This is a genomic window from Hanstruepera ponticola (assembly GCF_012931685.1).
In the GTDB taxonomy this organism is placed as follows: domain Bacteria; phylum Bacteroidota; class Bacteroidia; order Flavobacteriales; family Flavobacteriaceae; genus Hanstruepera; species Hanstruepera ponticola.
Genome location: NZ_JABANC010000010.1, coordinates 1 through 47,882, shown reverse-complemented (window position 1 = coordinate 47,882; position 47,882 = coordinate 1). Strand labels below are relative to the sequence as shown.

Sequence of the window (47,882 nt, the reverse complement as noted above, 5' to 3'; positions counted from 1 at the left end):
ACCACCATTGCAAAATGCAATAACCACCATTGCAAAATGCAATAACCACCATTGCAAAATGCAATAACCACCATTGCAAAATGCAATAACCACCATTGCAAAATGCAATAACCACCATTGCAAAATGCAATAACCACCATTGCTGTTGACCCCGTTTGTAGTCAAATTGACCACCATTGTAGTCAAAATTAAGTATTTTAATCAATAGAGGAAAAGCGAAACCCTAACTTTAGGATTTTAAAAAAAATATTAGAATTCTGCATCTAAAAATTCTGGGTCTATCCCAAAAACAGTTTCTAAAATATATTTTCTGGCTTTTTCATCAGTCATTAGAGGTTCTTTTTGTTTAGCCTTTAAAGGTGCTTCCTTTTTCTGTGGTTTAGTAGGTATTTCAACCTCTTTTTTTATTTCGATTGCTGGAAGTTCCTCTAACGTTTCTGATACGATTTCCAGAACCTGATTATCATCTACCTCAGATGTGATTGTTTCCTCTCCAAAATAACTTTCTAGTTTATCTGCATGCTCGTCAAAAGCTTTCGCTTGAAATTGAAACATACTTTCTACTTTGGAAGTTGTCAATGGCATGTCAATTTTAATGTTTGCATACATCCATTGAGTCATTATGCAATGGGTTCCAACATACTGTCCATATTTTTCAAAGATGTGATAAAATTCTTCAAGTGTCAGATTCTGTTTTAGAGTAATAAGATCATTGGTATTGTTATCCAGTTGATTTCCTTTATTAAAAATATCGAGACCATGTATTACAGAAGGATTTTTATGTAATTCTTTGTTGAAATCGAAATAATAAATAGTATTGACCATATCCGGCCTAATAATGTCACTTAAAAACGTTGGTTCTATATTAGGATAGAATTGTTTAGGAAAATAGAAAATATAGTTCCTAAATAGATTAGAAATGATCTTATTTAAAACGTGTTTACTATTCTCCATCCATTCGTATTAAATCGGAATAATCACTTGGTAAAAAAGCATCAATATCACGCAAATACTTTTCCAAGGCTTGCATGGATGTATGACCTGTAATAGTCATTAGGACACTTTTTGCTTCAAAAGGTGAGCTGTTCTCAAGTAATTTTCTATATAATTTTGTTATAAAAGTATGTCTGAAGCTATAAAGACCAAAATCAGCTCCCAAATTAAATTTATCTTTTACCACACGTTTAAAACGTTTACTAAAATAATCTCTTCGGTTATCGACTGTAGTATTCCATGGCAACCCAATGCCTTTGTTTGTTATTAAGGGATTGTCGCCAGGTAATTTTGATAAATCAGGAAGGGCTTCCAATACCAAATCAGGAATAATTTTAGTCTTGAGCGGACTGTTTTTTGCCTGAAAAGTCAAGGTCTTCGTTTTTAAATTCAAATCCTTGACCCGAAGCCTATTAACTTCGATAGGTCTCATAAAATTAAAGGAGATAAATTTAATGTACAATAGGAGTATGGGGTCTTGTTCTTCAAGATAACTGAAAATAGCATCCAATGTTTGAGAATCATACCGCTTGTGCCTTTCAGGCTTGGACTTTACAACCGGTGTTTTTCGCATGACATTAACCGGGATAATTTCATTGTCCTCCAATACCTGCATCATACTGCTTAAATCCACACGGCTGTTATTTCGTGTACGCGGTGTATTTTTAATAAGATGTTGGTTTAGATATCCCATGCACATTTTTCGGGTTATTTGATCGGGATGCTTAACATTTGGATGCTCTTCTTTCAACCATTTAATAAAATTTTTCGATCGGTTCCTGTAATCTTGAATGGTACGTGGTTTAACCAATTTCTCTTTCATTTTAAGCGCAAAATCAAATGCTTCCCTCAAAGACATTCTTTCTTCTTCTTCTACCTTTTCGGTTTTAGGTTCAGTTATAGAGACCTGTTGTACTGGTTGAGATATGGTTTCAGCCTCTTTTTCCTTTTTAAGAAAGGGTAGGGGTTTAATGGTTGTTTTCGGATAGGTAATAGCTGGAACAACTTCAACCTTGGGTTCTTTTGGCGGAGAAATTGTTTGGCCTCCCAAAAACCGTTCTAAATTATTTTCGTAGGGATTGTAGCCTTCTCTTAATAAACGGTGTAATGTCTTTTTATAAAAATTAAGGATGGTATAACGATCGGTCTTTGTTTTCATTTTATTGGCAATACCATAAATATTCTTCTGTCTTTCCATCTTACCAGTGGATGGATTTCTGAATGAAAAATAGACATACCAACGGCGTTTTAGGTCATTATCACCGGTATAGATCTTTGGGGCAGAAAATTGTTTTTTGTGTGCCAATTTGTGTTCAGGTTGGGGCTCCTTTTCGTGTTCAAATGTAAGAAATTCAGTTAAGGTAAACATAAAAAAACGGTTTAGAGTGAACTAAACCGTCTGTTTACGCTGAATTACGCTTTGTAGCGAGACCGAGATTTGAACTCGGGACCTCCGGGTTATGAATCCGACGCTCTAACCAACTGAGCTATCTCGCCATTTTCCTATGAAAATAGGAATCTCATAATTAACGGCGCATACCGTTTTTAAGGCTGCAAATATAACAACAAATTTATTCAGTACAAATATTGTCACAATAAAATATTTATAAAAAATAGTTTTAAAACTTATCAATTAATGTATATATTGAGCGAACAAATTATATTTATGACTATGGACGAAAAAGTGAAATTTGAAATGGAGTTTCCTATACACGCTTCACCGCAATTATTATATCAATACATATCTACCCCTTCTGGATTATCAGAGTGGTTTGCCGAGAATGTGAACTCACGTGGCGAGCTGTTTAAATTCATCTGGGATGGCACTGAAGAACAAGCTAAATTGGTGAGCAAAAAAAGTGGTGAGCGCATTAAGTTTAAGTGGCTTGCTGATGAAGAGGATCCTTATTACTTTGAAATTCGTATTCAGGTTGATGAAATCACAAAAGATGTCTCAATTATTGTCATTGATTTTGCCGAAGAAGATGAGGTTGATGAGTCTAAAATGCTATGGGAAAATCAAATTGCAGATTTAAAACAAGTATTAGGTTCTGCATAACAGCCAATTTTAATATAAACCATATCTTTGTCCCGAATTTATTTCGGGACTTTTTTTATGATTAATCACAACGGCGACCTCACAAATAACGATACCATTCTGAAAACTACTAACCGTGGTTTTGCTTATGGCGACACACTTTTTGAAACCCTTAAAGTTTCTTACGGAAAGGTGTTGTTTTGGGAAGATCACTATTTCAGACTCATGGCTTCTATGCGCATCTTACGTATGGACATCCCCATGAATTTTACCATGGAGTTTTTGGAATCGCAATTACTAGCTACCATACAGGCCAATGACTTGGAGCAGGCAACAACACGGGTTAAATTGTCCGTTTATAGACATGCAGGGGGTTTATATACACCTGAAGATAACGGCGTTGGTTTTATAATTCAGGTGTGGCCCTTGGCTTCAGATTTCTATCTATTTAATGATGCGGCTTATGAAGTAGATTTGTTTAAGGATTATTATGTGTCGCCTAGTTTGTTGTCAACCTTAAAAACCAACAACAAGGCTATTAATGTGGTTGGTAGTATTTATGCTCAAGAAAACACGCTTGACAATTGTTTACTTTTAAATACAAATAAGCATGTGGTTGAGGCTCTGAATGGCAATATATTTCTGGTGAAAGGAAACGACATTAAAACACCACCTTTGGAAGATGGATGCCTTAAAGGAGTTATGCGCAAGCAGGTACTGGATGTGATAGAGAAATCACCTAACTATGTTTTGATTGAAGATCATGTGTCTCCATTTGAATTGCAAAAGTCTGATGAGTTATTTATTACTAATGTGATTACAGGGATTCAGCCAGTGAGTAAATACCGTAAAAAGGAATTTGATAACCAAGTAGCCAAGGACATCTTTCAAAAAGTGAATACGCTGATTCGGTTAACTAGTTAAAACTAGGGTCTTCCGGCGCATTGGACCAAATGGTGTATTCACCTCCAAATTCCAACATTTTTTCTTTCCAGAAGGTTTCGTAGTCTTTTTCGATGATGGATTTTTTGTAGATATTTTCAGTAACAATCCATGAATTGGATTTGAGTTCTTCGTTTAGTTGGTTGGCTTCCCAACCTGAATAGCCTAAAAAGAAACGAATGCTCTTTTCATTGATTTTGTTTTCAGCAATAAGTTCAGCTACTTTATTAAAATCGCCACCCCAATAAATACCCAAGGAAATTTCGACACTATCCGGAATTAACTCTGGGATTTTATGAATGAAGTACAGATTGTCTTGTTCCACAGGTCCACCATTATAAACCCGCATTTTGGTGTCTAATTCTGGGATTAAATCGGATATGGTATAGTCTAGCGGTTTATTTAATATAAAACCAATAGAGCCTTCGTTATTATGGTCTGCCAATAAAATTATGGAACGGTTGAAGGAGACATCACCAATGATTGATGGTTCGGCGATTAACAAATTACCTTTTTTGGGTTGTATTGTAATCATATAGTTGGGCATTTACTTACTAAAACTAACATTTTTTTTATAAAAAACAAATAGATAAAAGCATTTATAAGCAAAAAGGTCTTCAAAATTGAAGACCTTTTTAAAAATATGGTAAAGCTTAAATTAGTTTACTGCTCTTGATAAATCAGAACCAGCTTTAAATTTAACTACATTTTTAGCCTTAATTTTAATAGTCTTTCCTGTTTGTGGGTTTCTTCCATCTCTTGCAGCTCTTCTAGAAACTGACCAAGAACCAAATCCTACTAAAGAAACTCTGTTACCTTTTTGTAAAGCTCCTTCAATTTCAATTAACGCGCACTCTAAAGCTTTTTTTGCAGCTGCTTTAGTAATTCCTGCGTGTTCTGCCATAGCATCGATTAAATCTGTTTTGTTCATAATTTAATTTTTAATTATTAATAAATTGTTGGTTAAACATTTTTGTTAAATCCTCTACAAATTTATACGGATTATCGTATCACGCAAGTAATAGCAAGGCAAATGCATGAATTTGTTGATAACTTAACACTTTTGTTAATAACGAGCGTGCATTTTATCGATGTTTTTAAGATATGAGTAATGATAGGGGTTTACAGCATTTTGGCATTGTCGTGAAATTGGTATCCGTTTAGCAGTGAAATTATATCCATTTTTCGTTTACCAGGTAGTTTAATTTGTTCTACCAAAATGAAGCCATTTGATGCAGCTACTTTAAGTGTTTTTTTATCAGCAACTAGGGTTCCTATAGTAAGGTCATGATTATCACATACCCAACTTGTCTGGTAGAGTTTAATTTCTAACTGTTCTTCACCATTCTGCAAATAACACCAAGCTCCAGGGTAAGGATTGAGACCACGAACTTTGTTGTGAATGGTCTTGATATCATTATCCCAGTTTATTTTACAATTGTCTTTATTTAATTTATGAGCATCCTTAATGGTCGGATTTTCTTTTTGGATACTGGTATTAACCTGACCTTGTTCTATTCGTTTAACGGTTTCAAGAACCAGTTGGCTTCCTATGGTCATTAACTTGTCATGAAGTGTACCAGCATTATCTTCATCTTCAATGGCAACTTCCTTTTGAAGAATCATTTCACCGGTATCAATTTTTTCATCAATAAAGAAGGTGGTAACCCCTGTTTTTGTTTCACCATTTATTATAGCCCAGTTAATAGGAGCTGCACCACGATAATTGGGTAGCAAAGAAGCATGTAAATTAAAGGTGCCATATTTGGGCATTTGCCAAACAATTTTTGGCAGCATTCTAAAGGCTACCACAATTTGTAAATTGGCTTCTAAAGATTTTAATTCTTGAACAAAATCGTCATGCTTTAAGTTTGTAGGTTGCATAATGTGCAAACCTTGTGATTTTGCATAGGTCTTTACGGCCGACTCCTGAATTTTACGACCTCTACCTGCTGGCTTATCGGGAGCAGTAATGACTCCAACAATTTGATAGTTATTTTCAACCAGGGTTTTTAAGGTGGCAACAGCAAAATCTGGTGTTCCCATAAAAACTATTCGCAGTTCCTTGTTCATACATGTGATAATTTATAGGTGTTGTTGTTTGTGATAGCTATCACGCCATGTTCTAATAATACTTTAAGCGTGTTATGAATTATTTCTTTATTGAATTTTAGTTGTTCAACCATTTCCCGAGATGATAATGGACCAAGCTCTAATTTTGTGATAATGGCTTCGGTAATATCTTTTACAGCGTCTGTTTGCTGCGCGTGTTTATCTTTAATACAAACTGAACAGATACCACAAGGCTCCAAATTGGTTTCGCCAAAGTAACTTAAAAGTTGGATACTCTTGCAGGTGTCATTATTGCTCATATATGCTATAACCGAAGCGACTTGATTGGTTTTTACCTTATTCTGTTGTTCGATGGTTTTGGCAATTCTGTTGATGGTTTTATCGTCTTCCCGCGGCTCAATAAATGTAATTTGCGCATCTGTTCGAGATAATTTGAGTGCGATAATCTCATCTTTTTCTAACATTAGGAGTTTGTTCTCTAACTCTTTTTCTGTAATAGATACTTTTTCCGAAATCCGTAGCGTGTTAATAGTTGTTTCATGTTCAAAAACACCACCATATGTTCGTAATAGTGACTTAACAGTAAGACTTAAATTGGGATGGTTGTTCAAGTATTGAAACAGGCTATTATTGGATACTATAAATTGTAAGCTTGTTTGATTTTTGAATTGCTGTGATAAATTAATGACACTTGTACGGTCTAAGGCTTGTAATGCATTATAGGCTAAAGCACTATTAAAATTATAGGTTTTGCAAAATGAATTAAAGTTGAAATCAAAACTCTTATGCTGGCCTTCGCCATAGGAAACTTGAAAGTAATTACAGAGTTTTCTATATACCGTTTTAATAAAATCAATAGTAGGTAAAACTTTTAAAAATTGATTTTTTAGATGTGCTTCATCCGAATTACTTTTAAGAATAACGGCAAAGGCTTTATTACCATTCCTACCAGCTCTTCCAGCTTCTTGAAAGTAACTCTCTAAACTATCTGGTAAATTTAAATGAATAACAGTTTTTACATTTGGTTTATCAATACCCATTCCAAAGGCATTTGTTGAAACCATAATGGGTTTTTGTTCGCGCAACCAAGCGTTAAGTCGTTGATCTTTTTCGTAATTAGAGAGTCCACCATGAAAATATGTTGTCGCGAAACCTTTGCTTTCGAGAAAGCTGCTTATTTCAAGGGTAGCCTTTCTGTTTCTAACATAAATGATTGAAGGCGCTTGATTTTTTTTTAGGATGCGTTCTAGTTCATAGCGTTTGTCTTCGGTTTCGAATGTCATATACGCCAAGTTATCTCTATGAAATGACTGTTGAAATATTTTGGCATCAATAAAATCGAGTTCAGCCACAATATCATCAACCACTTTTGGCGTTGCCGAAGCAGTTAATGCTATGCAGTTGACATTGGGTTGAATTTCTCGGAGCGTGACAATGTTTTTATAAGCTGGTCTAAAATCATTTCCCCATTGCGAAATGCAGTGTGCTTCATCAACAGCAATGAGGTTTACATGCATTTGACGGATTCTATCCTGCACGAGTTCTTGTTGTAAGCGTTCTGGGGAGAGGTATAAAAACTTATAATTACCATAAATACAATTGTCCAACATGGTGTCTAATTCACTGTAGGCAATACCACTGGTTAATGCCATAGCTTTGATACCTTTTTCATTGAGTGCCTGAACTTGATTTTTCATCAAGGCTATTAAAGGTGAAACCACAATACAAATCCCTTCTTTTATTAAAGCTGGTATTTGGAAGCATAGTGATTTTCCGCCACCAGTTGGCAATAGCGCAAAAGTGTCTTCATTATCAAGTACCGCATTAATTATGGATTCTTGTAATGGTCTGAAAGTTGTAAAACCCCAATATCTCTCTAATATATTGATGGGTTGTTCCATTATAGTTTCTTTACAACATTAAGAATAAATTGTGCTCTATTTTCAATGGTATCAAAGGGTACATCCATGAGCGCGTAGTTAAAACGCTCATAGGTATTAAGAAGATGATGATGAATTTTTACAGCTTGATCAAAGTTTTCATAACGTTCACTATCACTTACAAATATTTCTTGCCAAGGCTCTAAAATAAAAGCCATATCATAGACATGGTTTTTGCAACTGTTTACAAATTTTTCAGGATATGCATCACCAATATAATCCATATAGGCAATAACATCAGGAATGCCTCGATCTAAAAAAACCAAATCTTTTCCTAATGTGTTTGCCTGCGAAAATTGTGTTTCACGTCCTTTTAATAAGAGTTCGCTAAATAGTAGTGGTTGTGTTAAGAATAACTGTTCAATACCTTCCTTACGCGCTTTTAGAGTAACTTCACGTGAAATTTCATCTAAACAAACATGTCCCAGTCTTTTTAATTCATTGATAATGGACGTTTTTCCAGTTCCAGGACCACCAGTAATTACAATTTTTTTTACGTTCAAGACAGCAACATTTTGGATGTAAAAATCGTAATTAAAAAGGAAACTAAAAAATGAATTGGAAACAGTATCTTTGTAGCTTAATGTAATTAATATGGAAGAGAATCAAAATCCGGATGCTTTTTACGAAAAGTTAAAGGGTCAATTATATGATACGGCTACGTGGCCATCGGAGTATTTGTATAAGTTTATTGTAAAATCGGAAGGTAATGGCATTTCAGAAGTTGAAGCACTTTTTGATAATATGGGAGCCGTAATTAATACCACCGAATCAAAAAATGGTAAATATACCAGCGTTTCTATTAACGTTAATATGAAAACACCAGAAGATGTTATTGCCAAATATAAAGAAGTGGCAGAAAACGTTCAAGGAGTTATTAGTCTTTAGAATTTTTTTGTACTTTGCGCAGGCATGATACTTCTTGCTAAAAGTTAACCTCTACACATTTTTATTTTGATAGAACATTTAGAATACAATTCGGAACGCGAACATTTAATTATACCAGAATACGGTAGGCATTTACAGAAAATGGTGAATTATGCCAAAACACGTGAAACAAAAGAAGAACGTAATAAATTGGCTCAAGCCATCATATCTGTGATGGGTAATTTGCAGCCTCATTTGCGTGATGTACCAGATTTTCAACACAAGCTTTGGGATCAATTATTTATCATGTCTAATTTTGAATTAGATGCCGATTCACCTTATGAAAAGCCTTCAAAAGAAGTGCTCTCGGAACGTCCAGAAACATTAGATTATCCGCAGAACCATCCAAAATATCGTTTCTACGGAAATAATATTAAAACCATGATTGATGTGGCTAATACTTGGGAGGAAGGCGAGTTGAAGGAGGCTTTGGTTTATACCATAGCCAACCATATGAAAAAATGTTTTTTAAACTGGAATAAAGACACCGTTGAGGATGATGTGATTTTTGAGCATCTCCGAGAATTGTCAGGAGGAAAAATCAATTTGCTTAATGCAGATGAAGATTTAACCGATGCCAGTAGCTTAATGCGTAGTAAAAAGAAATACAGTTCTAACTCCAGTAAAAAGGGACATCACAAAAAAAATAATAATAGAAATAGAAAACGCTATTAAACTTCATGGGAATATTTAAAATTGAAGGAGGCCATCAATTAAAAGGAAGCATCCAGCCTCAAGGAGCAAAAAACGAAGCACTTCAAATTTTATGCGCTGTATTGTTGACTCCAGAAAAAGTCACTATTCATAATATACCTGATATTGTTGATGTCAATAAACTTATAGAACTTTTAAGAAAGCTAGGTGTAAAGATTGAGAAGCTATCCAATAATGCTTATTCGTTTCAAGCTGATGAGGTCAATTTAAAATATTTAGAATCTGAAGCTTTTAAGGTAGATGGTCGAGGCCTAAGAGGTTCCATCATGATAGTTGGTCCTTTATTGGCTAGATTTGGTAAAGGATATATTCCAAAGCCTGGAGGCGATAAAATAGGACGCAGACGTTTAGATACCCATTTTGAAGGTTTTATAAATTTAGGAGCCAAATTCCGTTATAATCGCGAAGATTATTTTTATGGTGTAGAAGCTGATAAGTTAGTTGGAACTTATATGTTACTCGACGAAGCCTCTGTTACAGGAACAGCTAATATTGTTATGGCTGCAGTTTTGGCAGAAGGAACTACTACAATCTATAACGCCGCATGCGAACCTTATTTACAACAGCTGTGTAAGATGTTAAATAGGATGGGAGCCAATATAAAAGGTATTGGATCTAATATGCTAATCATTGAAGGTGTTGATAGCCTTGGTGGTACAGAACATACCATGTTGCCAGATATGATTGAAATTGGTAGCTGGATTGGATTGGCAGCGATGACAAAAAGTGAGTTGACTATAACCAATGTAAGTTGGGATGATTTAGGTCAAATTCCCAACGTATTTAGAAAACTGGGTATTACAGTTGAAAGACGTGGTGATGATATTCACATACCAGCCCATGTAGATGGATATGAAATTCAAAGTTATATAGATGGTTCTATTTTAACCATTTCCGATGCACCTTGGCCAGGCTTTACACCAGATTTATTGAGTATTATTCTGGTGGTTGCTACACAAGCTAGAGGTAGTGTTTTAGTACATCAAAAAATGTTTGAAAGCCGTTTGTTCTTTGTGGATAAACTTATTGATATGGGAGCAAAAATTATTCTCTGCGATCCACATAGAGCTACCGTTATTGGGCATGATTTTCAGTCTGATTTAAAAGCAACGACTATGACATCTCCAGATATACGTGCAGGTGTATCGCTGTTAATAGCAGCCTTATCTGCTAGAGGCACATCAACCATTCACAATATTGAACAAATTGATAGAGGATACGAAAATATAGACGAGCGTTTACGAGCCATTGGGGCCAAAATTGAGCGTCTTAAAGAACATGAATAACTAAAAAAAGCTTCAAAAATTTCGAAGCTTTTTTATTTGCGTGTTACTCCATACTATAAAAATATTGTTCACTGGCAATTTTGCCATCTTTGACCTCGTACACACAGACCTCTTCCATTTTTTGTCTGCCACGTTCTTTAAACGTACAATCAAATCCCATTTTGGCTGTAAAAAAGTTTCCAGCTATAACAGGTTCGCTAATTTCACTTGAATGAAAATTTTCAACACTGTCTAACCATTCTTTGCTTTTATTCCAAACATTTTGTTTTCCAGTAATAACTTCTCCTGGCATACCAGGCATTTCTTTGCTCACTACATTATCTGCATAAAGTTCATTGATACAGTCCAAGTTTTTACCCTCTTGACACATGGTTCGCCATTTATTTGCTACTTCTTTTGTATTCATTGTTTTTGGATTTTAAGTTATTTACTAAAGCTAGTAAAAAATTAAATATCTGGTAATTAAATACATGTTATAATTTGACTAAACGTGGCTAAATAAAAAAAGCCGTTATCTCATAACGGCTCATATTTATTATTTAGATGCGCATTTATTTCTTTACGATTTTATGAATTGTTGTTTTTTGATTGGTATTTAGATGTATAAAGTAAATGCCACTCTTTAAAGATTTTATGTCTATCTGATTTGAAGCTGGTAACATCGTCATTTCCTGAATTAACTTACCAGTTAAATTATAAATAGCATAGTTTAAGTTAGTATTCCCTTTCATAGATATATTTAAGAAATCATTCACAGGGTTGGGATAGAGTCTTATCTCATGATTATCTAAACCAATAGCACTTAAGGTTTGACCTTCTTCTATTACTATGACTTCGTTTATATTTGGATTCGAAATGGTATCAACAGCTCCAGAAGTCCAATGCACAACTATTGCATCAATTTGTGTAGCTGCACCGAGTCCAAAATGCGTCATCAAGGAATTCATGGTTCCGTAACTTTCTCCTGCTCTTACTTCTCTTATTTGAGTTCCCCATGCACCTTGAATTTCAATCCTAGCGCCAATACCATTTATATTACTTGCATCACCAATTAATCTAATTTCTGTCCAATTGTTGGTATTACCATCATTTAAATACAGTACATCAGGATTACTTGATGGACCATTGTATCCCGTAGCAAAGCCCGCCATAACATCTATAAAGCCATCATTGTTTAGATCACCTACAGCAGCGCTTTGTATTCTTGAAGGTCCTGCAGGTAAGGTGAAAGGTGACGTAACCTCCGTAAAGGTTTTGTCGCCATTATTTTTGAATAAATGATGCGTGCCACTTCGCATGGTGATAAACAAATCTATAAACGTATCATTATCAAAATCTTCCATCATAACTTGAATTCCACCAGAGCCTAAACCTGCCAAAACTGAAGTAATACCACAAGTAGCAGTAATATCGGTAAAGTTTCCACTGCCATCATTGGTAAATATTTTACTTGATATATCATGATTTATTAAAACACAATCCAAGTCCCCATCATTATCAATATCTTCAAAATTCGCCGACCACGACTGACCAAGAGGAGCCAAGCCTCTCGCTACCGCATCATCAGTATAATTATTATTGCCATCATTCATAAATAATAAATTCACGCGTCTGCCATCATTTGGATTGTTTACTCCTAAACGACATTTGGATATGTATAAATCTAAATGACCATCATTGTTAACATCGGCCCAAATACTACCATAATTTCCCGAGTTGTCAGAAGGTATGGTTGAAACTGCATTAATCAAACCATTGTTTACCGTCATATTACCGCTGCCATCATTGCTATAAGCAAGAGAAACACCATCATCATGGCATGCAAATATGTCAATAAAACCATTGTTATCTATATCCGCAAAATTGACACTTTGTAGAAAAATATTACCGCCAAGTGTTGTGGAAGAATATGCAGTACCGTCTGCATTTGCTTTTATTAGTTTGATACCATTATAAGAACCGCCAGTTACAATATCATTATAACCGTTTTGATCGACATCAGCAATAGCTAAACCCCATTGTGAACCACCAACACTTCCAAAATTGTATTGCGTGAAATTTCCACCACCTGCAGTTTGATATTCAATTTGTAAGTTTCTAGCATCATCAAGTCTGATAATATCATCGAGACCATCACCATTCATGTCACTTACTCCAATAGCGCAGCCGCTGGTTAAATTAGGGTTGGTGAGAAGGGTGTTTGAATTTGTAAAAGTAATTTGAGAAAAGGACATTAGAGGCATAATTACTGCTAATGTGAGTAGTTTTTTGTACATGATTATATAATTGGATGTAGTAAAGATAATTTAATTAATTAAAATAATTAATTAAGAGCTGATTTATAAGCAGCTAAACACCGCTCTCTGGCCTCTTTATGATCTACGATAGGTTTAGGATACGTTAATTCTTGATAGTCTGGAACCCACTTTTTAATGTACTCATGGTTTTTATCAAACTTCTTAATTTGTGTTGTTGGATTAAAAATTCTAAAGTATGGTGCAGCATCAACTCCACATCCAGCAACCCATTGCCAATTTCAAATATTACTTGCCATTTCGTAGTCATGTAACTTTTCAGCAAAATAGGCTTCGCCCCAACGCCAATCAATTAATAAATGTTTACATAAGAATGAGCCTACTAACATTCTTACACGGTTATGCATAAAACCAGTATTATTTAATTCACGCATACCTGCATCAACTAAAGGATAACCAGTCTTGCCTTCACACCAAGCTTGAAATTCCGTTTCATTATTTCGCCATTCAATTCTATCGTATTTTGGTTTAAAACTCTCACTTACAGTATGTGGATAGTGCCATAGAATTTGCATGAAGAATTCACGCCATATTAATTCTTGCCAAAATATTTCGTTTTTTTCTGCAATGGCTTTTTTTACCATTTTTCGAATACTTACTGTTCCAAATCGTAAATGAGGTCCTAGTCGCGATGTAGCATCTTTAGCTGGATAATTACGCTTGTCTTCATACTCCTGTATTAGGGTAGGCGTAACATCATACGCTGCGATATTTTGATCTGATTTTTTAAAGCCAATATCTGAAAGTGATACATTAGGTAATCTAGAATGTTTGACTAGATTTTTGAGATAATTGTTTGTGTAAAATATTTCTAGATTATCAGCATTAAATGTGCTTTTCCAAGTTTTCATGTATGGTGTGTAAACCATGTATGGATCGCCATCATTTTTGACTATTTCACTTTTTTCAAAAATGACTTGATCTTTATATGTCTTAAAATCTATATTATTCTTGCTTAAAAAATCCTTAATTTCCTTGTCACGCTTTTTGGCATAAGGTTCATAGTCGTGATTCGTGTAAACACCATATATGTTGTATTCTTTAATTAGATTTTCAAATACTTCTTTTGGCTTACCTATGAATATGGCTATACTGCTTTCATGTTCATCTTGAAGGGTCTGCCGCATACCTTGAAGCGTATTAAAAATAAACGTTACACGTGCATCGTCTTCAGGAAGTTTGTCTAGAATTTTTGTATCAAAAATGAAAATAGGTAAAACAGGATTATCACTTTTTAATGCCTCAAAAAAACCACGATTATCATCTAAACGCAGATCTCTTCTAAACCAGAAAATATTTACAGGCTCGTTCATATTACAAAGTTCCGAAAAGTTCGATTAATTTTTTTTGGCGATATTCAAAAATTTCTTCTAGTTTGGGCTTTACCAAAATTGGTTGAACCAACTGTCCTAAAATGCCTAGTGGAATTTTATAGTCTATAATATCTTCCATCTCCACGCCACCTTCAATTTCTTTAATAAAATGTTTGTGATGCCATAGCGAATAGGGTCCAAATCGTTGTTCGTCAACAAAATAATGTTTGTCAATTACATGTGTTATTTCTGTTACCCATTTTGTTTTTATTCCTAATACAGGTGTAACTATATATTGAATTATTTGCCCTGCATACATAGGTCTATCTGCTCCAGAAAGAATATTAAATCCCATGTAATCTGGAGTAATAACTTTTAAATTGCCTGGGTCAGATAAAAAATCCCAAGCCTGCTCAACAGAAATTGGTAGATTTTGTTTTTTATGTAAGGTGTATATCTTCATTAGTTATTAACATATATGTAAGCATTCAAGGACGTGGCAATCAGTAGCCAAATCATATAAGGCAGTAATAAATATGAATAGGTCTTTATGTCGTCCATTCTGAATTTAAAAAAGAAATAAAAGATAAATAAGGTTAACAGTGAAATGTTTAGAAGTCCTAATCCTACCCAATGCTGATTGAAAAAGATATAATTCCATGAAATATTTAAAATAACTTGAACAACAAATAAAATTCTTAAAAATTTTGAATTTTGATGACTAAATAATTTGGCTAAATACACTGAAAAGCAAATCATTATTGTTGTCCAGGCCACACCAAAAACCCATCCAGGTGGTGTCCAAGGTGCTTGATTAAGATTGGTGTACCATTCAGATTGTGGCCCATTATTCATGAGCCATCCACCAATTGCTAAACCTCCAAAATTAATTATTAGAAAAAGAAGTAAACGTTTAATAAAACTCATATTATTTATTTTGTAAAGCTTCAATTTGTTCGGCTATACTCTGGGCTTGCGCATAGACTTCATCACTAGCTTTTCTGTCAGTAGTAGAAAGACGATGCCAATCTTTCATGGCTTTGGCATATTTTTTCTGTAATGATTCAATTTCTGACTGTTTTTTAAATATTCCAAACATAATTTATTGGTTTAAATGCTTTGTGATTTTTGCGCTTGTTGGATTGGTTACTGAAAAATAATAATCTAAAAGATTACCATTTTCATCAACTAAATATTTCTGAAAATTCCATTTCACACTTGAATTTGAATTACCGTTTAATTCTTTACTCGTCAACCACTTGTAGAGTGGGTGCTGATTGTCGCCTTTAACATCAACTTTTTCTGTCATTAAAAAACTAACGCCATAATTTTTTTCGCAAAAGGTTTGAATTTCATCGGCAGTACCAGGTTCTTGACCACCGAATTGGTTACAAGGAACACCAATTATCATTAGATTATCTTGGTATTCATCATACAGCTTTTGTAGGTCGGCATATTGCCCTGTAAAACCACATTTTGAAGCTACATTTACAAAAAGAATATACTTGCCTTTGTAATCTGCTAAATTAATGGGTTCGCCTGCTAAATTGTTAATTTGAATATCATATAAAGATTCTGTAGGTGTATTTTGTGCTCTTGTTTTATTAAAGAAGTTTAGCATAAGACAAATTATAAAGAGTTTTTTCATGATTTATATTTTAAAAGAAACAATACCGCAATCCATTTCAAATATTTGACCCGAAAGTGAACTTGCGTTTTCTGATAATAAAAAGGCTGCCATATTTGCCACTTCATCTGGCTTTAAAAATTTCTTTAAAGGATGCCTTTCGGTGATGTTTTCCATCATTTTATCATTTCGTAATAGTTTTGAAGCTAAATCAGTATCCGTTACTGTAGGCGCAATAGCATTAACACGAACTGTTGGCGCTAATTCAGCACCTAATGACTTGGTCAAACCTTCAACTCCAGCTTTCGCTGCTGCTACGCTGGCATGAAATGGCATTCCCAATTTTACAGCCACAGTACTGAAAAGTACGATTGATGGATTTTGTCCTGATTTAAGCCTTGGTAAATACGCTTGTATGGCCTTTACAGCTCCAATTACGTTTATTTCGTAATCTTCTCTAAACTCATCAAGCTTTAATCGAGCTACTGGTTTTAAGTTAATGCTTCCTGGGCAATAAACCAAGCCATCACAAGATGCTACTTCGGGTAATTCGTCTTTTAAAACATTGGCACTATGATGTGTTAGGTTGTCGTGACTTAAGTCTGGTTTATTACGACTAATGTTTATGACTTTATTATTGTTTTCCAGTAATAAATTAACAAGTGACAGCCCAATTCCGCGGCTGCCACCTATTACGATATATGTTTTCATATGTGTTTTTTATGCCATTAATGGCTTACCTTTTAAACGTTTTTCCACTTTGCGTTTGATAGCGGTTAGACGTTTCATAATATCCATAATACGATCATCTTTTTTCTGCTTGTAAATCTGATTTAAGTCTAAAATCAATTGTTTAGCTTCTCTTGAGATTTTAATTCTATCACTAGTTGATAAAGATTTCATCTTTCTTTGCTCAAATTCAAGCGCTTTGTTTATTAGTTCCATAGCTTAATGATTTATATAGTTATGTAATTCAGTTATTTTTTGAGGATCGTTAAACGCACCACCGTAATAGGTTGTGACCGTCGCTGATGTATCATCTTTAATTCCTCTAGACGATACACACAAATGTTTAGCATCAATTATAACAGCAATATCTTCTGTTTCTAATACATTTTTAAGTTCGTTTGCAATTTGATTTGTTAAACGCTCTTGTACTTGAGGGCGCTTGGCATAATACTGCACAATCCGATTAAGCTTTGACAGTCCAATAACCTTACCAGAGGAAATATAGGCCAAATGAGTTTTGCCAATTATAGGAACAAAATGATGCTCACAATTAGAATAAAACGTTATATTTTTTTCCACCAGCATTTGATTATACTGATACTTATTATCAAATAAGGCCACTTTAGGCTTGTTTTTTGGATTTAACCCAGAAAATATTTCATCTATGTACATTTTGGCAACACGATCTGGAGTGCCCTTTAACGAATCGTCTGTTAAATCTAATCCCATAACATCCATAATCTCTTCAAAAAGAAAAGCAATACGCTTTTTCTTTTCTTCATCTGTTAACTTAAAGGCATCTTTTTTCATTGGAGTTTCCAATCCCGTGTATAAATGATCGTCACCTATTTCTGTTGCACTAAACCCATTTAAATGATGGCCGTTTTTTGGTTTTTCAAAAGTTTTAATTTTCATAGCTCTTTTTTTGTAATGCTGTACTTGTGTTTGTAACAGAAATCAAAGCATTATTTTAACTTAAAATTGTTGTTTGTCTAATATTTCATTTTCAAAGTTAGATAAAATAATTTATTTGTCCAATTTTATTTTAAATAAGTTTGACAAAAAATATTTAATTTTTCAAATTACCACTTTTAAATGCTTGGTTTTGTAAATGCGTATCTATATAATCTATAGTGTCATATAGATAAATTAGTTTGAAAAATATGACTTAAATTATTCAAGATGATATCATCATACACTCTAAAGAATTATTATATTTGAATATAATTTTATTTTACTATGAAAGACAAATACTACTATCTAACTATTTTAACATTATTTGTTGTTGTGTCATCATTTGGACAAAACACCGTTAGTACGAAACAACAAAGACGTCAAGCTGCAAAAGTTGATACAGTTTATACTGTAGAGGAGCGTGCAAATATGGCTCATTGGTTATATGAGCGTGTGAATGAGATGAAACTATCTGATGAGGTGCGCGAGGAATATGATGCTATTATTTTTTCACGTATTTATGACATGAGTCGTTTGAATGACAAGGATAAGGCTCATACTGATGAAGAAATACACATTAAATTTGACGAGATAGTTGATAAAATGAACATGGAGGTTAAAGCAATTTTGACAACCGATCAGTATATTAATCATTTAGAGAATTTTGCAGAATTAGAACGGAGTGTTTATAAAAAGTTTGATTGGGATAACGACTAGCTTTCAAAGGCTTTAGCTATTTATCTTTTTGTTAACATTTCATAAAAATCTTTATCCGTATTTTTACTATATAAATCAAACTACACTAATCATATGAAAAAACTATTATTATTTACATTGTTATTGGCCTTTTCATTCTCTATGAATGCGCAGGTTACAACACCACAACCAAGCCCTTTTAGTAAAGTAGAGCAAAAGGTTGGATTAACAGATATTACCATTGAATATTCGCGTCCTGGAGTAAAGGATAGAAAAATATTTGGTGGATTGGAAGCTTATGACAAAATGTGGCGTACAGGAGCTAATAAAAATACTATTATTACTTTTAGTGACCCTATAACCATTGGAGGTAATAAAGTACCTGCTGGATCTTATGCTATTTTCACAAAGCCAGGAGAGTCACTTTGGGAAGTTTACTTATATTCGGATACTGAAAATTGGGGAGTTCCACAAGAATGGGATGAGAGCAAAGTTGCAGCTATAGCAAAAGTACAATCTCACAAATTACCATTCAATGTTGAAACATTATCAATTGATATAAACAACATTAGAAATGGTAGTGCGACATTAGATATTATTTGGGCTGACACATATATTGCCGTGCCTTTCACTGTCCCTACAGATGAAAAAGTTTTAACTTCTATAAATGACGCCTTAAACGGTAATCCAACAGCTCAAGATTATTATGCTGCATCTGTTTACTATTTACAGGAAGGTAAAGATATGAAGCAAGCTAAAGAATGGATAGATAAGGCTATGTCAATGACTGAAAAACCAGCTTTTTGGCAATTAAGACAACAGTCTTTAATTTATGCAAAAGCAGGAGATAAAGATGGCGCTATTGCACTAGCTAAAAAATCGTTAGCAGGAGCTAAAGAAGCTGGTAATAATCAATATGTGAAGTTTAATGAAGAGTCATTAAAAGAGTGGGAGGCGAACTAGTTTTCTAAATTTATAAGAATAAAAAGCGACCAATTGGTCGCTTTTTTTAGTCAGTTTCTTCAAGAAAAAAAATAGCTTCAACAGGTTTATTAAACAATTTAGCAATTTTTAAAGCTAACACTGTTGATGGAACATATTTGTTTTTTTCCATGGCGTTAATGGATTGTCTGCTTACGCCAATTTTGTCAGCTAAATCAGCTTGAGTTAAATTGTGAATCGCGCGCTCAACTTTTAGGTTATTCTTCATGGTTGCCAGATTTTAGTTTAATAAAGTTAAATCGGAATACGAAGAATAGTAGAGGTGTGAAAACGTTGAAAATTAACACATTAAAAAATGTCATGTCATATACAAATACAATTGTAAAAAGTAATAATATATAATTGAAAATAATGGCCCAAACTAGTGATTCAGTCCGAAGCTTGTAAATATACTCATCTTCAACTTTTTCTTTTGTAAATCCTACAAGAAGTCCTCCTATGATTAAACATACATAAACAAGTTCATCTGCAATACCGTTTTCAATTACTTTAAAGAACCCAGCATCACCTATAAAAGGGTCGCTATAAATAGAAAACACTTTGGTAACCATAACCTCTCCATCGTAATCTATAGCGTAGAGAATGATACCACCAATGAGTCCGATAATAAACAAAAACCAACCTAGCGGTTTGAATTTGTTTGATAATAAATAATTTGATTTCATAACTGTTCGATTTTAAAATTGATTAATCAAAAGTAAAACAAACTTTACATATAGACAAATATAATTTACAAAAAGAATAATATATATGACAAAAAAAAGCAGCTCAATTTGAGCTGCTTTTTATATGAAGACGGTATTATTAAGTTGTTTGTTTTGTAATTCCTTGAAAGATGTGAGCAATGACAATCACAATGACACAGCCAACAAAATTAAGCCAAAGAAAAGGTAGATTAATCATTTCAAATTCATTAAGCAAGAACAGGCCTATTACAAGAACTTGCGTTATTAAAGCAGCAACGAATACAGCATTACCTTTAATATATTTAAAAAAGAATGCTAATAGAAAAATACCCAATACATTGCCATAAAATATAGATCCTATGATATTTACAAGCTGGATGAGATTTTCGGCTAAATTGGCAACACAGGCAACCAAAATGGCTAATATTCCCCAAATTAAAGTAAACCATCTTGAGGCTTTTACCATTTGGGTTTCAGTTTTTTCAGTTGTATTTCGCTTATATAAATCTATTGTAGTGGTTGATGCTAGTGCATTTAATTCACTTGCTGTACTTGACATGGCCGCGCTTAAAATTACTGCTAGCAGCAATCCAATTAAACCACGAGGGAGATTGTTTAGGATAAAATGAATAAAAACATAATCCTTATCGTTACTTTCAACTTTTATTTGTTTGGCTTCGCCAGCTTTTTCTATTAATGCTTTGGCACGATTCCGAATACTATCATTTTTGGCATTAGCAAGAGCAACACCTAGAATTGAAGCCTCGTTTTTATTGGTAATGAAATCGGCAATAAGTGCTTGCTTATCTTCATAAATAGCATCTTGTTCAGTTTGTAGCCTTTCATATTCATCAGCATATTCAGTTTCTAAAACAACTTCGGTTGCCACAGGATTGAAATTAACAGGAGCTTTATTAAATTGATAAAAAACAAATACCATCACACCAACTAACAAAATAAAGAATTGCATAGGTACTTTGAAGATTCCGTTAAAAATAAGACCTAGTTGCATTTCCCTTACGGATTTTCCTGATAGATAACGCTGCACTTGGCTTTGGTCTGTTCCAAAGTAAGAAAGCATTAAAAACGTACCACCAATAATACCACTCCAAAAGGTGTAACGATTATTCAAATCAAAAGAGAAATCAAGAATGTCCATTTTACCACTAGCTCCAGCAATGTCTAAAGCATTACTAAAAGTGATATTTTCCGGAAGCTTATTTACAATAAGAATAAAAGCTATGACCATTCCTGTAAAAATAACAACCATTTGGTGTTTTTGAGTAACATTTACAGCTTTAGTACCTCCTGAAACAGTGTATATAATAACTAGAATACCTATAATAACGTTAAGCAATAATAAGTTCCAACCCAATACCACTGATAGTATAATTGCAGGAGCAAAAATGGTTATTCCAGCAGCTAAACCACGTTGTATTAGGAATAAAATAGCAGTAAGTGTGCGGGTTTTTAAATCAAACCTATTTTCTAAAAACTCATAGGCTGTATATACTTTAAGTCTATGGTAAAGTGGTATAAAAACCATACAAATAACAACCATGGCTATTGGTAGTCCAAAGTAAAATTGAACAAATCCCATTCCATCATTAAACGCCTGACCAGGAGTTGATAGAAAGGTAATGGCACTAGCTTGAGTTGCCATAACAGATAATCCAATAGTCCACCATTGGGAAGAGTTACCACCTTTTAAGTAATCCTGAACGTTCTTACTGCCTCTAGTTTGGTAAGTTCCATAGCCAACTATTGTCAATAAAGTCAATGATAAGATAATCCAATCTAATGTTTGCATAATTAAAAGGCTTGCATGATTAGATAGAAGACAATCCAATAAACCACATTAGCTAGAAGTACTAATGTGTACATTTTCTTCCATTGGTAGTTGGATTCATTCATGAGATTAGTTTTTTAAGTTTTGTTCAGGTTTTAATGTTTCCTGTCCAATGGATAACATATTGGCAAACAACCTATAGGCTCCTGATACACCTGCAGGAAATTCCCTGAAGAAACTTAAGCCAGTATATATGTAGTAGCCTTTACCATATTGTGCAACAAGAAGACTACCTTTTTTTGATGATTCTCCTTTATCATTCATGGATAATATAGGTGTAAATTCTTTTCCCCATGAATCTGGGAAGTATAAACCACGCTCTTGAGTCCATCCATCAAAATCCTGTTCTGTAATTTTGTTAGGGTAATTTAATAAAGGATGATTAGGTTCTAGAAATTTAACTTCTGCAAACTCATCTGTAACGCGATCACGAGATAACTCTAATTTATAAGGTGCTAAATTATCAACTTTTAATCCGCGACTGGTATTGTATTGTACAATCATATTACCACCATTTTCTACAAAGTCAAATAAGATATCTTGTTTAAATTTTAAAGTTTCAATTGTATTGTATGCGCGAATACCAATAACTAAAGCATCAAAGCGGTTTAAATTTTCTGGAGTTATGTCTTCTGGAGCTATAGTTAAAACATGGTAGCCTATTTGTTGTAAGCTTTCAGGAACAACATCGCCAGCTCCTGCAATGTATCCAATATTATCACCTTTCTTTTTTATGTCTAAACGAACTATTTTACTCTCACTTGGTAACAAGACCGTTTGATAAGGGATATGATCATAATCAATTTCTATCAGTTCATCAGTGTATTTGTTTTCGCCAATGGTAACTAATGGACTTACAAAGCCTTCATCTTGATTATTTGGCGGAATTACTTTGAAAGCCACTGTTTGCTCTTCTCCTTTATTGGAAATAGAAATGGTTTGCTTATCTGGGTACACATTCCAATTGTTAGGATGGCATAACTCCACAACACCATTCAAATTGTTTCGTCCAGCTTTTACACTCACTAAAATTTCTTTTTCATTGTCCGAATCGAATATGATTACTTTCTCTGTAATTCTCGCAGTGGCTTCCGGAATAATTTCAAAAGGTTTGTAAACTTCTCCCTTTACAGGGTCATTGGTTTTATATACTACTGATTTTGTAAATGGAATGGTAACGTTGTCAATTGTAATATTAAAGGTTACTGTAAAGTAATCAGGCGTTTCTGGTTTTCCTATTAATGATGGGTCAGAAACTTTATACATACCAAGCGTGCCTTTTTCCGTCAGCCAATATGGTGTGGTGGTAATTTCTTCATCATCTGTTGCTGTAACCTTGAAGTTTTCTTCAATAGCAATATTATTATTTTCTTTGAGAGTGATTCCTTTATTAACTAATAAGCCGTTAGGATTTATATAGGATACCAAGTCCATATTTAAAGAACTACGATTAATCACTTCAAGATTGAGTTCAAGGGATTCATTTAAAGTCGCGTGATTGGTTTTGGCGACAGCTTCTAAATATAAGCCCGCACAAGCCGCGATGATTTTTTTTATCTCTTCTGTTTTAACCGTTCTCCAATGGTCATTTTCTAATTTTTGAATCAATTGATAGGCAGTAACTAGTTTTGGAATTGAAGCTGATGGATTCTTAAAGTCGTAATTAGCTTCAACATCTTTTAAAATAGTTCCGATAGCTTGGCCACCTTTTACACGACTCCAAGATGTGTCAATACCTTCGAATAAATTAGTTTTATCATTGGGCATTTCACCTTTTATCAATTCAATATACTCCATTTGGGTACCACGAGTTCCTGTATTACCAAATCCTTGCGATTTGTGTTGACTACGGCTTAACGCTGCTATTTCGGTATTGCTTAAACCTTTTGAGGGAAAGTATTCGCCTGTATCAAAACCGATTAAATTGGTTTTATCTGCTTTTTCAAAACGCTCTTGGCTACCATAAAACCACCAAGAGGTATTAAAAAATATACGTTTGGGTTGCCAGGGTTTAAGATTTTCCAATTGACTTGGGTAGGCAGTTTGGCTATTTGCCAAATCAAATGCTTCAACACTTAACATGGCAGAACTGGTGTGGTGACCATGCGTACTTCCAGGTGTTCTGTGGTCAAAGCGGTTGATGATAATATCTGGTTGGAATTGTCTGATGGCTAAAACAACATCACTCAATACTTCCTTTTTGTTCCAGATTTGTAATGTTTCATGTGGGTGTTTAGAGTAGCCAAAGTCATTGGCACGTGTAAAACGTTGCTCGCCACCGTCAATCTGTCGAGCTGTTAAGAGTTCTTGTGTTCTAATAACCCCTAATAATTCACGTATTTCAGGACCAATAAGGTTTTGACCACCATCACCACGTGTGAGTGATAAATAAGCTGTTCTAGCTTTAACCTCATTCGACATATACGAAATGAGTCGTGTGTTTTCGTCATCAGGGTGTGCGGCTACATAGAGAACTGAACCTAAAAAGTTAAGCTTTTTAATGGACTCGTATATTTCTGAAGCATTAGGTTTTTGGGGTTGTTGCGCCAGAGCGCTTAAGGAAATTAAAAGGCAAATAAATGTGGCTTGTATTCTTCTTAACATAATAAACTGGTTAGCTACAGCCAAATATAATAAAGTAAAACAGGGATGTGTTGGGTTTTAAAGTTTCTTTAACGGTTGTTACTTTTAGTAGGATGCTATTTGACTTATATTAGGTATTGATTTATGACGTTATAACCTTGTTATAATCTTATTATAAGCATGCTATAACCACGCTATAACCTAAATTTTAATTTTTTGTATATTAGTTGTTGGTGTTTGGTGTTTGGTGTTTAGTAGAGGGGTGATTGCTGGAGACAGGTGATTGGGGACGGATGATGGATGACATAAGACTGAAGACGGGTGACTGATGGCGGAAGACGGGAGACGGGTGATGGAAGTTATTAATATTTAAAACAATATATTATGGCAAAGCAGCAAGGTATAATTCCTTTGGTGGGGACACTTGGAGGGATTAATTTTTATTATTTGAATGGTAAGCCGGTTGCCAGAAAGGCTGGTGGTGGTTTTAATGGCAAGGCTATAAAAAGTCATGCCAGTATGCAACGGGTACGGGAGAACAGTAGTGAATTTGGTCATTGTTCTGCGGTGAACAAAGCTTTTAGAACGGCTTTGCGCCCTTTTTATAATAACTATAAGTTTACGTTTTTTCATAGTAGGTTGATGGGCTTGTTTACGCAATTGAAGGATTTGGATACTATTAACAAACGTGGTGAACGTTGTGTTGGTAATGGCGTTGCCCAGAGCAATGGGCTAGCACTGTTTAAACGGTTTGATTATACGCCTGACTGTGATGTGCGTGGGGTTCTGCCTTTTAAATATACTGTTGATGCGAGTACTTTTGAACTGACTATTTCTGAATTTGATATTACCCGTGTTGGGTTTATATCTGGTGCTACCCATATTGGGCTTACTTATGGCGTTTTGGATATGGATTTTGATACGTTGGATTACGATTTGCATCTTGCGGATTCGTTAATATTGGATTTGGATTTTATGGGTACTACGGTGTCTTTAGTGCCAAATAGCATGCCTGTTTCTTCTGGGACATTTCTTGCGGTGTTGGGTGTGCGGTTTTACCAAGAGGTTGATGGGGTGTTGTATGTTTTGAATGCGAAGGATGGGGTTGGGATTAGGGTTTTAGAGTGTTTTTTAGGTTTTTAGCTTTCTCTTTTACTATTGCCTTAAAAAGGTTTAAATTTTCATTTGTTCATTTTTGAAGGACTAAACCTTTCGACAAGCTCAAGACAGGTTTAGTGTGACAGCTCAAGGCAGAGGTTGTTTATACTGTTCTTTTTATCATTGCCGTAAAAAGAACCAAAAAGGTCTAGGCTTATTTTTTAGTACTTGAAAATCTGTCGCCCTTGTATTGTCATGCGCATTGCAACCGCTACGCTAGGCAATGCTCCCCTGCCCAACGCTATACAAGGTCTTGATTTTGCTAAGCACCAAAAAAGTATGCCGTACTTAACTTACAGTGGTTTGTTCTGGCGTTGCTAGAATGGGGTTGCTTCTCGATACATTCCGACGCTAAAGGTCGTAACACTCGAAGAGACGAGGTTGAAGTGTTATAATAGATGCTGAAATGGATTGAGCATGAAAAAGGGAATAAATAAAATTATATATTTAGAATATGAAATTAAGTAAGCCCATTGTACGTGTTTTTTATATAGTTTGTGTTTTGTTTATGACATTTGAAGTACAGGCACAGATAACAGCGGAGGCTGATTGCCCAGACGCCTATACCATTTGTGATGCCAGCCAGAGTTATTATTTTGAGGTAAATGGACCTGGGTCTATAGATGATGCGTATGGGGAGTTAGGGATTTTTTGTCAATCCAATACTAGTTTTACTATGTTTGAATCCAGTTCTGCTTGGTTTACCTTTACACCCAAATATACGGGTGAGTTTGGGTTTTATATCTTACCAGAAATAGAAGAGGATTGGGAGTATATAATGTTTGGTAACAACCCCGATTGTACAGATTTGCACAATATGGATTACCAAGTGGTATGTAATACCAACAATCCTGGTAATTCTGTTGATGCCTATACGGGTATTGGTGTACACCCCATTATGGGAGGGGATGGTACTGGTATAAGTGGATTTTTGCCCTATATTACCGTAAATGCCGGGGAACGCTATGTTTTGTTTATAACCCCATACTTAGTTGATGGAGGTTTTAACCATCGTGCGACCTTGACCTTCCAAGGTGGGTTGATAGAAACATACGGTGCTGATGCCTTTGAGCAGGTGGAAGTGTGTACGCTTGGTGTTGGGGAGTTTGGTTTGGATGTTGTGCAGGTTTATCCCAATCCTGTTGAGGATGTGTTGCGGGTTAGGGCTAAAAAACCTATAACGTCTGTTACTATTTATGATTTATTGGGGCAACGGGTGTATACTTCTGTGCCTGAAACTGGTGCTTTAAATGATGTTGTTGGTATGAGTGGGTTTGAGTCGGGGCTATATTTGGTTCGGGTTTTTGTTGGGGAACGGGTTGAGACTTTTAGGGTTTTGAAACGGTAGGGGTGATGACGGGTGATGTATAACAGTTGACAGATGAATTTTAAGCTAAAAGTTTTCTGTTGATTTCTAACTCTCCTTCTAAAACAGCGATCAGTTGTTTTTTGTTTTTATACTGTTCTTTTTACCATTGCCGTAAAAAGAACCAAAAAGGTCTAGGCTTATTTTTTGGTACTTGAAAATCTGTCGCCCTTGTATTGTCATGCGCATTGCAACCGCTGCGCTAGGCAATGCTCCTCTGCCCAAGGCTATACAAGGCTTGATTTTGCTACGCACCAAAAAAGTATGCCGTATTTGCGGTAGCGGTTTTCTGGTGTTGCCAGAATGGGGATGCTTCTCGATACGATTGGCTCGTGCCTCGCCAATCACTCGAAGTGACGAAAGGTATTTTAGCCATTGTTCTTTATCTAAAGAGAGAGTTTGTTTTTGTTTGTTCTTTTTTAGGCACAAAACCTTTCGACAGGCTCAAGGCAAGCGAACCCAAAAGTGCTTTTACTGTCGGTAGGCATTTCACCTGTGGTGAACCAAGCTCAAAACTTCGCGTCGCGATGCTCTTGTTCTCGAAGCTTTTGTGCTTTATGCTTACGACAGTGTATTCTGGCGTTGCCTGAAAGGGGTTACTTCTCGATACTATTTTCTCATACTTCGAAAATCACTCGAAGTGACGAGTTTGAAGTGCTATAATAGATGCTGCAATGAATTCAGCATGACAAAAGGATTATTTTAAAGCCACTTCTTTCTTTTGAAATAGTAGAGCATGCCTATAAAGACTACAATCATAACAGCCCAAAGAATATAGTAACTGTATTGATAATGGAGTTCTGGCATGTGGTCAAAATTCATACCGTAGATGCCCGCAATAAACGTGAGTGGGATGAATATGGTTGCCATGATGGTCAAGACTTTCATGACTTCGTTCATTTTGTTGCTTATGGAGGTCATGTACATATCCATTAAACTGAATATCATCTCGCGGTAAATATCAATGGTATCTGAAAGCTGAATGGTATGGTCATAAATATCACGATAGAACTGAATGGTTCTTGGTTTAATGAGTTTGTGGTCACTTTTTTCAATACGACTTATGATTTCGCGCAGTGGAAAAATAACACGACGTACTTTGAGTAATTCTTTTTTAAGTTCCAGTACTTGTTTGTTTAGATTTTCTTTTATTATGCCGCTAAAAAGCAGGTCTTCAAGATCTTCTACTTTATTACCCATGGTTTCATTGACAATAAAGTAATGGTCCACCACGGCATCAATTAGAGCATAGAGTAAGTGGTCTGATCCCAGACCCCGAATTCGCCCTTTGGCGAAGCGCAATCTATCTCTAACAGAATCAAATACATCGCCTTCTGATTCCTGAAAGGTGAGCACGTAATTATCGCCTAGCACAAAGCTTACTTGTTCGGCAACAATATTTTCATCGGTATCATAATAGAGCATTTTTAAGACGACAAAAATATAATCGTCATACTCATCTATTTTGGGTCTTTGTGAAGTGTTTACAATATCTTCTAAAATCAGATTGTGAAGGTTGTAGAATTCACCAATGCGTTGGATTTCGTCAATATAATTAAGACCATTGATATTGATCCAAGTTATGGTGTCTGTGGTTTTGAATTTTAAAATTTCGTCTATATCAAAATGTTCCTGTTCATGAACAAATTCGCTATTGTAATCAAAGGATTCTATAAAGAGTTTTTGTGAAGTCTTGTCGCCGGTGTACACCATGGTTCCTGGAACCTGACCAACGTGCTTTTTATATTTACTGGTTCTTTTTTTACCCATAGAACAGAAATTTACAATAAATTTTTTAACTAAACGGCATCAGAGCCTTCATCAATAGCATCTTTTTGAACAAGTGTTACCGCCTTTTGTAAAATTAAGTTGTTGGGATAGGTAACTAAATCACCATTATCTTGCCTTAAATGTAGTTGAAAGGCACCAATATCTTCAATAATGGCTTCAATAGGAAAATCTTTATCATGTATTTGAATTTTGTCACCTACTTTATAGGGGAAAGAGAAAAACATGATAATACCAGAAGTGATATTGCTGAGAATAGACCAAATAGCAAAAAGCGCAATGCCTATTACTGCAAATACCGAAGAAAACACTAAAGCTAAATCCTTGAATTCTGCACCAAAAATAATGGCTTCAAATAAAATCCAGAGTCCAAAAATTGTGACTGTAGTATAGCGACAAATTAACTGAATACGTGCATCATTAATACCCGATTTTCTCCCTAGTTTTTTTATTAAGGTGTTTGCAATGATGCGAACCACAAATAATAAAACCAATAAAAAGGCGCTGATGATTAATTCTGATTGGTACTTCTCAAAAAACATAATTTGTGTTCTTTATTTTGAGTGTAAAGATAGTATAGAAATGTATATGTGTTAAGTTCTTTTGGGTTTTTTATGCATTGTATATTCGTTTTTGTGATACTGAATGCGAACCAAAAAGCCTGTTACTGATGTAAGCATGAATTTTATCTTTATAGTGCCTATTCTTGCATTTACAGAATGGGGTTGCTTCTCAATGCTATTTTCTCATACTTCGGCAATCACTCGAAGTGACGACTATTTTGGCATTTTGATACTGAAGCGAATCCAGTATGACCATGGAAGTATCTATTCTATTGGCTTTAGATGTATAGATGGTATTAGGAAACTAATGAATTGAGTGTTTCATATACAAGGTGTGTTGGTAGTCCGACTACATTGAAGTATGAGCCTTCAATTTTAGTGATACCTATTTGTCCAATCCACTCTTGAATACCGTAGGCTCCAGCCTTATCAAAAGGTTTAAATAAACTTATGTAATGATTTATTTCTGAATCATTTAACTTTTTAAAAGTTACTTTGGTGATGGCGTTGACTGTTTTTTGTATTGTAGGTGTTGTGAAGCATACCGATGTGATGACTTCGTGTGTGTTGTTACTTAATGATTGAATCATTTGGAAGGCTTCTTCTTCTGTATTTGGTTTCCCTAAAGCTTTGTTGTTATGCCAAACAATGGTGTCGCTTGTAATCAAGATATCATTGCTTTTTAATTCTTCTTTAAAAGGCAGTGCTTTCAATTGAGCCAAGTAATCACTTATTTCAAAATGATTCAGTCTATCTGGGAATTCTTCTTTTACGGGTTTTAACCTAATTTCAAAAGGGATGTTTAAATCTTTAAAAAACTGTTGTCTTCTTGGTGACCCAGAAGCTAGAATGATATGGTAATTATTTAGGTTATTATTTAACATTAATCTAAAAGTACAAATTTATACACCACAAGCGATAACATACCGAAAAGCATAATGGCTTTAGTCAGCTTACTCAAGAAGGCAAAATCTGTTTTTGTTTCTGCCATATATAGCTTAATAATTAAATAGATAAGTGGTGCAATGACGAAAATTAAAAAATATACAACAACATATATTTGTTTGTACATGTATGTGGCAACGTAATATATGACTAGAAAAAGCGGAATAAAAGCAATTGCAAAAGTAACTTTGGCTGCACGATTACGCCCAATAGCTATGGGCAAAGTGTTCATACCTGCTTTATGATCGCCATCAATATCTTGAATATCTTTAATCAGCTCTCTGATTACATTCAATAGAAACGCAAAAACGGCGTAGTCAAAAATGATTTTAAAAAAGGTTAACTGTGTTTCTTGATTTTGTGGAGTAACAGCGGGTAGTAGTTCAAACAATCCGACTATTATTAGACTTAAGGCCACTAAAATAGAAATCACAATATTACCAACTAATATGAGTTGTTTCAAGTAGCTTGCATAAATATAAAGCAAAGCTGATATTACTACAAACAAGGCAAAAAAACCACTTCTGCCTACTAAATGCGATAGATAAAACCCAAGCAAAACGCCAATAACATTAAAAACAATAAAGAGGGTGTAAGCTGTTTTTTCTGAAACAGTTTTGCCAACAATTACCTTATTGGGTTTGTTTATGAGGTCCGTTTCCTGATCATAAATATCATTGATGATATAGCCAGCTGCAGCCAGACATAGGGTTGTAATCATTAGCAACGAAAACCCAAAACCATTTAATGTGATGTCTATACCAAAAGGAAGTAGCAACACATATTTAAGTAGATATTGCATCAAGGCAATCATTAATAGATTTTTCCAGCGGATGAGGTTGAGAATGTTCAATTTTGGTGTTTAGTAATTAGTGTTTAGTGTTTAGTGTTTAGTGTTTGGTGTTTAGTGTTTAGTGTTTGGTGTTTAGTGTTTAGTTGTTAGTGGTTTGTGTTTAGTTTTTAGTGGTTAGTAATTGTATTAATCATATTTAGCATCGAAGCTTCCTAGCCATTTGTCTTGAACCTTTAAAACCTGCTCAATGACATCTCTAACAGCGCCTTTTCCACCATTTTTATGGGATACATATTTTGAGATTGCTTTTATTTCCGGAACGGCATCTTGTGGGCAGGTAGGTAAACCTACTAACTTCATAACTGGAAAATCTGGAATATCATCACCCATATACAACACATTTTTTAAATCAATATTGTTTGAATCCAGATAGTTGTTAAGCTGCTCAATTTTATTATGAGCACCTAAAAACACATTGTTTATGCCTAAACCATTTAAACGCAGTCTAACACCTTCATTAGAGCCTCCAGAAATGATACATATATTATAGCCACGATCCACAGCTGTTTTTAGGGCATAGCCATCTTTGATATTCATACTTCGTAACATGTCTCCAGAAGTAGTTACCATGACAGATCCATCAGTTAGAACGCCGTCGATATCAAAAATAAAGGTGGTGATGTGTTTTAAGTACTCTTTATAGCTTTTATCTTCCATGTGTTTTCTTTATTGATTGTGTAAGCAGTTCATAAATGGTCTTATGTTCCTCACTTTCTAGTTGTTTTAAGTGTTTTTTTATGGTCTTTTTATCATTGCGCTTTGCAGGCCCTGTTTGCGCCATGTAAGGTGAGACCTCTTGAACTTTTTTTGCAGTTTCTAAAATCAACGGTTTAAGAATATCAAAATTGATATTTTTGGCATCACTTATTTCATGGGCAATACGGTATAATTGATTGGTGAAATTATTTACAAAAACAGCAGACACATGCAGTGTTTGACGTTGTTCTGTGTTGATTTTATACCAATTGCTTCCAATAGCATTAGCTAGTGCTTTAAGGTTTTTTAAATCCTTTTTGTCAAGTGCTTCAATGCAAACTGGAATTTCAGAGAAATTGACAGCTACATCCTTTGAGAATGTTTGTAATGGATAAAAAACACCTCGCCTGTTTTTTTTGTCTAAATCGTAAATATTCACACTACCTGATGTGTGTACCGTAAGTCTGTTCTCAAAAGGAAGCCTTTGTGAAAGATCTGAAATGGCATCGTCACTTACAGCTAGTACATAAATATCGGCTTTTTCTAAAGTTTGTATATCATTGGTGATTTCAACCTTATTTTTGTAGCTACTTATTTTTTTTATATCTCTGTTGAACCATTGCTTTACGGTTATACCTTCAGCATCTGTAAAAGCCATATAAAGATGTGTTGCAACGTTTCCTGCGCCTAAAAGACAAACTGTAATCATATGGCTAAAATAAGTAAGTATTATATGATATAAAAACAACAAGCATTATCTTTGTTAGTGTATGGATAAAAAAGATATTAAAACCCGTGATGATGTTCATTTACTTGTATCATCGTTTTATGATAAAGTAAAAGAGGATGCCTTACTGGGTCCTTTTTTTCTACCTATAATAACTGATTGGGAAGCGCATATTGATCGGCTTACATCGTTTTGGGAAACCAGTTTATTTATGACCCGAAAGTTGGAGCATAAATATTATGGAAATCCTCTTGAGGTTCATGTTAAGGTCGATCAGGAAAACAATCAAAGTATTACGGAACATCATTTTGGCATATGGCTTAATTTATGGTTTCAAACCATAGACGAATTGTTTGTAGGTGAAGTAGCAGATAATGCTAAACGCAGAGCCAGAAAAATGGGAACTTTTTTGTATTTGAAAATATTTGAAGCGCGTTAGTAATTTGCGTAATTTTAACAACATTTCGCGAGCTTCAATGACTTAAAACTAAACAAAAAGCATTAAATTTGCACGACCCAATTTTAGAGTCTCATACTATGCTTAATAAACTCTCCAAAATTCTATTTTCTACCCGTTTAACATCCATTTTATTTATTGCTTTTGCTGCTGCTATGGCTATTGGTACATTTATGGATGCTGGACAAGAGACATCGCCAACACCTTATACACGTAATTTGATTTATAATACATGGTGGTTTGAAGCTATTATGTTATTATTTGTAATCAACTTTTTAGGAAATATTAAAAAATATCGCCTTTGGCGAAAGGAGCAGTGGGCGACACTAACGCTACACTTATCCTTTATTCTCATAATTGTTGGAGCAGGTATTACCCGTTATATTGGGTTTGAAGGGATGATGGCTATTCGTGAAGGTGAAACTGAAAATGTATTTCTTTCCCAAAAAACGTATATCACAGCCTACATTGATGGTGATTATATGATAAATGGGTTACCACAGCGTAAAATTGTTGAAGAGGAAGTTGACTTTTCGCCTAGATTGGATAACGATTTTAAAATTACAGAAACCTATAATGATCAACCTGTGGTTTTTGAATTAGAAAAATTTATTGCTGGAGCTGAAAAGGATATTTTGCCGGATGACGAAGGTGAAGAATACCTTAAACTTGTTGAAGCAGGAGGTGGTGCGCCACACAATCATTTTTTAAAATCTGGTGAAGTTCAGAGTATTCATAATATTCTTTTTTCATTAAATAAAGAGGTGGATGGTGCTGTAAATATCACTTATAGTGATGGCGAGCTTAACATACAATCGCCTTTTGAGGGTGAGTATATGACTATGGCTACGGGCAATACAGGTAAATTGGTCAAAGATAGTATTCAACCATTGGTACTGCGTTCACGTTACATCATTGGTAATATGCAAATGGTATTTCCAAAACCCGTTGTAAAGGGAAAATTTGATATTGTTAAAAAATCACAGTTATTACGAGGTGATGAAGATGGTTTGGTTTTAAAAGTAACTTCAAAAGGTGAAACAAAGCGTATTAAATTATTAGGAGGCCAAGGCTATAGTAAACCATTTGAAGAGGTATCAGTTGGCGGATTGGATATTGCTGTAAAATACGGCTCTAAAATATTAGAATTACCGTTTAATATAAAGCTCAATGATTTTATTGCTGATAAATATCCTGGTACTGAAAATAGTTATTCGGCATTTGCCAGTGAGGTAACAGTGTTGGATGAGGAGCAGGGCGATTTTAATTATCGCATTTTTATGAATAACATTTTAGACCACAGAGGGTATCGTTTTTTTCAATCTGGATTTGATCCTGATGAAAAGGGCACGAAACTATCGGTTAATCATGATATGTTAGGTACTTGGGTAACCTATATTGGGTACTTTTTACTATACCTTGGTTTAATGGCTATTTTATTTGATAAAAACTCGCGTTTTGGTGACTTAAAGCGTTTACTTGAAAAGGTTAAAAATAAAAAAACCAAAGCTGCAGCTATACTGTTTCTGTGTTTGGGACTTCAAGGATATTCACAGACGCATAGTGTAAATGATGGTCATGACCACGGGAGAACTTCAAAAGCACAAATTGATTCTATTTTAAGAGCCAATATCACACCCAAAGATCATGCTGATAAATTTGGGCATTTGGTTATACAGGATGTTAGTGGTCGTATGATGCCTGTCAATACATTTGCTTCTGAAATGTTACGAAAATTGAGTAAGCATGATACTTATGAGGAATTTGATGCTAATCAGGTGTTTTTATCTATTCAGGAAAGCCCATTGTTATGGTACAATGTGCCAATCATTTATTTGAAACCTCAAAAGGGTGATTCTATCAGGAGGTTAATAGGTGTAGAAAAGGATCAGAAATATATGGCTTTAGTTGATTTTTTCACGCCTGAAGGTAATTACAAACTGGCTCCTTATCTTGAAGAAGCTTATAAGGCTCAAATCCCAAATGGCTTTCAAAAAGAATTTAAGGAAACTGATCAACGAGTCAATTTGCTGTACAATACTATAGATGGTTATGCGCTGCGAATTTTCCCCCTACCTGATGATGAAAACAACAAATGGATTTCGTCGATAGAGTATAGGCGAGAAGGGTATAAAGAGCAAGTAAAAGATTCACTTTATGGGAACTTTATCAATAATGGATTTAGTGCCTATTTAATGACATTGAATAATGCCAAAAAATCAGGTGATTATTCTCAAGCTAATGAGATTTTAGAATCCTTTACTAAAACGCAAAGAAAGTATGGTAGCGACGTGATGCTTTCGGAAAAGAAAATAAAAACAGAAATAGCCTACAATAAATACGATATTTTTAAAAAGTTGTTTAGCTGGTATCTATATGCTGCAACGATTTTATTTGTGTTATTGATTGTTCAAATTTTCAAGGATAAAAGTAAATTGGTAGATAAGCTTACAAACTTTAAATATGTTATTCATGCCCTGTTTGCTTTGCATACTTTAGGTTTAATTGCCAGGTGGTATATTTCGGGCCATGCACCTTGGAGTGATGCTTATGAATCGATGATTTATGTAGCTTGGGCTACGATGTTTTTTGGACTTGCTTTTGGGCGTAAGAGTGATTTAACCATTGCTTCAACTGCTTTTGTAACGTCAATGATTTTGATGGTTGCGCATTGGAACTGGATGGATCCTGCCATTGCAAATCTACAGCCTGTACTAGATAGTTATTGGCTTATGATTCATGTTGCTGTTATTGTAGCGAGTTATGGACCTTTTACGTTGGGAATGATACTAGGATTGGTAGCCTTATTGTTAATGATTTTTACTAACAAGAATAATAAAGATAGATTGTTGTCTAAAATTAAAGAGATTACCATCATTAATGAAATGGCATTAACTGTTGGGTTAGTTATGCTGACCATTGGAAACTTTTTAGGTGGAATGTGGGCCAACGAAAGTTGGGGACGTTATTGGGGATGGGATCCAAAAGAGACTTGGGCCTTAATCAGTATTATGATTTATGCGTTTGTCATTCATATGCGTTTGGTTCCAGGGTTACGTGGTCGTTTTGGTTTTAATTTGGCTTCTATTATTGCCTTTTCTAGTATTATGATGACCTATTTTGGAGTGAATTTCTATTTAGCTGGATTACATTCTTATGCCAGCGGAGATCAAATAGTGAGTTTAAAGTTTATCGCTATAGCCTTTGGAATAGTTGCTGTAATTGGTGTGTTGGCGTATAGAAAGTATGTTAAGTTCTACAAAAAATAATATTTCATAATTAGTTCACATGAAAATCTTCAAAGAGTTCAAAGAGTTTGCTGTAAAAGGCAATATGATGGATATGGCTGTTGGTATTATAATAGGAGCCTCATTTAATAAAGTGATTGATGTACTGGTAAAACAAGTTTTCTTACCACCACTGTCTTTGCTTACTGATGGCGTTAATTTTCAAGATAGACGTATTATATTAAAAGATGCAGTTACAGATGCTTCAGGAGCCATTGTAACAAATGAGGTTGCTATTGGTTATGGTGCATTTGGTGAAGTGCTGCTGGATTTTATAATCATTGGTTTTACCGTTTTTGTTGTGGTGAAATTCATGAATCGTTTACGAAAACGTGCCCAAGACACAAAAGACCATACGGTAGCGACCCCAAAGGACATTGAACTCTTGTCAAGACTTTCGGAATTAATGGAAGAACAGAATAGATTACTAAAATCTAGGTCGGAATAATTATAGCTTTATTGGATTTTTATCCAAATTTAAATCATCTAACATATCTTGTGTGAACTTGTAATGTCCACGACGTGTTATGATTCTAAATTTGTGATCTTTCATCCTGGTCAGTACGTCTAAAAAACGCCATTTTGACTTAAGAAGAATAGGCTCTTCTGATTTTAAGCTTATTTCAAAATAGTGTTTTCTGCCAGCTTTTTCGGCAACAATGTCTGGTGTGATCGTAACGTCACTACCTTTTTTGTGATACGATTTTGGCGTTTCGTAACCGTCAACATCAGCTTTGATATTGTCGTAACCTAAATTTTCTAAATAACTTAATGATTCTTTTAAAAAAACGGTATTTTCCTGTTTGTCTGTTGTAGTCATAACTGTAAAGATAGCAAAAAAAAGCTAAAAAATCCAATTATATTTTATAACATTCTATAAATCAGCACAATATGTAATTCATAACCTTTTTTGAATTTTACAATATATTTACCATATTTGTATGCCTATGATTGTTTAATATAACCATTTAGATGAGTCGTGAACTTAACGACGTTTAGTTTCAGGTAGTTCTTAATTACCTGATGTTTTTTATATTAAACAATTTCAAAAATGCAACAACAAAACATTTCTTTAAAAAAACTATTTCAATATTTTAAGATGGCTGTTTCTGGAAAGGAGCAGGAGTTTACATCTGGAAGTATCAGGCGTGCGGTATTTATGCTTTCAATACCGATGATTCTTGAAATGCTCATGGAATCTATTTTCGCACTTGTAGATATTATGTATGTCTCACAAGTTAGTGTAAATGCTGTAGCTACTATTGGTTTAACCGAATCCGTAATTACACTAGTTTATGCCATAGCTATTGGTTTGAGCATGGCAGCAACGGCTGTTGTGGCCAGGCGTGTTGGGGAAAAGGATATACCAGGTGCCTCAAAAGCTGCAGTTCAGGTTATTATTTTAGGTGTATTGGTGGCTTCAATTATTAGTGTATTTGGTATTATATATCCAAAAGAGTTGCTATCATTAATGGGAGCAGAGCCTGATTTAATTGAAGAAGGATATGGTTATACAAGGGTTCTCATAGGTGGTAACATCACCATCATGCTTTTATTTTTAATCAATGCAATATTTCGTGGTGCTGGAAATGCTTCGGTAGCTATGTGGACATTGGTATTGTCAAACGGGTTGAATATTATTCTAGACCCAATTTTTATTTTTGGTTTTGGACCAGTTCCCGCTTATGGTGTTGAAGGAGCTGCCATTGCCACAACAATTGGACGTGGGACAGCTGTTCTATTTCAATTAGGTATTTTATTTTATGGCTATAGTAAAATAAAAATCAAGCTCAAGGACATGGTGTTACAAATGGAGGTCATGCTTAATCTGATAAAAGTCTCATTAGGTGGAATTGGGCAATTTCTGATAGGAACATCCAGTTGGGTGTTTCTTATGCGCATTATGAGTGAGTTTGGTAGTGAGGTTTTGGCTGGTTATACCATAGCCATACGGGTAATGATGTTCACACTTATGCCTGCTTGGGGAATGAGCAATGCAGCTGCGACACTTGTTGGTCAAAACCTTGGTGCACAAAAACCTGATAGGGCTGAACAATCTGTTTGGAAAACAGGAAAATATAACGCTTGGTTTATGGGGTTGGTTTCCATTGCTTACTTGGTTTTTGCACCTCAAATAATACTACTGTTTAATACCACTCCAGATGTGGTTGAGTATGGTAGCTTATGTTTGCGGGTTATTGCAGCTGGTTATATTTTTTATGGTTATGGTATGGTTATTATAAACGCCTTTAATGGCGCAGGAGATACCAAGACACCAACTTACATAAATTTTGTTTGCTTTTGGTTATTTCAATTACCATTTGCATACATCATGTCAATTTATTTAGATTTTGGACCTATTGGTGTATTTTCGGCCATTACTTTAGCCGAAGTTTTAATCGCTGTAATTGGAATTATATGGTTCAAAAAAGGCGCTTGGAAGTTGGTAAAAGTGTAGAACATTATTTGTAAATTAGAAGCTCAAATTATCATAAAGGTATGACAAAGAACAAATACGGGTTGAACACGGTTTGCACACATGTAGGAGAAGTTAAGGACACTCAGTTTAAAGGCGCTGTATCACCTATATACATGGCTACTTCATATGAATTTAATGATGTTGATGTCAAACGTTACCCACGATATTTTAACACCCCAAACCAAGAATTTTTAGCAAAAAAATTAGCAGCACTTGAACATACCGAATCAGCTTTGATTTTTGGTTCTGGTATGGCAGCCATTAGTGCTATGTTTTTAACCTTCTTGAAAGCTGGTGATCATTTGGTTGTTCAAAACACGCTATATGGTGGAGCCAGTAATTTTATACGTGAAGAATTTCCAAAGTTTGGCATTGAATATACTTTTACTGATGGTTATAGCATTTCGGATTTTGAAGCTGCTATTCAGCCGAATACAAAGCTTATTCATATAGAAACTCCATCAAACCCTTTACTGACTATTACTGATATTGAAGGTGTGGCTAGATTAGCACAGGGTAACGGAATACTTACCACCATTGATAACACGTTTGCAAGTCCGGTAAATCAAAATCCTATAGTTTTAGGTATTGATATTGTTATGCATTCAGCAACCAAATATTTAGGAGGGCATAGTGATATACTAGCTGGAGCCTTGATGGGTTCGGAAAAGCATATGGCCGAAATCTGGCACGTTGCAAAAAATTTTGGTGGAAACTTAAGCGATATGACAGTTTGGATGTTAGAGCGAAGCATCAAAACACTTGGCTTACGTGTAAAAGCGCAAAATAAAAATGCTAAACGGTTAGCCAAATTTTTGATGAAGCATCCTGATGTGAAAAAGGTTAATTATCCTGGTTTGAAATCGCATCCAGATTACGAATTGGCAAAAAAGCAAATGAAAGGATTTGGAGGGATGCTCTCTTTTGAATTACAAGATGGTTTAGATGCGAAGTTGTTTCAGAAAGAATTAAAATTAATAAAATCGTCCATGAGCCTTGCTGGTGTTGAAAGCACGGTGTTATCACCTCACCTTACATCACATGCATTGTTGTCTCAAGAGGAGCGTGATAAAGTAGGTATTAGCGACCAATTAATTCGCTTTTCAGTTGGTATTGAATCTAAAAAGGATTTGATAACAGATATAGAACAAGCCATACAAAAAACAAAAGAACGGATACGAGTTCAATTATAAATAAAAAACATGAAATTAGACATATTAGCTTTTGGAGCACATCCAGATGATGTTGAGTTAGGTTGTGGTGCTACAATAGCCAAAGAAGTTGCCAATGGTAAAAAAGTTGGAATAGTTGATTTAACCCGTGGTGAATTGGGAACACGAGGCACAGCAGAAACTAGAGATAGAGAATCAGAAAAAGCAGCTGACATTCTAGGTGTCGCTGTTAGGGATAATATGGAGTTTGCTGATGGGTTTTTTGTAAATGACAAGACACATAAAATTGAACTGATAAAGATAATACGTAAATATCGACCTGAAATTGTATTGTGTAATGCTATTGACGATAGACATATTGACCATGGAAAAGGTAGTAAACTGGTTAGTGATGCCTGTTTTTTAAGTGGGCTTTTAAAGATAGATACTAAATGTGATGATTATGATGGTTATCAAGAGCCGTGGCGTCCAAAAGCTGTTTATCATTATATTCAATGGAAAAATTTAGAACCACAAATTGTAGTTGATGTTACTGGTTTTATTCAGACTAAAGTTGATGCCGTATTGGCTTATAAAACACAATTCTATGATGCGAATAGTAAAGAACCTGAAACACCTATTTCAAGTAAGAACTTTACAGATAGTATAGAATATAGAGCCAGAGATTTGGGACGTTTAATAAATACGGAACACGGTGAAGGTTTTACTGTTGAGCGGTATCCTGCTGTGAATAGTTTCTTTGATTTGAAATAATATTTTAAAAACGCTTTGTAAAAAAAAGGAAATAAATTACATTTGCAGTCCTATTTAAAATGGTGGTTGTAGCTCAGTTGGTTAGAGCGCCTGATTGTGGTTCAGGAGGTCGTCGGTTCGAGACCGATCTTCCACCCAAAATAAAAGCCTTTCAGATTTCTGAAAGGCTTCTTTTGTTTATAAAAGAATTGATTGTTATTCAGTAGCTTTATCAACTACAATTCTATTAGCTCTGTTTGCTAATTCCCAAGCTGTATAGAAAATTAAGCGTGTTCTATTTTCTAATAAATCATAACGAATTTTATCAGGCGTGTCACTTGGCTTGTGATAATCAGCATGTGTTCCGTTGAAATAAAATATTACAGGAATATTATTTTTAGCAAAATTATAATGATCCGAACGGTAATAAAAGCGATTAGGATCATTGTCATCATTGTAAGTATAATCAAAATTCATATTGATATACTTGTTATTGATTTCTTCAGAAATATTATGCAGTTCAGTACTTAATTTATCACTTCCTATTAAATATAAGTAATTATCGTCACCAGCCTCTTCGTGTTTAGGATCAACACGGCCAATCATATCAATATTTAAATCGGCAACAGTATTTTCTAACGGAATAATAGGATCCATATCGGTATAATATCTAGAACCTAATAAACCTTTTTCCTCACCTGTAACATGTAAAAAAAGTATTGAGCGTTTTGGTCCGTGACCCTTTTCAGCAGCTGTTTTGAAGGCTTCTGCAATTTCAATAATGGCAATAGTTCCAGAGCCATCATCATCAGCCCCATTGTAAACCTCACCATCTTTTACGCCTTCATGATCCAAGTGAGCAGAAATAACAATAACTTCATTTGGCTTTTCGGTTCCTTTAATAAATGCTGCTACGTTTTCTGAATTAAACTCATTTGAAGCATTTAAGTATTGAAGACTTAAAGATTTTGAAATGGTTTGAGATTCAGAAGCCGTTTCAATATCCTCTAAAATAGCTTTGGCTAAATCTGTATTTATTAATAAGTAGTACATGTCTTCAGCATTTCCTTTAAGCGACATACGCCCGCTTGATCTGCCAAATCTACTTGCTGCCATAGAATAAACGTCAGGATGGTAAAACAAAACAGCAGTAGCCCCAAGTTCTTTAGCTACATCACGTTTTGAAGCGAATTCCTGTCTGAAATTTGACCATTTTGAGGATTCAGTTGTACCACTAATCACATAATTACCATCATCATTTTTAGGTTCGCCAGATTTAATCAATACCACTTTTCCTTTAACATTTAAATCTTTATAATCAGAATAAGCAGCATCTTGAATACCATAACCAGCAAAAATAATTTCATTTGTTTCTAGACCACCATTTTTGGCAGTTGAAACTGATACATAATCATCAATATTGGTAAACTTAACATCATTTACGGTTAAGTCAACTTTTGGAGCTTCCATGACTTCCAAAGGGACATTTTGAAAATAATCACCATCAGATTTTGCAGCTGGAATGCCCATATCAATGTAGTGTTGCTTTAGGTAATTGACAGCTTTTTTCTGACCAGGTTGACCAGTTTCTCTACCTTCAAACTCATCAGATGCATATATATATAACATTTCTTTTAGTTCATCAGAAGTGATGGTATTGGCATAATCAGTAGGATTGGCAGGTGCTTTGGTTTTAGTCGAAGCAGTTTCTTTGGAAGAACCACAGCTAAAAATGATGAAAGCAAGGCTTAATAATAAAAATGATTTTCTCATAAAATTATCGTTGTGTTAGATATGTAAATTGTGATGCGATATTACAAAAAAGTGCAGTAATTAAGCCGATAGGAATTAGCTTTTTAACAAACTTTAACACGTGTTGAAGTGTAATACTTATAAATTTATATTGTGCACTAAAGTTGTTTCTTGATTTGCTAAATGCCAGGCCGTTGCAAAAATAAGCCGAGTTCTTTTTTCTAATAATTCATAGTCAATTTTATCGGGCGTATCACTAGCTTGGTGATAGTCACCATGCTCACCATTAAAATAAAAAATGACTGGAATGTTTTGTTTAGCAAAATTATAGTGATCTGAACGGTAATAGTACCTGTTTCTATCGTTCTCATCATTATAGGTATAATCTAAATCGATATTGAAATAGCGATTATTAATTTTTTCGGAAATGTAATGTAACTCCTTGCTTATTCTGTCAGAGCCAATTAAATAGAGGTAGTTACCATTATCTTTATGCTTATTATCAATTCGCCCAATCATATCAATATTTAAATTGGCCATGGTTTTTTCTAATTTAAAAATGGGGTTTTCTGTATAGTATTGTGAACCTTGTAAACCAATTTCTTCAGCAGTAAGATGTAAAAATAATACACTGCGTTTAGGTCTATGACCATTTTCACTTGCTATTTTAAATGCTTGCGCCATTTCCATTATGGCTGTAGTGCCTGAACCATCATCATCAGCTCCGTTATAAATTTTTCCGTCCTCAACACCTAAATGATCCAAGTGCGCAGAAATTATAATAACTTCATCCGGTTTTTCGGAACCTTTGATAAATGCTAAAACATTTTCGGAACTACCAGTACCTTCAGGAAGATAGGAGGCAGGTATGTTTTGAAAATAAATGGTGTCATTAATTGGAGAGTGAATCCCTTGTTCTGTATAATAAAATTTTAAAAATTCAGCAGCTTTTTTTTGACCTTCTTTTCCAGTCTCTCGTCCTTCAAAGTCATCAGCAGAAAAAGCATAAAGTTGCGACTTTAATTCAGAAGCTGTTATGGTATTGGCGTATGTCATAACTGTCGTACTATCACTTAATTGTATACCTTCTTTCAGGTTTTCAATTTTGGTACTGTATCGTGTGGTGGCACAGGAGCCTACTAGCGTAAGCGCAGAAACAATTAATAAAGACTTCATTGATTAATAGCTAATTATCAGTCAAATAAAACAAAAAATTGCTAAATAACCATGTTAAAAAGTATTAAATAATGCTATTCTAAATCGATGTCGTCCAAATCCAAATCATTCAACTCTTCAATGGCATCTTCTTCTGATTGGATTTCTTTTTGTTCAAGTTCTTCCGTATCTCCAACTTCTGATGTACTATAAATACTTTTATAAGTGGCTAATCCTAAAGCCAGAATAGTTAAAAGAAAAGCGAGCTTTATAGTGTGTTTAGGTTTTTCTTGTTTGTTAGATAAATACATGGCAACGAGTCCAAAAATAAGCGAAGCGATTGCTGGTATAAAGGCAAAGTTTGATACAGGTAATACTGAAAGTATAACCGCTAGAATAGCAGCGATTAAAGCCAATATGACGCATAATTTTCTCATGATTTTTAATTTTTTAGTCCAGAAGCTGATTTTATTTTCAGTTCACCGTTGCCCACAGGTATTTTAAATTTGGCATATACTGGGATTTTGTTAGCATCAGCTGTTAACCAAATTAAATTATTATTACTGCCACTTAAAACATTGCTATTACTTATGGTAACAGCTAATTTATGACATGATTTACTGCCAATTTTAGTATTTATCGTTTCGGTACCTTTATATATTACTGATATTTTAAACTCCTTGTTGTCAAATAAAACAGTAAAGTTATAGACCTTATTTGGTGTTGCCTTTGATAAATCTAAATTCCTTATTTTATAAATTGTAGTAACTATATCAATTGTAGATGTTCCAATAGACAGTGTTTTGTTTTCCTCATAAAAATCACCAGTTTTAGCTTTTTTACGCTTGGTACTTTCTACGGTGTTGGATTTATGTTTAAACTTATATTGCATGAATTTATAATAGCCACCTTCATTAATATCCCTTTTGTGTAGGTAAGGTGTCAATGAATTCATATTAACGTAGCTTTCATATAAATCACGTATTTTAAAAAAATTATCCCACTTACTGTAGGTTGTTGCCGTACATTTGAGTTTTAACAGTGTGGCGTTAGATGTTTTTACAGTGCTTGTTTCCATGGTTACTTCAGCTAAATCTGTCATCAAGCCAGACATATTATAAGCAGCTGTAAATGTCAATTTTTCGTTAGACGAAACAGCATTGTTTTGACAATAGCCTAAAACAGAAAAAACTAAAAAGGTAGTTAGTAAGAAGTATCGCGCCATAAATATGAATTTATTAGATAACGTGTATTTTACATTTATCGTGCCGAAAATACAAAAGGTTTCTTTAATAATTCTAATAAAAATTTACTGTCTTAAAGCTGCATGATATTTATCATTTTATATTTAGCATTATTATACTAATTTTAGATTACTTATTTATTAAACATGAAAAACATAATTATTACCACAGATTTTTCTCATAATGCTACACATGCTGCTGAATATATTATGAATTTATTTCAGTATGAAGCTTGTACTTTTTACATATTACATGTTGTAAAAGCCTCAAGTTTTATTTCAGATGATTTGATGAATATGAAGCCTTCTAGCTCTTTATACTCTCAATTAATAGAATCTGAAAAAATCAAACTGGAAAAGGAGGTTAAGCGTTTGGGTAATAGTTTTAACAATATTCTACATGAACTAGTACCAATAATTGATTATGATAATTTTCTTGAAGCCATTAACCAATGCGTTGAAAAAAATGATGTAGAGCTAATTGTCATGGGAACTAAAGGCGCGACTAACAGTTTAAAGAAGATTATTGGAAGTAATACGTTGCACGTAATTAGAAATTCAAAAATACCAGTTTTGGCTATACCAAGTAATTATGTATTTAAGCCTGTGCATAAAATTTTATTTACCACAACTTATCAAAATGAATATGACAAATCTGAATTAAAGATTTTAATTGATTTAGCAGAGCATTACGATTTTCAGCTTGACATATTGCATATGAGTGAAAATAACGCTTTAACAGATAAATCAAGTAAAGTTAAAACTCATTTGGCTAAAGCATTTGCTAATATTTCTCATGTCTTTGTAGAAGAAAAACATGCTGATTTTTTATATACTATTCAAAATTACATTAAGACACATAATATTGATATGTTTACTATGATTAATAGAAATGTGGATTTTTTCGATAGACTTTTTACTTCACAGAAAATTGAAAAAGTGGCTTATAATATTGGGGTACCCTTTCTAGCTTTACAAAGTTTGGATTGATGTTGTGTGAATACATAAAAAAAACCCTCCAAATAGGAGGGTTTTTTATGTTTAATCACTAAAACTAGTTAAGCACATTAGTATCTCACAAGTCTTACAGACTTTTGGATACCACTTTGGGTCACTTTGACAATATAGACACCACCATCGAGTTTATCACCGAAAATGTGAGTACCATCAAATTTAAAGTCACCTTTATGTACCAGTCTGTTGTTCATATCGAAGACTTCAACAGTAACATTTTCTGTACTGATAGCCGTTTTCAATCTCAAGTTAAAGTTTGAATTAGAAGGGTTAGGCCAAGCCACAACCTCCATATCAATACCCATTCTTAAGTCATTGTTATCGCTTACGTCTGTACCACCAGAAACAGGTTGGTCAATAGGACACGGATCACATAAATCATCGGCATTCCAGATGACGTTTTTGTTACCATGCACACGGTTAGCAATAAAGAGTCCAGTCATATAAGTAGGCGCGCCATTCTGGTTACCTTTTACCAGTAACTCATGATAATAAGCATGAATACTAGCGCGTACATTAGACTCTTTTTCAATCTGTACATCCTCATTGACATAGAAGACCACCTTGTTCGGGTCATCGTCATTAATAGTACCATTTTGAGCCAACATAAACTTATCGTTTATAAAGACGTTAGCACAGTTTTCAAATTCAATCGAAGCGCCATCAAAGGTTTTTAATTCATTAATGTAAACATTAGACTGACTGAATATCACCGTTGCGTTTTGTTTAACAGTAATGACATCATACACACTTCCATTAAGGGTTTGTGTTTGGTTGTTATTTACTGTAACATCTGGACTACTGTTATTGGAAAGCGTATTGAAAACAAAGGCTGGAATTGTTGGATTCGCAGCGACTGGATTCCAGCCACCCGTAACCACACTACCTTGGTTAAGATCTAGACTTACCGCTTGTGCAAAATCAACCACCGTAGTTGCTTGGTGTAACTTGATGTTTCCAATATTTGGATTCATAGCACCTACTGCTCCAGATTGTACCAGGTTGTTACCATGCAGGAATACGTCCTCTTCAGCTAGTATGGTGTATGCGGCAGTAAGTGAACCAGCATCAAACCCAGTTACTTCAAACTCGGTATAAGCTGTACAGTTAGTAGCCGATGTGACCAGCACACCATAAATACCATTACCAGCCACTTCAATAGAAGCCGTTTCTTCACCGGAGTTCCATAAGTATTCTACAGCCTCATCACTGTTAGCCGTTAAGACTACTACAGCACCTTGGCAAAACTCTGGAAGTTCACTTTGTGAAATAGTGACTTCTGGGAAGCTACCATCAACGGTAACGACAGCTGTACACGTAGCGCTATTACCATAATCATCAGTTACGGTAAGCGTTACAGTATTGTCACCCTCTTCAGCACAAGTAAATGAGCTAGGAGACACACTGTACGTTAAGTCATTATCACAGTTATCGGTACTACCATCTGCAATGGTATCAATGTCCGATTGAGATAGGGTATAAGTACCATCAGGATCTAAATAGATTGTAATATCATTACAAACCGCAATTGGGTTTACCATATCCTCAACAGTTACAACAGCTGTATTACTAGCCGAATTACCATAAATATCTATAACCGTTAATGTTACGGTATTATCACCAATATTAGAACAATCAAAACTGCTAGGTGATACCGAATAAGAATCAATACCACAAGCATCTGTAGATCCACCATCCACTTCAAGCGCTTCAATAGTCGCATTACCTTGGTCATCTAGTTGAATGGTAATATCCTGTGTAACAACATCAGGAGCCACATTGTCTTCTACAGTCACTGTAGCACTACAAGTAGCTGTATTACCATTAA

General features: G+C 34.6%; 50 protein-coding genes, 2 tRNA genes and 1 pseudogene. 18 read left to right on the top strand and 35 right to left on the bottom strand.

All coding sequences use genetic code 11. The features are described 5' to 3' along the window. The 4 genes from HGK31_RS14630 to HGK31_RS14395 form a co-directional block, all read right to left on the bottom strand. Nucleotides 1-205, bottom strand: a 205-nt coding sequence (locus HGK31_RS14630; protein ID WP_223115356.1) for a hypothetical protein, incomplete at its 3' end; no start/stop codon positions are given. Between the two features lie 44 nt (nucleotides 206-249). Further along, complete coding sequence (locus HGK31_RS14405) at nucleotides 250-954, bottom strand: hypothetical protein (RefSeq protein ID WP_191861030.1); 705 nt, start codon at nucleotides 952-954, stop codon at nucleotides 250-252. Continuing rightward, entirely contained in the window at nucleotides 944-2,362 is a 1,419-nt protein-coding gene (locus tag HGK31_RS14400) for a tyrosine-type recombinase/integrase (RefSeq protein WP_191861028.1), read from the bottom strand. Before HGK31_RS14400 ends, HGK31_RS14405 begins: the two co-directional genes overlap by 11 nt. 54 nt (nucleotides 2,363-2,416) lie before the next feature. Next, nucleotides 2,417-2,490, bottom strand: a tRNA-Met gene (locus HGK31_RS14395). A 175-nt stretch (nucleotides 2,491-2,665) separates the two neighbouring features. Here HGK31_RS14395 and HGK31_RS14390 point away from each other — a divergent pair. Then, complete coding sequence (locus HGK31_RS14390; protein ID WP_104734015.1) at nucleotides 2,666-3,052, top strand: START-like domain-containing protein; 387 nt, start codon at nucleotides 2,666-2,668, stop codon at nucleotides 3,050-3,052. A gap of 57 nt (nucleotides 3,053-3,109) precedes the next feature. Further along, the gene (locus HGK31_RS14385; protein ID WP_191861027.1) at nucleotides 3,110-3,955 is read left to right on the top strand and encodes an aminotransferase class IV; all 846 of its coding nucleotides are present in this window, start codon (nucleotides 3,110-3,112) and stop codon (nucleotides 3,953-3,955) included. Here HGK31_RS14385 and HGK31_RS14380 read toward each other — a convergent pair. From HGK31_RS14380 to HGK31_RS14360, 5 genes are all read right to left on the bottom strand, one after another. After that, entirely contained in the window at nucleotides 3,948-4,508 is a 561-nt protein-coding gene (locus tag HGK31_RS14380) for a YqgE/AlgH family protein (RefSeq protein WP_104735751.1), read from the bottom strand. The two genes, HGK31_RS14385 and HGK31_RS14380, sit on opposite strands and share 8 nt — an antisense overlap. Nucleotides 4,509-4,631: 123 nt before the next feature. After that, nucleotides 4,632-4,904: an HU family DNA-binding protein gene (locus tag HGK31_RS14375; protein ID WP_092206834.1), complete on the bottom strand. Its 273-nt coding sequence runs from the start codon at nucleotides 4,902-4,904 to the stop codon at nucleotides 4,632-4,634. 191 nt (nucleotides 4,905-5,095) lie between these two features. Continuing rightward, nucleotides 5,096-6,046 carry a methionyl-tRNA formyltransferase gene (gene fmt, locus HGK31_RS14370; protein ID WP_191861025.1) on the bottom strand — a complete coding sequence of 317 codons (951 nt, stop codon included), beginning with the start codon at nucleotides 6,044-6,046 and terminating at the stop codon, nucleotides 5,096-5,098. Next, nucleotides 6,043-7,947 carry a RecQ family ATP-dependent DNA helicase gene (locus HGK31_RS14365; protein ID WP_191861023.1) on the bottom strand — a complete coding sequence of 635 codons (1,905 nt, stop codon included), beginning with the start codon at nucleotides 7,945-7,947 and terminating at the stop codon, nucleotides 6,043-6,045. Before HGK31_RS14365 ends, fmt begins: the two co-directional genes overlap by 4 nt. After that, nucleotides 7,947-8,489 carry an AAA family ATPase gene (locus HGK31_RS14360; RefSeq protein ID WP_191861021.1) on the bottom strand — a complete coding sequence of 181 codons (543 nt, stop codon included), beginning with the start codon at nucleotides 8,487-8,489 and terminating at the stop codon, nucleotides 7,947-7,949. Before HGK31_RS14360 ends, HGK31_RS14365 begins: the two co-directional genes overlap by 1 nt. A 91-nt stretch (nucleotides 8,490-8,580) precedes the next feature. Between HGK31_RS14360 and HGK31_RS14355 the strand changes: the two genes are divergently transcribed. The 3 genes from HGK31_RS14355 to murA all read left to right on the top strand — a co-directional run bounded on the left by HGK31_RS14355 (nucleotide 8,581) and on the right by murA (nucleotide 10,913). Continuing rightward, nucleotides 8,581-8,874 carry a DUF493 family protein gene (locus tag HGK31_RS14355; RefSeq protein WP_104734010.1) on the top strand — a complete coding sequence of 98 codons (294 nt, stop codon included), beginning with the start codon at nucleotides 8,581-8,583 and terminating at the stop codon, nucleotides 8,872-8,874. Nucleotides 8,875-8,940: 66 nt separating this feature from the next. Beyond that, a complete protein-coding gene (locus tag HGK31_RS14350; protein WP_191861019.1) occupies nucleotides 8,941-9,588 on the top strand; it encodes a DUF4290 domain-containing protein in 648 nt (215 codons plus the stop codon). 5 nt (nucleotides 9,589-9,593) lie between these two features. Continuing rightward, nucleotides 9,594-10,913, top strand: a complete 1,320-nt coding sequence (murA, locus tag HGK31_RS14345; protein ID WP_191861017.1) for a UDP-N-acetylglucosamine 1-carboxyvinyltransferase — start codon at nucleotides 9,594-9,596, stop codon at nucleotides 10,911-10,913. Between the two features lie 43 nt (nucleotides 10,914-10,956). Here the strand turns inward: murA and HGK31_RS14340 are convergent, their stop codons facing one another. The 10 genes and pseudogenes from HGK31_RS14340 to folE form a co-directional block, all read right to left on the bottom strand. Further along, nucleotides 10,957-11,319: a SnoaL-like domain-containing protein gene (locus HGK31_RS14340; RefSeq protein WP_191861015.1), complete on the bottom strand. Its 363-nt coding sequence runs from the start codon at nucleotides 11,317-11,319 to the stop codon at nucleotides 10,957-10,959. A gap of 145 nt (nucleotides 11,320-11,464) precedes the next feature. Then, nucleotides 11,465-13,189 carry an FG-GAP-like repeat-containing protein gene (locus HGK31_RS14335; RefSeq protein WP_191861013.1) on the bottom strand — a complete coding sequence of 575 codons (1,725 nt, stop codon included), beginning with the start codon at nucleotides 13,187-13,189 and terminating at the stop codon, nucleotides 11,465-11,467. Between the two features lie 47 nt (nucleotides 13,190-13,236). Then, nucleotides 13,237-14,541, bottom strand: a pseudogene (locus HGK31_RS14330) (cryptochrome/photolyase family protein). Nucleotide 14,542: 1 nt separating this feature from the next. Further along, nucleotides 14,543-15,004: an SRPBCC family protein gene (locus tag HGK31_RS14325; RefSeq protein WP_191861011.1), complete on the bottom strand. Its 462-nt coding sequence runs from the start codon at nucleotides 15,002-15,004 to the stop codon at nucleotides 14,543-14,545. Further along, nucleotides 15,004-15,468, bottom strand: a complete 465-nt coding sequence (locus HGK31_RS14320; protein ID WP_191861009.1) for a TspO/MBR family protein — start codon at nucleotides 15,466-15,468, stop codon at nucleotides 15,004-15,006. Before HGK31_RS14320 ends, HGK31_RS14325 begins: the two co-directional genes overlap by 1 nt. A 1-nt stretch (nucleotide 15,469) precedes the next feature. After that, a complete protein-coding gene (locus tag HGK31_RS14315; RefSeq protein WP_104734002.1) occupies nucleotides 15,470-15,640 on the bottom strand; it encodes a Lacal_2735 family protein in 171 nt (56 codons plus the stop codon). A 3-nt stretch (nucleotides 15,641-15,643) separates the two neighbouring features. Beyond that, nucleotides 15,644-16,162 (bottom strand): glutathione peroxidase, encoded by a 519-nt coding sequence (locus tag HGK31_RS14310; RefSeq protein WP_191861032.1) that lies wholly within the window; start codon nucleotides 16,160-16,162, stop codon nucleotides 15,644-15,646. A 30-nt stretch (nucleotides 16,163-16,192) separates the two neighbouring features. Beyond that, nucleotides 16,193-16,879 carry an SDR family NAD(P)-dependent oxidoreductase gene (locus tag HGK31_RS14305; protein ID WP_191861007.1) on the bottom strand — a complete coding sequence of 229 codons (687 nt, stop codon included), beginning with the start codon at nucleotides 16,877-16,879 and terminating at the stop codon, nucleotides 16,193-16,195. Nucleotides 16,880-16,888: 9 nt separating this feature from the next. Continuing rightward, on the bottom strand, nucleotides 16,889-17,113 hold the full coding sequence (locus HGK31_RS14300) for a hypothetical protein (RefSeq protein WP_191861005.1): 225 nt from the start codon (nucleotides 17,111-17,113) through the stop codon (nucleotides 16,889-16,891). A gap of 3 nt (nucleotides 17,114-17,116) precedes the next feature. After that, nucleotides 17,117-17,812 carry a GTP cyclohydrolase I FolE gene (gene folE, locus HGK31_RS14295; RefSeq protein WP_191861003.1) on the bottom strand — a complete coding sequence of 232 codons (696 nt, stop codon included), beginning with the start codon at nucleotides 17,810-17,812 and terminating at the stop codon, nucleotides 17,117-17,119. Nucleotides 17,813-18,136: 324 nt separating this feature from the next. Between folE and HGK31_RS14290 the strand changes: the two genes are divergently transcribed. Both HGK31_RS14290 and HGK31_RS14285 read left to right on the top strand, forming a co-directional pair. Continuing rightward, nucleotides 18,137-18,568, top strand: coding sequence for a hypothetical protein (locus HGK31_RS14290; protein WP_104733997.1), 432 nt, complete (start codon nucleotides 18,137-18,139; stop codon nucleotides 18,566-18,568). A 93-nt stretch (nucleotides 18,569-18,661) separates the two neighbouring features. Next, nucleotides 18,662-19,510: a DUF2911 domain-containing protein gene (locus HGK31_RS14285; protein ID WP_104733996.1), complete on the top strand. Its 849-nt coding sequence runs from the start codon at nucleotides 18,662-18,664 to the stop codon at nucleotides 19,508-19,510. A gap of 46 nt (nucleotides 19,511-19,556) precedes the next feature. Here the strand turns inward: HGK31_RS14285 and HGK31_RS14280 are convergent, their stop codons facing one another. The 4 genes from HGK31_RS14280 to HGK31_RS14265 all read right to left on the bottom strand — a co-directional run bounded on the left by HGK31_RS14280 (nucleotide 19,557) and on the right by HGK31_RS14265 (nucleotide 24,688). After that, complete coding sequence (locus tag HGK31_RS14280) at nucleotides 19,557-19,757, bottom strand: helix-turn-helix transcriptional regulator (RefSeq protein WP_104733995.1); 201 nt, start codon at nucleotides 19,755-19,757, stop codon at nucleotides 19,557-19,559. Then, on the bottom strand, nucleotides 19,747-20,214 hold the full coding sequence (locus HGK31_RS14275) for a hypothetical protein (RefSeq protein WP_191861001.1): 468 nt from the start codon (nucleotides 20,212-20,214) through the stop codon (nucleotides 19,747-19,749). Before HGK31_RS14275 ends, HGK31_RS14280 begins: the two co-directional genes overlap by 11 nt. Before the next feature lie 139 nt (nucleotides 20,215-20,353). After that, on the bottom strand, nucleotides 20,354-22,045 hold the full coding sequence (locus HGK31_RS14270) for a sodium:solute symporter (RefSeq protein WP_191860999.1): 1,692 nt from the start codon (nucleotides 22,043-22,045) through the stop codon (nucleotides 20,354-20,356). A 108-nt stretch (nucleotides 22,046-22,153) separates the two neighbouring features. Next, a complete protein-coding gene (locus tag HGK31_RS14265) occupies nucleotides 22,154-24,688 on the bottom strand; it encodes a PIG-L family deacetylase (protein ID WP_191860997.1) in 2,535 nt (844 codons plus the stop codon). Between the two features lie 363 nt (nucleotides 24,689-25,051). Between HGK31_RS14265 and HGK31_RS14260 the strand changes: the two genes are divergently transcribed. Both HGK31_RS14260 and HGK31_RS14255 read left to right on the top strand, forming a co-directional pair. Next, entirely contained in the window at nucleotides 25,052-25,810 is a 759-nt protein-coding gene (locus HGK31_RS14260) for a hypothetical protein (protein ID WP_191860995.1), read from the top strand. Nucleotides 25,811-26,279: 469 nt separating this feature from the next. After that, nucleotides 26,280-27,173 carry a T9SS type A sorting domain-containing protein gene (locus HGK31_RS14255; RefSeq protein ID WP_191860993.1) on the top strand — a complete coding sequence of 298 codons (894 nt, stop codon included), beginning with the start codon at nucleotides 26,280-26,282 and terminating at the stop codon, nucleotides 27,171-27,173. A gap of 720 nt (nucleotides 27,174-27,893) precedes the next feature. Here the strand turns inward: HGK31_RS14255 and corA are convergent. Both corA and HGK31_RS14245 read right to left on the bottom strand, forming a co-directional pair. After that, complete coding sequence (gene corA / locus HGK31_RS14250) at nucleotides 27,894-28,961, bottom strand: magnesium/cobalt transporter CorA (protein ID WP_191860991.1); 1,068 nt, start codon at nucleotides 28,959-28,961, stop codon at nucleotides 27,894-27,896. Between the two features lie 29 nt (nucleotides 28,962-28,990). Beyond that, the gene (locus tag HGK31_RS14245; protein ID WP_104733990.1) at nucleotides 28,991-29,521 is read right to left on the bottom strand and encodes a mechanosensitive ion channel domain-containing protein; all 531 of its coding nucleotides are present in this window, start codon (nucleotides 29,519-29,521) and stop codon (nucleotides 28,991-28,993) included. A gap of 103 nt (nucleotides 29,522-29,624) precedes the next feature. On the opposite strand from HGK31_RS14245, the gene HGK31_RS14240 reads away from it, so the two are divergent. Beyond that, on the top strand, nucleotides 29,625-29,858 hold the full coding sequence (locus HGK31_RS14240) for a hypothetical protein (protein ID WP_191860989.1): 234 nt from the start codon (nucleotides 29,625-29,627) through the stop codon (nucleotides 29,856-29,858). On the opposite strand, the gene HGK31_RS14235 is transcribed toward HGK31_RS14240, so the two are convergent. The 4 genes from HGK31_RS14235 to HGK31_RS14220 all read right to left on the bottom strand — a co-directional run bounded on the left by HGK31_RS14235 (nucleotide 29,839) and on the right by HGK31_RS14220 (nucleotide 32,745). Beyond that, complete coding sequence (locus tag HGK31_RS14235) at nucleotides 29,839-30,426, bottom strand: Maf-like protein (RefSeq protein ID WP_191860987.1); 588 nt, start codon at nucleotides 30,424-30,426, stop codon at nucleotides 29,839-29,841. The genes HGK31_RS14240 and HGK31_RS14235 overlap by 20 nt on opposite strands. Then, nucleotides 30,426-31,340 (bottom strand): geranylgeranylglycerol-phosphate geranylgeranyltransferase, encoded by a 915-nt coding sequence (locus tag HGK31_RS14230; RefSeq protein WP_191860985.1) that lies wholly within the window; start codon nucleotides 31,338-31,340, stop codon nucleotides 30,426-30,428. Before HGK31_RS14230 ends, HGK31_RS14235 begins: the two co-directional genes overlap by 1 nt. 126 nt (nucleotides 31,341-31,466) lie before the next feature. After that, the gene (locus HGK31_RS14225) at nucleotides 31,467-31,997 is read right to left on the bottom strand and encodes a KdsC family phosphatase (RefSeq protein ID WP_191860983.1); all 531 of its coding nucleotides are present in this window, start codon (nucleotides 31,995-31,997) and stop codon (nucleotides 31,467-31,469) included. Beyond that, complete coding sequence (locus HGK31_RS14220; RefSeq protein WP_191860980.1) at nucleotides 31,987-32,745, bottom strand: Rossmann-like and DUF2520 domain-containing protein; 759 nt, start codon at nucleotides 32,743-32,745, stop codon at nucleotides 31,987-31,989. The genes HGK31_RS14225 and HGK31_RS14220 overlap by 11 nt, the downstream gene beginning before the upstream one ends. 61 nt (nucleotides 32,746-32,806) lie before the next feature. Here HGK31_RS14220 and HGK31_RS14215 point away from each other — a divergent pair, with 61 nt between their 5' ends. The 3 genes from HGK31_RS14215 to mscL all read left to right on the top strand — a co-directional run bounded on the left by HGK31_RS14215 (nucleotide 32,807) and on the right by mscL (nucleotide 36,955). Beyond that, nucleotides 32,807-33,202, top strand: a complete 396-nt coding sequence (locus tag HGK31_RS14215; protein WP_104733984.1) for a group III truncated hemoglobin — start codon at nucleotides 32,807-32,809, stop codon at nucleotides 33,200-33,202. Nucleotides 33,203-33,300: 98 nt separating this feature from the next. Further along, the gene (gene ccsA / locus HGK31_RS14210) at nucleotides 33,301-36,489 is read left to right on the top strand and encodes a cytochrome c biogenesis protein CcsA (protein WP_191860978.1); all 3,189 of its coding nucleotides are present in this window, start codon (nucleotides 33,301-33,303) and stop codon (nucleotides 36,487-36,489) included. Nucleotides 36,490-36,508: 19 nt separating this feature from the next. Continuing rightward, a complete protein-coding gene (mscL, locus tag HGK31_RS14205; RefSeq protein WP_104733982.1) occupies nucleotides 36,509-36,955 on the top strand; it encodes a large conductance mechanosensitive channel protein MscL in 447 nt (148 codons plus the stop codon). Here mscL and HGK31_RS14200 read toward each other — a convergent pair whose 3' ends face one another. Beyond that, on the bottom strand, nucleotides 36,956-37,327 hold the full coding sequence (locus HGK31_RS14200) for a hypothetical protein (RefSeq protein WP_104733981.1): 372 nt from the start codon (nucleotides 37,325-37,327) through the stop codon (nucleotides 36,956-36,958). A 231-nt stretch (nucleotides 37,328-37,558) separates the two neighbouring features. Between HGK31_RS14200 and HGK31_RS14195 the strand changes: the two genes are divergently transcribed. From HGK31_RS14195 to HGK31_RS14180, 4 genes are all read left to right on the top strand, one after another. After that, complete coding sequence (locus tag HGK31_RS14195) at nucleotides 37,559-38,965, top strand: MATE family efflux transporter (RefSeq protein ID WP_191860976.1); 1,407 nt, start codon at nucleotides 37,559-37,561, stop codon at nucleotides 38,963-38,965. Nucleotides 38,966-39,006: 41 nt separating this feature from the next. Next, on the top strand, nucleotides 39,007-40,179 hold the full coding sequence (locus tag HGK31_RS14190; RefSeq protein WP_191860974.1) for a trans-sulfuration enzyme family protein: 1,173 nt from the start codon (nucleotides 39,007-39,009) through the stop codon (nucleotides 40,177-40,179). A gap of 9 nt (nucleotides 40,180-40,188) precedes the next feature. After that, the gene (bshB1, locus tag HGK31_RS14185; RefSeq protein ID WP_191860971.1) at nucleotides 40,189-40,911 is read left to right on the top strand and encodes a bacillithiol biosynthesis deacetylase BshB1; all 723 of its coding nucleotides are present in this window, start codon (nucleotides 40,189-40,191) and stop codon (nucleotides 40,909-40,911) included. A gap of 61 nt (nucleotides 40,912-40,972) precedes the next feature. Then, a tRNA-His gene (locus HGK31_RS14180) sits at nucleotides 40,973-41,048 on the top strand. Nucleotides 41,049-41,106: 58 nt separating this feature from the next. Here HGK31_RS14180 and HGK31_RS14175 read toward each other — a convergent pair. The 4 genes from HGK31_RS14175 to HGK31_RS14160 all read right to left on the bottom strand — a co-directional run bounded on the left by HGK31_RS14175 (nucleotide 41,107) and on the right by HGK31_RS14160 (nucleotide 45,022). Beyond that, the gene (locus tag HGK31_RS14175; RefSeq protein WP_191860969.1) at nucleotides 41,107-42,663 is read right to left on the bottom strand and encodes a M28 family peptidase; all 1,557 of its coding nucleotides are present in this window, start codon (nucleotides 42,661-42,663) and stop codon (nucleotides 41,107-41,109) included. Between the two features lie 117 nt (nucleotides 42,664-42,780). Beyond that, a complete protein-coding gene (locus HGK31_RS14170; RefSeq protein ID WP_191860967.1) occupies nucleotides 42,781-43,818 on the bottom strand; it encodes a M28 family metallopeptidase in 1,038 nt (345 codons plus the stop codon). A gap of 74 nt (nucleotides 43,819-43,892) precedes the next feature. Beyond that, entirely contained in the window at nucleotides 43,893-44,234 is a 342-nt protein-coding gene (locus tag HGK31_RS14165; protein ID WP_191860965.1) for an FUSC family protein, read from the bottom strand. Between the two features lie 5 nt (nucleotides 44,235-44,239). Further along, entirely contained in the window at nucleotides 44,240-45,022 is a 783-nt protein-coding gene (locus tag HGK31_RS14160; protein WP_191860963.1) for a DUF3108 domain-containing protein, read from the bottom strand. A gap of 165 nt (nucleotides 45,023-45,187) precedes the next feature. Between HGK31_RS14160 and HGK31_RS14155 the strand changes: the two genes are divergently transcribed. Continuing rightward, nucleotides 45,188-46,030 (top strand): universal stress protein, encoded by an 843-nt coding sequence (locus HGK31_RS14155; protein ID WP_191860961.1) that lies wholly within the window; start codon nucleotides 45,188-45,190, stop codon nucleotides 46,028-46,030. Nucleotides 46,031-46,107: 77 nt separating this feature from the next. Here the strand turns inward: HGK31_RS14155 and HGK31_RS14150 are convergent. Further along, nucleotides 46,108-47,882, bottom strand: a 1,775-nt coding sequence (locus tag HGK31_RS14150; protein WP_191860959.1) for a T9SS type A sorting domain-containing protein, incomplete at its 5' end; no start/stop codon positions are given.

Excerpts from the sequence above, each read along its gene's own strand:
- bshB1 (WP_191860971.1), top strand. The coding sequence starts at position 40,189 with ATGAAATTAGACATATTAGCTTTTGGAGCACATCCAGATGATGTTGAG.
- folE (WP_191861003.1), bottom strand. The coding sequence starts at position 17,812 with ATGAAAATTAAAACTTTTGAAAAACCAAAAAACGGCCATCATTTAAAT.
- HGK31_RS14355 (WP_104734010.1), top strand. The coding sequence starts at position 8,581 with ATGGAAGAGAATCAAAATCCGGATGCTTTTTACGAAAAGTTAAAGGGT.
- ccsA (WP_191860978.1), top strand. The coding sequence starts at position 33,301 with ATGCTTAATAAACTCTCCAAAATTCTATTTTCTACCCGTTTAACATCC.
- HGK31_RS14235 (WP_191860987.1), bottom strand. The coding sequence starts at position 30,426 with ATGTTAAATAATAACCTAAATAATTACCATATCATTCTAGCTTCTGGG.
- HGK31_RS14315 (WP_104734002.1), bottom strand. The coding sequence starts at position 15,640 with ATGTTTGGAATATTTAAAAAACAGTCAGAAATTGAATCATTACAGAAA.
- HGK31_RS14215 (WP_104733984.1), top strand. The coding sequence starts at position 32,807 with ATGGATAAAAAAGATATTAAAACCCGTGATGATGTTCATTTACTTGTA.
- HGK31_RS14320 (WP_191861009.1), bottom strand. The coding sequence starts at position 15,468 with ATGAGTTTTATTAAACGTTTACTTCTTTTTCTAATAATTAATTTTGGA.
- HGK31_RS14260 (WP_191860995.1), top strand. The coding sequence starts at position 25,052 with ATGGCAAAGCAGCAAGGTATAATTCCTTTGGTGGGGACACTTGGAGGG.
- HGK31_RS14340 (WP_191861015.1), bottom strand. The coding sequence starts at position 11,319 with ATGAATACAAAAGAAGTAGCAAATAAATGGCGAACCATGTGTCAAGAG.
- HGK31_RS14175 (WP_191860969.1), bottom strand. The coding sequence starts at position 42,663 with ATGAGAAAATCATTTTTATTATTAAGCCTTGCTTTCATCATTTTTAGC.
- HGK31_RS14300 (WP_191861005.1), bottom strand. The coding sequence starts at position 17,113 with ATGGAACTAATAAACAAAGCGCTTGAATTTGAGCAAAGAAAGATGAAA.
- HGK31_RS14240 (WP_191860989.1), top strand. The coding sequence starts at position 29,625 with ATGCGAACCAAAAAGCCTGTTACTGATGTAAGCATGAATTTTATCTTT.
- mscL (WP_104733982.1), top strand. The coding sequence starts at position 36,509 with ATGAAAATCTTCAAAGAGTTCAAAGAGTTTGCTGTAAAAGGCAATATG.
- HGK31_RS14220 (WP_191860980.1), bottom strand. The coding sequence starts at position 32,745 with ATGATTACAGTTTGTCTTTTAGGCGCAGGAAACGTTGCAACACATCTT.
- HGK31_RS14245 (WP_104733990.1), bottom strand. The coding sequence starts at position 29,521 with ATGTTTTTTGAGAAGTACCAATCAGAATTAATCATCAGCGCCTTTTTA.
- HGK31_RS14390 (WP_104734015.1), top strand. The coding sequence starts at position 2,666 with ATGGACGAAAAAGTGAAATTTGAAATGGAGTTTCCTATACACGCTTCA.
- HGK31_RS14290 (WP_104733997.1), top strand. The coding sequence starts at position 18,137 with ATGAAAGACAAATACTACTATCTAACTATTTTAACATTATTTGTTGTT.
- HGK31_RS14305 (WP_191861007.1), bottom strand. The coding sequence starts at position 16,879 with ATGAAAACATATATCGTAATAGGTGGCAGCCGCGGAATTGGGCTGTCA.
- HGK31_RS14270 (WP_191860999.1), bottom strand. The coding sequence starts at position 22,045 with ATGCAAACATTAGATTGGATTATCTTATCATTGACTTTATTGACAATA.
- HGK31_RS14190 (WP_191860974.1), top strand. The coding sequence starts at position 39,007 with ATGACAAAGAACAAATACGGGTTGAACACGGTTTGCACACATGTAGGA.
- HGK31_RS14160 (WP_191860963.1), bottom strand. The coding sequence starts at position 45,022 with ATGGCGCGATACTTCTTACTAACTACCTTTTTAGTTTTTTCTGTTTTA.
- fmt (WP_191861025.1), bottom strand. The coding sequence starts at position 6,046 with ATGAACAAGGAACTGCGAATAGTTTTTATGGGAACACCAGATTTTGCT.
- HGK31_RS14255 (WP_191860993.1), top strand. The coding sequence starts at position 26,280 with ATGAAATTAAGTAAGCCCATTGTACGTGTTTTTTATATAGTTTGTGTT.
- corA (WP_191860991.1), bottom strand. The coding sequence starts at position 28,961 with ATGGGTAAAAAAAGAACCAGTAAATATAAAAAGCACGTTGGTCAGGTT.
- HGK31_RS14200 (WP_104733981.1), bottom strand. The coding sequence starts at position 37,327 with ATGACTACAACAGACAAACAGGAAAATACCGTTTTTTTAAAAGAATCA.
- murA (WP_191861017.1), top strand. The coding sequence starts at position 9,594 with ATGGGAATATTTAAAATTGAAGGAGGCCATCAATTAAAAGGAAGCATC.
- HGK31_RS14285 (WP_104733996.1), top strand. The coding sequence starts at position 18,662 with ATGAAAAAACTATTATTATTTACATTGTTATTGGCCTTTTCATTCTCT.
- HGK31_RS14265 (WP_191860997.1), bottom strand. The coding sequence starts at position 24,688 with ATGTTAAGAAGAATACAAGCCACATTTATTTGCCTTTTAATTTCCTTA.
- HGK31_RS14195 (WP_191860976.1), top strand. The coding sequence starts at position 37,559 with ATGCAACAACAAAACATTTCTTTAAAAAAACTATTTCAATATTTTAAG.
- HGK31_RS14385 (WP_191861027.1), top strand. The coding sequence starts at position 3,110 with ATGATTAATCACAACGGCGACCTCACAAATAACGATACCATTCTGAAA.
- HGK31_RS14380 (WP_104735751.1), bottom strand. The coding sequence starts at position 4,508 with ATGATTACAATACAACCCAAAAAAGGTAATTTGTTAATCGCCGAACCA.
- HGK31_RS14155 (WP_191860961.1), top strand. The coding sequence starts at position 45,188 with ATGAAAAACATAATTATTACCACAGATTTTTCTCATAATGCTACACAT.
- HGK31_RS14375 (WP_092206834.1), bottom strand. The coding sequence starts at position 4,904 with ATGAACAAAACAGATTTAATCGATGCTATGGCAGAACACGCAGGAATT.
- HGK31_RS14400 (WP_191861028.1), bottom strand. The coding sequence starts at position 2,362 with ATGTTTACCTTAACTGAATTTCTTACATTTGAACACGAAAAGGAGCCC.
- HGK31_RS14170 (WP_191860967.1), bottom strand. The coding sequence starts at position 43,818 with ATGAAGTCTTTATTAATTGTTTCTGCGCTTACGCTAGTAGGCTCCTGT.
- HGK31_RS14325 (WP_191861011.1), bottom strand. The coding sequence starts at position 15,004 with ATGAAGATATACACCTTACATAAAAAACAAAATCTACCAATTTCTGTT.
- HGK31_RS14335 (WP_191861013.1), bottom strand. The coding sequence starts at position 13,189 with ATGTACAAAAAACTACTCACATTAGCAGTAATTATGCCTCTAATGTCC.
- HGK31_RS14310 (WP_191861032.1), bottom strand. The coding sequence starts at position 16,162 with ATGCTAAACTTCTTTAATAAAACAAGAGCACAAAATACACCTACAGAA.
- HGK31_RS14275 (WP_191861001.1), bottom strand. The coding sequence starts at position 20,214 with ATGAAATCAAATTATTTATTATCAAACAAATTCAAACCGCTAGGTTGG.
- HGK31_RS14405 (WP_191861030.1), bottom strand. The coding sequence starts at position 954 with ATGGAGAATAGTAAACACGTTTTAAATAAGATCATTTCTAATCTATTT.
- HGK31_RS14165 (WP_191860965.1), bottom strand. The coding sequence starts at position 44,234 with ATGAGAAAATTATGCGTCATATTGGCTTTAATCGCTGCTATTCTAGCG.
- HGK31_RS14365 (WP_191861023.1), bottom strand. The coding sequence starts at position 7,947 with ATGGAACAACCCATCAATATATTAGAGAGATATTGGGGTTTTACAACT.
- HGK31_RS14225 (WP_191860983.1), bottom strand. The coding sequence starts at position 31,997 with ATGGAAGATAAAAGCTATAAAGAGTACTTAAAACACATCACCACCTTT.
- HGK31_RS14280 (WP_104733995.1), bottom strand. The coding sequence starts at position 19,757 with ATGAAGAATAACCTAAAAGTTGAGCGCGCGATTCACAATTTAACTCAA.